This is a genomic window from Chromobacterium vaccinii, assembly GCF_000971335.1.
Taxonomy (GTDB): domain Bacteria; phylum Pseudomonadota; class Gammaproteobacteria; order Burkholderiales; family Chromobacteriaceae; genus Chromobacterium; species Chromobacterium vaccinii.
Map to the genome: position 1 here is coordinate 55,392 of NZ_JZJL01000003.1, position 54,716 is coordinate 110,107.

The 54,716-nt window shown below is 64.8% G+C and carries 58 protein-coding genes and 1 tRNA gene (2 of these 59 cut by a window edge); 20 read left to right on the forward strand and 39 right to left on the reverse strand.

Going from position 1 to position 54,716, the window contains the following annotated elements; translation table 11 throughout:
• Positions 1 to 726, forward strand: partial view of a CynX/NimT family MFS transporter gene (locus VL52_RS02210; RefSeq protein WP_046155522.1) — the 3' portion only. The gene continues 537 nt to the left of window position 1, outside the view; only the last 726 of its 1,263 coding nucleotides appear in the window; the start codon falls outside the window, past its left edge; its stop codon occupies positions 724 to 726.
• Positions 727 to 790: 64 nt separating this feature from the next.
• Here VL52_RS02210 and VL52_RS02215 read toward each other — a convergent pair whose 3' ends face one another.
• Genes VL52_RS02215 through VL52_RS02225 form a run of 3 tightly spaced genes read right to left on the reverse strand, consistent with a single transcriptional unit; the run spans position 791 to position 4,542 of the window.
• A complete protein-coding gene (locus tag VL52_RS02215; RefSeq protein WP_046155523.1) occupies positions 791 to 1,312 on the reverse strand; it encodes a DUF2946 family protein in 522 nt (173 codons plus the stop codon).
• A 39-nt stretch (positions 1,313 to 1,351) separates the two neighbouring features.
• On the reverse strand, positions 1,352 to 3,847 hold the full coding sequence (locus VL52_RS02220) for an ABC transporter permease (protein WP_046155524.1): 2,496 nt from the start codon (positions 3,845 to 3,847) through the stop codon (positions 1,352 to 1,354).
• Entirely contained in the window at positions 3,844 to 4,542 is a 699-nt protein-coding gene (locus VL52_RS02225) for an ABC transporter ATP-binding protein (protein WP_046155525.1), read from the reverse strand. Before VL52_RS02225 ends, VL52_RS02220 begins: the two co-directional genes overlap by 4 nt.
• On the opposite strand from VL52_RS02225, the gene VL52_RS02230 reads away from it, so the two are divergent.
• Positions 4,541 to 5,137, forward strand: coding sequence for an arylesterase (locus tag VL52_RS02230; protein ID WP_046155526.1), 597 nt, complete (start codon positions 4,541 to 4,543; stop codon positions 5,135 to 5,137). The genes VL52_RS02225 and VL52_RS02230 overlap by 2 nt on opposite strands.
• Positions 5,138 to 5,264: 127 nt before the next feature.
• Entirely contained in the window at positions 5,265 to 6,488 is a 1,224-nt protein-coding gene (locus tag VL52_RS02235; RefSeq protein WP_046155527.1) for an MFS transporter, read from the forward strand.
• A 121-nt stretch (positions 6,489 to 6,609) separates the two neighbouring features.
• Here VL52_RS02235 and VL52_RS02240 read toward each other — a convergent pair whose 3' ends face one another.
• The 4 genes from VL52_RS02240 to VL52_RS02255 all read right to left on the reverse strand — a co-directional run bounded on the left by VL52_RS02240 (position 6,610) and on the right by VL52_RS02255 (position 10,325).
• Positions 6,610 to 7,224 (reverse strand): peroxiredoxin, encoded by a 615-nt coding sequence (locus VL52_RS02240; RefSeq protein ID WP_046155528.1) that lies wholly within the window; start codon positions 7,222 to 7,224, stop codon positions 6,610 to 6,612.
• A 294-nt stretch (positions 7,225 to 7,518) separates the two neighbouring features.
• Positions 7,519 to 9,312, reverse strand: coding sequence for an aspartate--tRNA ligase (gene aspS / locus VL52_RS02245; RefSeq protein WP_046155529.1), 1,794 nt, complete (start codon positions 9,310 to 9,312; stop codon positions 7,519 to 7,521).
• 78 nt (positions 9,313 to 9,390) lie between these two features.
• Positions 9,391 to 10,044, reverse strand: coding sequence for a DUF502 domain-containing protein (locus VL52_RS02250; protein ID WP_235429177.1), 654 nt, complete (start codon positions 10,042 to 10,044; stop codon positions 9,391 to 9,393).
• A 23-nt stretch (positions 10,045 to 10,067) separates the two neighbouring features.
• Positions 10,068 to 10,325 (reverse strand): FmdB family zinc ribbon protein, encoded by a 258-nt coding sequence (locus VL52_RS02255; RefSeq protein ID WP_046155530.1) that lies wholly within the window; start codon positions 10,323 to 10,325, stop codon positions 10,068 to 10,070.
• A gap of 235 nt (positions 10,326 to 10,560) precedes the next feature.
• On the opposite strand from VL52_RS02255, the gene fabI reads away from it, so the two are divergent.
• From fabI to VL52_RS02270, 3 genes are read left to right on the forward strand one after another with little or no spacing between them, the layout of a single operon-like run.
• Positions 10,561 to 11,358: an enoyl-ACP reductase FabI gene (gene fabI / locus VL52_RS02260; RefSeq protein ID WP_235429180.1), complete on the forward strand. Its 798-nt coding sequence runs from the start codon at positions 10,561 to 10,563 to the stop codon at positions 11,356 to 11,358.
• 10 nt (positions 11,359 to 11,368) lie between these two features.
• The gene (locus tag VL52_RS02265; protein ID WP_046155531.1) at positions 11,369 to 12,304 is read left to right on the forward strand and encodes a phosphate acetyltransferase; all 936 of its coding nucleotides are present in this window, start codon (positions 11,369 to 11,371) and stop codon (positions 12,302 to 12,304) included.
• Positions 12,301 to 13,452 (forward strand): acetate/propionate family kinase, encoded by a 1,152-nt coding sequence (locus tag VL52_RS02270; protein ID WP_046155532.1) that lies wholly within the window; start codon positions 12,301 to 12,303, stop codon positions 13,450 to 13,452. The genes VL52_RS02265 and VL52_RS02270 overlap by 4 nt, the downstream gene beginning before the upstream one ends.
• Before the next feature lie 10 nt (positions 13,453 to 13,462).
• On the opposite strand, the gene VL52_RS02275 is transcribed toward VL52_RS02270, so the two are convergent.
• Both VL52_RS02275 and rpsT read right to left on the reverse strand, forming a co-directional pair.
• Positions 13,463 to 14,161 (reverse strand): glutamine amidotransferase, encoded by a 699-nt coding sequence (locus tag VL52_RS02275; protein ID WP_046155533.1) that lies wholly within the window; start codon positions 14,159 to 14,161, stop codon positions 13,463 to 13,465.
• Between the two features lie 175 nt (positions 14,162 to 14,336).
• A complete protein-coding gene (gene rpsT / locus VL52_RS02280; RefSeq protein WP_046155534.1) occupies positions 14,337 to 14,600 on the reverse strand; it encodes a 30S ribosomal protein S20 in 264 nt (87 codons plus the stop codon).
• Positions 14,601 to 14,729: 129 nt separating this feature from the next.
• Between rpsT and murJ the strand changes: the two genes are divergently transcribed.
• Positions 14,730 to 16,265 (forward strand): murein biosynthesis integral membrane protein MurJ, encoded by a 1,536-nt coding sequence (murJ, locus tag VL52_RS02285; protein WP_046155535.1) that lies wholly within the window; start codon positions 14,730 to 14,732, stop codon positions 16,263 to 16,265.
• Positions 16,266 to 16,311: 46 nt separating this feature from the next.
• Positions 16,312 to 17,145 (forward strand): NADPH-dependent 7-cyano-7-deazaguanine reductase QueF, encoded by an 834-nt coding sequence (gene queF / locus VL52_RS02290; RefSeq protein ID WP_046155536.1) that lies wholly within the window; start codon positions 16,312 to 16,314, stop codon positions 17,143 to 17,145.
• Positions 17,146 to 17,212: 67 nt separating this feature from the next.
• On the opposite strand, the gene VL52_RS02295 is transcribed toward queF, so the two are convergent.
• On the reverse strand, positions 17,213 to 17,890 hold the full coding sequence (locus VL52_RS02295) for a pseudouridine synthase (RefSeq protein ID WP_046155537.1): 678 nt from the start codon (positions 17,888 to 17,890) through the stop codon (positions 17,213 to 17,215).
• Between the two features lie 154 nt (positions 17,891 to 18,044).
• Between VL52_RS02295 and VL52_RS02300 the strand changes: the two genes are divergently transcribed.
• On the forward strand, positions 18,045 to 18,752 hold the full coding sequence (locus VL52_RS02300; protein WP_046155608.1) for an alanyl-tRNA editing protein: 708 nt from the start codon (positions 18,045 to 18,047) through the stop codon (positions 18,750 to 18,752).
• On the forward strand, positions 18,749 to 19,441 hold the full coding sequence (locus VL52_RS02305) for an MOSC domain-containing protein (RefSeq protein ID WP_046155538.1): 693 nt from the start codon (positions 18,749 to 18,751) through the stop codon (positions 19,439 to 19,441). The genes VL52_RS02300 and VL52_RS02305 overlap by 4 nt, the downstream gene beginning before the upstream one ends.
• 54 nt (positions 19,442 to 19,495) lie before the next feature.
• On the opposite strand, the gene dtpA is transcribed toward VL52_RS02305, so the two are convergent.
• A complete protein-coding gene (gene dtpA, locus VL52_RS02310; RefSeq protein ID WP_046155539.1) occupies positions 19,496 to 20,983 on the reverse strand; it encodes a dipeptide/tripeptide permease DtpA in 1,488 nt (495 codons plus the stop codon).
• 435 nt (positions 20,984 to 21,418) lie between these two features.
• On the reverse strand, positions 21,419 to 22,336 hold the full coding sequence (locus tag VL52_RS02315; RefSeq protein WP_052729065.1) for a LysR family transcriptional regulator: 918 nt from the start codon (positions 22,334 to 22,336) through the stop codon (positions 21,419 to 21,421).
• 122 nt (positions 22,337 to 22,458) lie between these two features.
• Between VL52_RS02315 and lysA the strand changes: the two genes are divergently transcribed.
• Positions 22,459 to 23,688, forward strand: coding sequence for a diaminopimelate decarboxylase (gene lysA, locus VL52_RS02320; RefSeq protein ID WP_046155540.1), 1,230 nt, complete (start codon positions 22,459 to 22,461; stop codon positions 23,686 to 23,688).
• A 75-nt stretch (positions 23,689 to 23,763) separates the two neighbouring features.
• Here the strand turns inward: lysA and VL52_RS02325 are convergent, their stop codons facing one another.
• A complete protein-coding gene (locus tag VL52_RS02325; RefSeq protein WP_046155541.1) occupies positions 23,764 to 24,078 on the reverse strand; it encodes a BON domain-containing protein in 315 nt (104 codons plus the stop codon).
• A 201-nt stretch (positions 24,079 to 24,279) separates the two neighbouring features.
• Here VL52_RS02325 and mltA point away from each other — a divergent pair, with 201 nt between their 5' ends.
• Entirely contained in the window at positions 24,280 to 25,539 is a 1,260-nt protein-coding gene (gene mltA, locus VL52_RS02330) for a murein transglycosylase A (protein WP_046155542.1), read from the forward strand.
• 53 nt (positions 25,540 to 25,592) lie between these two features.
• On the opposite strand, the gene VL52_RS02335 is transcribed toward mltA, so the two are convergent.
• The 12 genes from VL52_RS02335 to gmk form a co-directional block, all read right to left on the reverse strand.
• Complete coding sequence (locus tag VL52_RS02335; RefSeq protein ID WP_046155543.1) at positions 25,593 to 25,847, reverse strand: hypothetical protein; 255 nt, start codon at positions 25,845 to 25,847, stop codon at positions 25,593 to 25,595.
• A 100-nt stretch (positions 25,848 to 25,947) separates the two neighbouring features.
• The gene (locus VL52_RS02340) at positions 25,948 to 26,688 is read right to left on the reverse strand and encodes a DUF1223 domain-containing protein (protein ID WP_052729059.1); all 741 of its coding nucleotides are present in this window, start codon (positions 26,686 to 26,688) and stop codon (positions 25,948 to 25,950) included.
• Positions 26,689 to 26,894: 206 nt separating this feature from the next.
• A tRNA-Ile gene (locus tag VL52_RS02345) sits at positions 26,895 to 26,973 on the reverse strand.
• 92 nt (positions 26,974 to 27,065) lie between these two features.
• The gene (gene rpoD, locus VL52_RS02350) at positions 27,066 to 28,994 is read right to left on the reverse strand and encodes an RNA polymerase sigma factor RpoD (RefSeq protein ID WP_046155545.1); all 1,929 of its coding nucleotides are present in this window, start codon (positions 28,992 to 28,994) and stop codon (positions 27,066 to 27,068) included.
• Between the two features lie 77 nt (positions 28,995 to 29,071).
• Positions 29,072 to 30,871 carry a DNA primase gene (dnaG, locus tag VL52_RS02355; protein ID WP_046155546.1) on the reverse strand — a complete coding sequence of 600 codons (1,800 nt, stop codon included), beginning with the start codon at positions 30,869 to 30,871 and terminating at the stop codon, positions 29,072 to 29,074.
• A 17-nt stretch (positions 30,872 to 30,888) separates the two neighbouring features.
• On the reverse strand, positions 30,889 to 31,335 hold the full coding sequence (locus VL52_RS02360; RefSeq protein ID WP_021478759.1) for a GatB/YqeY domain-containing protein: 447 nt from the start codon (positions 31,333 to 31,335) through the stop codon (positions 30,889 to 30,891).
• 111 nt (positions 31,336 to 31,446) lie between these two features.
• Positions 31,447 to 31,659, reverse strand: coding sequence for a 30S ribosomal protein S21 (gene rpsU, locus VL52_RS02365; protein WP_021478758.1), 213 nt, complete (start codon positions 31,657 to 31,659; stop codon positions 31,447 to 31,449).
• A gap of 162 nt (positions 31,660 to 31,821) precedes the next feature.
• Entirely contained in the window at positions 31,822 to 32,622 is an 801-nt protein-coding gene (locus VL52_RS02370) for a thiazole synthase (RefSeq protein ID WP_046155547.1), read from the reverse strand.
• 42 nt (positions 32,623 to 32,664) lie between these two features.
• Positions 32,665 to 32,865: a sulfur carrier protein ThiS gene (thiS, locus tag VL52_RS02375; RefSeq protein WP_021478756.1), complete on the reverse strand. Its 201-nt coding sequence runs from the start codon at positions 32,863 to 32,865 to the stop codon at positions 32,665 to 32,667.
• Between the two features lie 5 nt (positions 32,866 to 32,870).
• A complete protein-coding gene (locus tag VL52_RS02380; RefSeq protein WP_046155548.1) occupies positions 32,871 to 35,027 on the reverse strand; it encodes a RelA/SpoT family protein in 2,157 nt (718 codons plus the stop codon).
• A 23-nt stretch (positions 35,028 to 35,050) separates the two neighbouring features.
• On the reverse strand, positions 35,051 to 35,257 hold the full coding sequence (rpoZ, locus tag VL52_RS02385; protein WP_021478754.1) for a DNA-directed RNA polymerase subunit omega: 207 nt from the start codon (positions 35,255 to 35,257) through the stop codon (positions 35,051 to 35,053).
• 81 nt (positions 35,258 to 35,338) lie between these two features.
• Complete coding sequence (gene gmk, locus VL52_RS02390; protein WP_046155549.1) at positions 35,339 to 35,971, reverse strand: guanylate kinase; 633 nt, start codon at positions 35,969 to 35,971, stop codon at positions 35,339 to 35,341.
• A 163-nt stretch (positions 35,972 to 36,134) separates the two neighbouring features.
• Between gmk and VL52_RS02395 the strand changes: the two genes are divergently transcribed.
• Together VL52_RS02395 and VL52_RS02400 are read left to right on the forward strand one after the other, a co-directional pair.
• Positions 36,135 to 37,433: an NCS2 family permease gene (locus VL52_RS02395; protein WP_021478752.1), complete on the forward strand. Its 1,299-nt coding sequence runs from the start codon at positions 36,135 to 36,137 to the stop codon at positions 37,431 to 37,433.
• Between the two features lie 105 nt (positions 37,434 to 37,538).
• The gene (locus VL52_RS02400) at positions 37,539 to 38,096 is read left to right on the forward strand and encodes an adenine phosphoribosyltransferase (protein ID WP_021478751.1); all 558 of its coding nucleotides are present in this window, start codon (positions 37,539 to 37,541) and stop codon (positions 38,094 to 38,096) included.
• Between the two features lie 123 nt (positions 38,097 to 38,219).
• Here the strand turns inward: VL52_RS02400 and VL52_RS02405 are convergent, their stop codons facing one another.
• The 4 genes from VL52_RS02405 to VL52_RS02420 are packed head-to-tail and all read right to left on the reverse strand — an operon-like array spanning position 38,220 to position 40,757.
• Complete coding sequence (locus VL52_RS02405; protein ID WP_046155550.1) at positions 38,220 to 38,981, reverse strand: hypothetical protein; 762 nt, start codon at positions 38,979 to 38,981, stop codon at positions 38,220 to 38,222.
• Between the two features lie 23 nt (positions 38,982 to 39,004).
• Positions 39,005 to 39,283 carry a DUF1700 domain-containing protein gene (locus tag VL52_RS02410; protein WP_046155551.1) on the reverse strand — a complete coding sequence of 93 codons (279 nt, stop codon included), beginning with the start codon at positions 39,281 to 39,283 and terminating at the stop codon, positions 39,005 to 39,007.
• A 29-nt stretch (positions 39,284 to 39,312) separates the two neighbouring features.
• Positions 39,313 to 40,419, reverse strand: a complete 1,107-nt coding sequence (locus VL52_RS23060) for a DUF1700 domain-containing protein (RefSeq protein WP_052729060.1) — start codon at positions 40,417 to 40,419, stop codon at positions 39,313 to 39,315.
• Positions 40,416 to 40,757 carry a PadR family transcriptional regulator gene (locus VL52_RS02420; RefSeq protein WP_021478747.1) on the reverse strand — a complete coding sequence of 114 codons (342 nt, stop codon included), beginning with the start codon at positions 40,755 to 40,757 and terminating at the stop codon, positions 40,416 to 40,418. The genes VL52_RS23060 and VL52_RS02420 overlap by 4 nt, the downstream gene beginning before the upstream one ends.
• A 283-nt stretch (positions 40,758 to 41,040) precedes the next feature.
• Between VL52_RS02420 and VL52_RS02425 the strand changes: the two genes are divergently transcribed.
• Together VL52_RS02425 and VL52_RS24945 are read left to right on the forward strand one after the other, a co-directional pair.
• Positions 41,041 to 42,102, forward strand: coding sequence for a patatin-like phospholipase family protein (locus VL52_RS02425; protein ID WP_046155611.1), 1,062 nt, complete (start codon positions 41,041 to 41,043; stop codon positions 42,100 to 42,102).
• Between the two features lie 75 nt (positions 42,103 to 42,177).
• Positions 42,178 to 42,333, forward strand: coding sequence for a hypothetical protein (locus tag VL52_RS24945; RefSeq protein WP_160298904.1), 156 nt, complete (start codon positions 42,178 to 42,180; stop codon positions 42,331 to 42,333).
• A gap of 72 nt (positions 42,334 to 42,405) precedes the next feature.
• Here the strand turns inward: VL52_RS24945 and arcC are convergent, their stop codons facing one another.
• From arcC to VL52_RS02450, 6 genes are all read right to left on the reverse strand, one after another.
• Positions 42,406 to 43,350 (reverse strand): carbamate kinase, encoded by a 945-nt coding sequence (gene arcC, locus VL52_RS02430; protein WP_031296900.1) that lies wholly within the window; start codon positions 43,348 to 43,350, stop codon positions 42,406 to 42,408.
• A 108-nt stretch (positions 43,351 to 43,458) separates the two neighbouring features.
• The gene (locus tag VL52_RS02435; protein ID WP_046155552.1) at positions 43,459 to 44,469 is read right to left on the reverse strand and encodes an ornithine carbamoyltransferase; all 1,011 of its coding nucleotides are present in this window, start codon (positions 44,467 to 44,469) and stop codon (positions 43,459 to 43,461) included.
• Positions 44,470 to 44,604: 135 nt separating this feature from the next.
• Positions 44,605 to 45,837 (reverse strand): arginine deiminase, encoded by a 1,233-nt coding sequence (locus VL52_RS02440; RefSeq protein WP_046155553.1) that lies wholly within the window; start codon positions 45,835 to 45,837, stop codon positions 44,605 to 44,607.
• 71 nt (positions 45,838 to 45,908) lie between these two features.
• Positions 45,909 to 47,360, reverse strand: a complete 1,452-nt coding sequence (gene arcD / locus VL52_RS02445; protein ID WP_021478741.1) for an arginine-ornithine antiporter — start codon at positions 47,358 to 47,360, stop codon at positions 45,909 to 45,911.
• Positions 47,361 to 48,009: 649 nt separating this feature from the next.
• Positions 48,010 to 48,141: a DUF3149 domain-containing protein gene (locus VL52_RS23695; protein WP_021478740.1), complete on the reverse strand. Its 132-nt coding sequence runs from the start codon at positions 48,139 to 48,141 to the stop codon at positions 48,010 to 48,012.
• Positions 48,142 to 48,319: 178 nt separating this feature from the next.
• Entirely contained in the window at positions 48,320 to 49,348 is a 1,029-nt protein-coding gene (locus tag VL52_RS02450; RefSeq protein ID WP_046155554.1) for a CDP-6-deoxy-delta-3,4-glucoseen reductase, read from the reverse strand.
• Positions 49,349 to 49,388: 40 nt separating this feature from the next.
• On the opposite strand from VL52_RS02450, the gene VL52_RS02455 reads away from it, so the two are divergent.
• Positions 49,389 to 50,306 carry an SDR family oxidoreductase gene (locus tag VL52_RS02455; RefSeq protein ID WP_046155612.1) on the forward strand — a complete coding sequence of 306 codons (918 nt, stop codon included), beginning with the start codon at positions 49,389 to 49,391 and terminating at the stop codon, positions 50,304 to 50,306.
• Between the two features lie 37 nt (positions 50,307 to 50,343).
• A complete protein-coding gene (trmB, locus tag VL52_RS02460) occupies positions 50,344 to 51,024 on the forward strand; it encodes a tRNA (guanosine(46)-N7)-methyltransferase TrmB (protein ID WP_046155555.1) in 681 nt (226 codons plus the stop codon).
• A gap of 48 nt (positions 51,025 to 51,072) precedes the next feature.
• Here trmB and VL52_RS02465 read toward each other — a convergent pair whose 3' ends face one another.
• On the reverse strand, positions 51,073 to 51,552 hold the full coding sequence (locus tag VL52_RS02465) for a glutathione peroxidase (protein WP_046155556.1): 480 nt from the start codon (positions 51,550 to 51,552) through the stop codon (positions 51,073 to 51,075).
• 125 nt (positions 51,553 to 51,677) lie between these two features.
• Here VL52_RS02465 and VL52_RS02470 point away from each other — a divergent pair, with 125 nt between their 5' ends.
• Positions 51,678 to 52,157 (forward strand): DUF1841 family protein, encoded by a 480-nt coding sequence (locus tag VL52_RS02470; protein WP_021478735.1) that lies wholly within the window; start codon positions 51,678 to 51,680, stop codon positions 52,155 to 52,157.
• A gap of 227 nt (positions 52,158 to 52,384) precedes the next feature.
• On the opposite strand, the gene VL52_RS02475 is transcribed toward VL52_RS02470, so the two are convergent.
• The gene (locus VL52_RS02475; protein WP_046155557.1) at positions 52,385 to 53,335 is read right to left on the reverse strand and encodes a D-2-hydroxyacid dehydrogenase; all 951 of its coding nucleotides are present in this window, start codon (positions 53,333 to 53,335) and stop codon (positions 52,385 to 52,387) included.
• 10 nt (positions 53,336 to 53,345) lie between these two features.
• Positions 53,346 to 54,131: a DUF2189 domain-containing protein gene (locus VL52_RS02480; protein ID WP_046155558.1), complete on the reverse strand. Its 786-nt coding sequence runs from the start codon at positions 54,129 to 54,131 to the stop codon at positions 53,346 to 53,348.
• 138 nt (positions 54,132 to 54,269) lie between these two features.
• On the opposite strand from VL52_RS02480, the gene VL52_RS02485 reads away from it, so the two are divergent.
• Entirely contained in the window at positions 54,270 to 54,596 is a 327-nt protein-coding gene (locus tag VL52_RS02485; RefSeq protein WP_046155559.1) for an FKBP-type peptidyl-prolyl cis-trans isomerase, read from the forward strand.
• A 61-nt stretch (positions 54,597 to 54,657) separates the two neighbouring features.
• On the opposite strand, the gene VL52_RS02490 is transcribed toward VL52_RS02485, so the two are convergent.
• Positions 54,658 to 54,716 carry the 3' end of a DedA family protein gene (locus VL52_RS02490; RefSeq protein WP_021478731.1) on the reverse strand. It continues 559 nt past the right edge of the window, so 59 of the gene's 618 nt are visible here — the last part of the coding sequence; its start codon lies beyond the right edge, outside the window — the gene reads right to left on this strand; its stop codon occupies positions 54,658 to 54,660.

The window sequence follows — 54,716 nt, forward strand, 5'->3', positions numbered from 1 at the left end:
CCGGTGGCCGAGCACTTCAGCCACGACTGGCGGCCCGCGCTGGCCTTGTGGGCCTTGCCGGCGGCGCTGGCGCTGGCCGTCTGGTGGCCGCAGATGAACACCCGCCACGCCGCCGGCCGCGGCCAGTGGCGGGTCAGCGGCCTGCTTCGCGACCCGCTGGCCTGGCAGGTGACGCTGTTCATGGGCCTGCAATCGTCGCTGGCCTACATCGTGTTCGGCTGGCTGCCCTCCATCCTGATGGACCGCGGCCTGACCGCGATGCAGGGCGGACTGATGCTGTCGCTGTCCACCATGGTGCAGGTGCCGGCGTCGCTGCTGGTGCCGATCCTGGCCCACCGCTGCCGCAACCAGCGCCCGCCGATCGCCATCACGCTGCTGGCGGTGATCGCCGGCTTGCTGGGCATGCTGTACGCGCCCACCGGCAGCCTGATGCTGTGGGCGGCGCTGCTGGGCTTCGGCCAGGGCGGCCTGTTCAGCACCGCGCTGAGCCTGCTGGCGCACCGCTCTCCCGACCAGCACGTGGCGGCCAGCCTGTCCGGCATGGCCCAGGGCATAGGCTATATGCTGGCCTCGATGGGCCCGTTCGCCGTCGGCCTGATCCGCGGCCACAGCCACGAAGCCTGGCCGCTGGCGCTGCTGTTCAGCCTGATCGCCGCCGCGGCCTTCTCCGTCGGCATGCTGGCAGGCCGCAAGCGGCTGGTCGGCGTCAAGGCCGAACCGGTCTGATCCTGCCGCGCCATGACAAAGCCCCGCCGTTTCGGCGGGGCTTTTTCTCATCCAGACAAACGACTTACCTGGGCCGGGCGACAATGCCGTAACGCGCCTGCAACGCCGGCAAGGTCTCGGCCGCCAGCGGCAGGCCGGCGTCGCCGACCTTCAGCACGGCGGGCAGCGACGCCGCGTCGCCGTCCCAGTCCGGCAGCGCCTCCTCCAGCACCGCGGCCAAGTCGCGGTCGTCCACCGCGGCCAGCTCGCCGCCTATCTCCAGCAGCAGCATCCCCTCCGGCGTCAGCCAGGCCGCGCGCGCCGGCACGTCGTCGTCGTAAGGCACGGTGCTCCAGCCCTTGGGCGTGCGCCGCGCCGCCAAGGGCGCGGCGTCCAGCTGCACATACACTTTCTGCGGGCCGTTCTGCACATAGCAGCGGCCCTGGCCGTCGCGGCTGTAATTGCGGTTGAAGAACTCCACCATCCCCTCATGCTGCAGCCTGGCGTCCTTGATCCACCACTGGCCCCGGGCATCCAGCCGCAGCCAGCCGAACACCGCCGGCACGTTCGGCCACTTGGCCAGCGCCGCCAACACCATTTCGTCCATCGCTTCTCCTTCCGCGGGTTCGTCCCGCTTGTTCCGCCGCTAGCCTATCGCGCGCAGCACCGTCAGCGGCGGCGTTCTCGTCACCTTGCCCACCAGCGGCCAGCCAGCGAGCGTCACCACCAGCACCCCGCCGGCCATCCCCAGCGGCAGCAGCCACCAGTTGAGCAGCAGGGGCAGGGAAAACAGTTTCACCGCCGCCAGCACGCCGATTCCCATCGCCCCCAGCGCCGCCAGCAGGCCGGACACCGCGCCCAGCCACACCAGCTCGGCCAGCACCACGCTGCGCACCTGCCTGCGCGACGCGCCCAGCGCCCGCATCAAACCCACGTCGGCCAGCCGCTCGTCGCGGGTGGCGGTCAGCGACGCCCACAACACCAGCACCCCGGCCGCCAGCGCCAACAGGAACATCGCCTCGATCGCGCGCGTCAGCTTGTCCACCATCGCCCTGACCTCGGCCAGGATGCTGCCCACGTCGATCACCGTCAGATTGGGAAAGCGCTCCACCAATTGATTGGCGAAGGCCTCGTCCGCCGGCTCCAGGCGGAAGCTGGTGATCCAGCTGGCCGGCTGCCGGCTGAACTGGCCCGGCGTGCCGATCACGAAGAAATTGACGCGGAAGCTGTCCCAGGGCACTTCGCGCAGGCTGGTCACCTTGGCGCGGTAGGCGGTGCCGGCCAAGTCGAAAGCCAGCGTGTCGCCCAGCCGGATGCCCAGGAGATTGGCCAGGCCCTTCTCCACCGAGAATTGCGGCTTCACCCGCTTGCCCTCGTCCCACCACTTGCCGGACACCACCTGGTTGCCCGGCGGCGGCTCGGCGCGCCAGGACAGATTGAACTCGCGTTCCGCCAGCCGCCGCGCCTGCTCGTTGTCGTAAGCAGCCGGGCGCACCGGCTGCTCGTTGATGGCGATCAGCCGGGCGCGCGCCATGGGCGCGAGCTCGGGCTGCGGCCGCCCGGCCGCGGCGAACGCGTCGCGCACGCCGTCCAGCTGGTTGCCCTGGATGTTGATCACGAACTTGTTCGGCGCGTCTGCCGGCACGCTGCGCTGCCAGGCCCCGATCAGGTCGTCGCGCACCACGGTAAGCGTCAGCAGCGCCATCAGCCCCACCGACAGCGAGGCGATCTGCAGCACCGCCAGCCAGCGCCTCCGGGCCAAATTGGCGATGCCGAAGCGCCAGCCCACCTTGCCGCCGCGCGGCAGCCGGCGCAACAGCAGCACCAGGCCCAGCGCCAGCGCGCCGGACACGCCGAGAAAACCCAGCATCGCCGCCAGCAGCCAGCCGGCCAGCGACCACTCGCCCACCTGCCACGAAGCCAGGCCCAGCAGCGTGGCCAGCGCCAGCACCGGCGAGATCACGCCCTGGCGCGTCGGCGGCAGCTCGTTGCGCAGCACCGCCGCCGGCGACACGTCGCGTATGCCCATCAGGGGCGGCAGCGCCAGGCCAGCCAGCAGCAGCTGCGCCGCCAGCGGGCCGATCAGCCACGGCTGCCAGCCCGGATCGGGCAGGATCTCGCCGACGTAGCCGCTGAACAGCCGCATCAGCCCCAGTTGCACGCCGAAGCCGGCCAGCGTGCCCAGCAGACCGGCCAACAGGCCCACCAGCGCGAACAGGCCGACGAACAGCCCCCATACCTCGCCGGAGCCCAGGCCCAGGCAGCGCAGCACCGCCACCTGCTGCCAATGGCGCTGCAGGTAGCGGCGCACCACCAGCGCCACCGCGGAAGCGGCCAGCGCCACGGTCAGCATCGCGGTCAAGCCGAGGAAGCGCCGCGCGCGCTCCAGGCCGGTGCGGATTTCCGGCCGCATCTCTTCCACGTTTTCCAGCCTGGCGCCCTTGGGCTTGTGCGCGAGCAGCCAGGCGCGGAAATCGGCGACCTGGCGGTCTTCGCCGGCGAACAGCAAGCGCCAGCGGATGCGGCTGCCCTCCTGCACCAGGCCGGTGGCCGGCAGATCGGAGCTGTTGAACATCAGCCGCGGCACGAAATTGTAGATGTCCATACTGCCGTCCGGCTCGCGGACGATGACGCCGGCCAGCTTCAACTGGGCGTTGCCGACGCCGATCTCGTCGCCCAGCTTCAGCTTGAGCCGGCTGATCAGCCTGGCGTCGGCCCAGGCGGTGCCGGGCGTAGGCTGCAGCCGGCCGCTTTTCTCGCCGCCGCCGATCAGCCGCACCGTAGTCTCGCCGCGCAGCGGGTAGCCCGAGCTCACCGCCTTGTACTGCGCCAGCGTCGCCTGTCCGCCGGCGAACACCATGGACGGGAAGGTGATGTTGTCGGCGGTCTGCAGGCCGCGGCGCTTCGCCTCGGCCCGCACCGCGTCCGGAGCCGTCTCGTTGCCGGAGAGCACCAGGTCTGCCGCCAGCAGCTGGGTGGCCTGAGTGGTCAGCGCCTTTTCCACCCGGTCGGAGAAGAAAGCGACGCTGCTCATCGCCGCCACCGCCACCAGCAGCGCCAGGCCGAGGATGGTCAGCTCCCCCGCCGCCAGCTCGCGGCGGATGAAGCGGGAAACGAAACGGAAACGTCCAAACGGAGTCATTCAGCGCGCGCTCCGTTCAGCTTGCCGTCCACCAGCCGGTAGATGGCGTCGCAGCGGCTGGCCAGCTCGTTGTCGTGGGTGACCAGCACCAGCGCCGTGCCCTGTTCGGCGTTCAGCTGGAACAGCAGGTCTATGATCTGGCGGCCGGTATGCGGATCGAGATTGCCAGTGGGCTCGTCGGCGAACAACAGGCCGGGATGGATGACGAAGGCGCGCGCCAGCGCCACCCGCTGCTGTTCGCCGCCGGACAGGTGGCGCGGGTAATGGCCAAGCCGCGCCGCCAGGCCGACGCGCTCCAGCATCCGCTGCGCCGCCTCTCGCGCGTCGTTGCGCCCGGCCAGCTCCAGTGGCAGCATGACGTTCTCCAGCGCGGTCAATTGCGGCAGCAGCTGGAAGTTCTGGAACACGAAGCCCACCTTGTCGCGCCTGAGCAGCGCGCGGGCGTCTTCGTTCAGCCGCGACAGCGGCTTGCCGAACAGCGCCACCTCGCCGTCGCTGGGGTGGTCGAGGCCGGCCAGCAGCGACAGCAGCGTGGACTTGCCCGAGCCCGAGGTGCCGACGATGGCCACGCTCTCGCCGGAATACAGGGTCAACGACGCGCTGCGCAGGATGTGCAGCACGTCGCCGCGGAAATGCACTTGTTTCGCCAACTCGCTGGCGGCCAATACCGCCTTCTTTTTCTCAGGATGATTCATGCGTTCTATCGTCTGCAAAATGCTGTTCCCCTTGTTGCTGCTGTGGCAGTTGCCCGCCTTGGCCGCCACGGTGCTGGTGTTCGGCGACAGCCTGTCGGCCGGCTACGGCCTGGCGCCGGGCCAGGGCTGGGCGGCGCTGCTGGCGCGCGACCTCGCGCCCAGGCATCTGGTCGTCAACGCCAGCGTCTCCGGCGAAACCAGCGCCGGCGGCCTGTCCAGGCTGCCCGACGCGCTCGCCCGCCACCGGCCCGACGTGCTGGTGCTGGAGCTGGGCGCCAACGACGGCCTGCGCGGCCTGCCGATGGCCGAGATGCGCCGCAACCTGCAGCGGATGATAGACCTGGCCCAGGCCCGCCAGGCCAAGGTGCTGCTGGTGGGCATGGCGCTGCCACCCAACTATGGCCCCCGCTACGGCGCCGAGTTCCGCGGCGTTTATGACGATTTGGCCCGGCGCAATCGCCTGGCCTACGTGCCGCTGCTGATCGAGGGCTTCGCCGGCGATCTGAGCGCCTTCCAGCCCGACGGCCTGCATCCCCGCGCGGAGAAGCAGGCCACCATGATGCGCACGGTCAAGGCAAAACTGCCAGTGAAATAATGCAACAGGGCCATTGACTGGTTATTGTTTTAAATAGAAGAATAAGCATATCGCATAATCATGCAGCGATCCGCCAATCTGCTTCCGCCGCGTAGCCGGAACCAGGCCGAACGGCCGTTGCCCCGCCATGCCCCGAACCGCTTTGCTTGACCGCCTCGCCCGCCCCTACCGCGGCCTGCCGCCCAGCGTCTACATCCAGGTCGTCTGCAGCTTCATCAATAATGTGGGCGGCATCTCCAAGCTGTTCCTGCCGCTTTACCTGCGCGAAAACTACCACCTGCCCTACAGCCAGATCGGCATGTTGATGGCCTTCTACGGCGCCGGCATGCTGGCCGGATCGCTGAAAGGCGGCAGCCTGACCGACCGCTTCGACAGCCGCGCGCTGGCGGTGCTGGCCCTAGCCGTATCCGGCCTGTGCATGGCCTTGCTGGCACTGCAGATTCCGGTGTGGATGTTCATGCCGCTGCTGGTGCTGTCCGGCATGGCCGACGGCGGTTTCCGGCCGATCAATCAGCGACTGGCGCTGGAGCCTTGCACGCCGCAGCAGCGGCCGGTGGCCCAAGGCATGATGCGGGTGGCCTTCAATCTAGGCGTGGCCATCGCCGGGGTCACCAGCGGTTTTCTCGCCGCCTACGGCTACCAATGGGTGTACGCGGCCAACGCCGCCGGCACGCTGCTGGGCGCGTCCTGGATGGCCTGGTCCTACGCCCGCCACGTGGAAAGCACCCGTCCGCAGCAGCGCCAGGCCGGCGACGACGGCTCGCTGGCCGGCCCCTGGCGCGACGCCAGCTTTCTGCGCAGCATCCTGGCCCTGGTGCTGGTCACGCTGGCTTTCGACCAGATGTACGTGACGCTGGCGCTGTTCCTGCGCGAGCACTACCAGCTGGGGCCGCAATGGGTGGGCTATCTGTTCACCATCAACGGCCTGATGGTGGTGGCGCTGCAGATCCCGGTCAGCAGCCGCATCCTGCGCTGGGGGCTGGCGCGCAGCACCCAGCTGGGCGTGCTGCTGACCGGCTGTTCCTTCCTGTGGCTGAACGCCGGCCACGGCGCGCAATGGGCGGTGCTGATGATGGTGACGCTGACTTTCGGCGAGCTGTTGCTATCGCCCAGCTACGCGCAACTGGTGATGCACCGCTCGGAGGGCAGGCTGCGCGGCAGCTACCTGGGACTTTACAACGCCGCCTGGAACGGCCGGACGCTGGTGGCGCCGGCGCTGGGCACCGCGCTGTACGGCCAGCTGGGCGGCTCGGCGCTGTGGTGGCTGTGCGCGCTGGCCGCCTGCCTGAGCGTGGCCGTCCAGCACGGCGCGCTGAAAACCATGCTCGATCCCGCGGCGGAAACCCGCTAGACGGCTCGCGCTTCGGCCTTGCGGGAGCCTCGCAGCCATCGCGGGCCGGGACAGCCGATAAAACAACACCCCGCCGGCTTGCGCGGGCGGGGTGCGGAACAGAATCCGGATCAGTCGCGGATTACAGGTCCTTGGCGTTCTCGGCCAGGTAGGAAGCCACGCCTTCGGCGGACGGCTTCATGCCCTTCTTGCCCTTGTTCCAGCCAGCCGGGCACACTTCGCCGTGCTCTTCGGTGAATTGCAGCGCGTCGACCATGCGCAGCATTTCGTCGACGTTGCGGCCCAGCGGCAGGTTGTTCACCACTTGGTGCTGCACCACGCCGGACTTGTCGATCAGGAAGGAGCCGCGGAACGCGACGCCGCCGTCGGCTTCAACGTCATAGGCCTTGCACAGCTCGTGCTGGATGTCGGCCACCAGGGTGTAGCCGACTTGGCCGATGCCGCCCTTGTCGACCGGGGTGTTGCGCCATGCGGCGTGGGTGAACTGGCTGTCGATGGACACGCCGATCACTTCCACGTTCTTGGCCTTGAACTCAGCCAGGCGGTGATCGAAGGCGATCAGTTCGGACGGGCAGACGAAGGTGAAGTCCAGCGGGTAGAAGAACACCACGGCGTACTTGCCGGCGGTGGCTTGCTTGAAGGAGTAGTTGTCTACGATCTCGCCATTGCCCAGCACGGCGGAGAAAGTCTTTTCACCAGCGAAGAACGGGGCTTGCTTGCCAACGAGTACGGCCATTTTGATCTCCTTAAGGGTCTTGATATGACGGCGCGTTCCTGATCGGGCATCGGAAAACGCCGTGGATTGCGGAGCTTTATAAAACACTGCGTCCGGACCCGGCAAATTGTAAATCGATATCGTTGCGATAAAGTTTTGCAATTGCCGGCCGCGGGACCGCCCCGGCTGAGCGGGGACTATCCAGTCAGATGGGGATGGCCGGCCGAAGTTTCAAGCCGACGACCGTCGGCAGGGACGGCGCGAAAAAAAAAAACGGACAGCTAGCTGTCCGTTTTTCTACGCGACCCCAAAGGATCAGGCGCTCGGCTCGGCCTTCTGGCGCAGGCGCAGGTTCAGCTCGCGCAGCTGCTTGTCGTCCACAGCGTTCGGCGCGTTGGTCAGCAGGCACTGGGCGCGCTGGGTCTTGGGGAAGGCGATCACATCGCGGATGGACTCCGCGCCGCACATCAGCGTCACCAGACGGTCCAGGCCGAAAGCCAGGCCGCCGTGCGGCGGCGCGCCGAACTTCAGGTTGTCCAGCAGGAAGCCGAACTTGTTCTGCTGCTCTTCCGGGCTGATCTTCAGCGCGCCGAACACCTTCTCCTGGATCTCGGCGCGGTGGATACGGATGGAGCCGCCGCCGATTTCCCAGCCGTTCAGCACCATGTCGTAGGCGCGGGCCAGGCAGGCGCCCGGATCGGTGGCCATCAGGTCCTCGTGGCCCGGCTTCGGGCTGGTGAACGGATGGTGGCAGGCGGTCCAGCGGTCGGCTTCCTCGTCGTGCTCGAACATCGGGAAGTCCACCACCCACAGCGGGCGCCATTCCTTGACGAAGTAGCCGTTCTCCAGGCCGTGCTCGTGGCCGATCTTGATGCGCAGCGCGCCGATCGCCTCGTTCACCACCTTGGCCTTGTCCGCGCCGAAGAAGACGATGTCGCCGTTTTGCGCGCCGGTGCGCTCGATGATTTCCTTCAGGCCGTTGGCGGACAGGAACTTCACGATCGGGGACTGCAGGCCCTCTTCGTTCAGCTTGGTGACGTCATTGACCTTGATGTAGGCCAGGCCCTTGGCGCCGTAGATGGCGACGAACTGGGTGTAGTCGTCGATTTCCTTACGGCTGAAAGACGCGCCGTTCGGCACGCGCAGGGCCACCACGCGGCCGTTCGCCATGTCGGCGGCGCCGCGGAACACCTTGAACTCTTCCGACTTCATCACGTCGGTCAGTTCGGTGAATTTCAGCGAAACGCGCATGTCCGGCTTGTCGGAGCCGTAGTAGAACATGGCGTCGCCGTAGGTCATGCGCGGGAAGGTCGGCAGCGTCACGCCCAGCACGTCGCTGAAGATCTCACGGGTCATGGTCTCGGTGATGTCCATGATCTGGTCCTCGTTCAGGAACGAGGTCTCGATATCGATCTGGGTGAATTCAGGCTGGCGATCGGCGCGCAGGTCTTCGTCGCGGAAGCACTTGGTGATCTGGTAGTAGCGGTCGAAGCCGGCCACCATCAGCAGCTGCTTGAACAGCTGCGGCGATTGCGGCAGCGCGAAGAACTCGCCCGGATGCACGCGGGACGGCACCAGGTAGTCGCGGGCGCCTTCCGGGGTGGAGCGGGTCAGCATCGGGGTTTCGATGTCGATGAAGCCCTGCTTGTCCAGGTGGTTGCGCACGCCCATCGCCACCTTGTAGCGCAGGCGCAGGTTCTTCTGCATCGCCGGGCGGCGCAGGTCGATCACGCGGTTGGTCAGGCGGACGTTTTCCGACAGGTTCTCGTCGTCGATCTGGAACGGCGGCGTGGCCGCGGCGTTCAGGATTTCGATTTCCTTGGCCAGGATTTCGATCTCGCCGGAGATCATCTTGCTGTTGGCGGTGCCGGCCGGGCGCTCGCGCACGATGCCGCTGATGGACAGCACGTACTCGCCGCGGCTGCTGTCAGCCAGACGGAACGCTTCCGGGGTGTCCGGATCGATCACCACCTGCACCAGGCCTTCGCGATCGCGCAGGTCGATGAAGATCACGCCGCCATGGTCGCGGCGGCGGTGGGCCCAGCCTTTGACGGTCACGGTTTGACCGAGGTATTTCTTGTCGATGAGTCCGCAATAATCGGTGCGCATTGGGTAAACCTTTTTGATTGAATTCTTCGAAGTTCCCGCTGGGGGACGACATGCTTAGGGGCTAGACAGGGTGACGGCCTAGCCCTGCCGATTATGTTCATCATTCAGCCGCGGGCGTTGAGCCTGCGGCGGCGGGGTCGGAACCACCACGCCCATGGAAATGACGTACTTGAGCGCCTCGTCGACGCTCATGTTCAGCTCGCGGGTGTCGCTGCGCGGCACCACGATGAAATAGCCCGAGGTCGGGTTCGGCGTGGTCGGCACGTAGACGCTGACCAGTTCCTCGCCGTTCTCCGCGTGGCGCAGGATTTCCTGAGCCGGCGTGCCGGTCTGGAAAGCCACGGTCCAGGCATTTTGATGCGGCCAGCGCACCAAAAGCGCGTTCTTGAACGCGTTGCCCGAATCGGACAGCAGCGTGTCGCTGACCTGCTTGACGCTGTTGTAGATGGAATTGACCACCGGCGTGCGCGACAGCAGGCCGTGCCAGAACTCCACCAGGCGGCGGCCCAGCACGTTGGCGGCCAGCATGCCGGTGCCCATCACCACCAATACCGCGAACACCACCCCCAGGCCGGGGATGTGCATGCCGAACAGCTGCTCGGGGCGCCACTCGGCCGGCAGCAGCGTCAGCGTCTGGTCCAGCGAACCGATGATCAGGTTCAACACCCAAAGGGTGATCGCCAGCGGCAGCCAGATCAGCAGGCCGGCGATCAGATAGCCCTTCAGGGTCATTTTTATCTGCGGGGAAACCGACATCAGTCGCAACCGCAGCCAGCGCCGCAGCTATGGCCTCCGGAAGAATCGGAGCCGCTGGAGGAGGACGCGGAGGCTCCGCCCTTGAAGTCGGTGGCGTACCAGCCCGAGCCCTTCAGCTGGAAACCGGCGGCGGACAGCTGCTTGCGGTAGTCGGCGCTGCCGCATTCCGGACAGGCGGCCACCGGCGCGTCGCTCAGTTTCTGCAGGTGTTCCTTGGCGACGCCACAGGCGCCGCAACGATATTCATAGATCGGCATAGCTTTACTTTCCCGCCAATTGACCACAATGGCATAATACGCATGATTGCTGCACTGCACCACATCCGGAACTAAACTCAGGACAGGTCTGACTGTACAGATGCGGCCGCCAGCTTTCAAACACAAGTGCGCCGCCTGCAAACCAACCATTATATCCGACTGAAACGGCAATACAAAAACCACTTTTAATCATTCTGCTGCAACACCGCCCTGCAACGCTATCCCGGAGGTCCAAATGGTTTACCAAGAAGGTCAGATGGAAAGCATACGCAACATCCTCGCCGGCAAGAGAGGGCTCATCGTCGGCATCGCCAACGAAGACAGCATCGCCTACGGCTGCGCCAGCGTGCTGCATCAACTGGGCGCGGAATGCGCGGTCACCTACCTCAACGCCAAGGCCGAGAAATACGTGCGGCCGCTGGCCGAACAGCTGCAGGCCAAGCTGGTGCTGCCGCTGGACGTGGAGCAAGCCGGCCAGTTGGAGCGCGTGTTCGCCGAGATAGAAAAGCACTGGGGCGGGCTGGACTTCATCATCCACTCCATCGCCTATTGCCCGATGGAAGACTTGCACGGCCGCGTCACCGACTGTTCGCTGGCGGGCTTCCAGCAGGCTATGCGGGTATCGTGCTACTCGTTCATCGAGATGGCGCGGCTGGCCGAGCCGCTGATGAAGCGCGGCGGCAGTCTGATCACGATGAGCTATTACGGCGCCGACAAGGTGGTGGAAAACTACAACATCATGGGCCCGGTCAAGGCGGCGCTGGAAAGCGTGTCCCGCTACCTGGCCAACGAGCTCGGCCCCAAGCGCATCCGCGTGCACGCGGTGTCGCCCGGCCCGCTGAAAACCCGCGCCGCCTCCGGCATCGCGCACTTCGACCAGTTGATCGAGGACGCCATCTCCCGCGCGCCGCAGAATCGCCTGGTGGAGATAGAAGAAGTGGGCATGACCTGCGCCTTCCTGATTTCCGACGCCGCCAGCGGCCTGACCGGCCAGACCATCTACGTCGACGGCGGACACCACATCAAGGCTTGAGGAGAACGGCATGATTCACGATACCCACGCATTCGACGACATCCTGCAACAGGCGCGCCAACTGGGCGCGCTGCCGATGGCGGTGGCCCACCCCTGCAGCAGGGATGCGCTGCTGGGCGCGGTCGAAGCGGCCGACAACGGCATCGCCACCCCGATCCTGGTGGCGCCGCTGGCCAAGCTGAAGAAGCTGGCGGACGAACTTGAAGTAGACCTCAAACGCTTCGAGTGCATAGACGTGGAACACAGCCACGCCGCCGCCGAACGCGCGGTGCAGCTGGCCCGCGACGGCTACGCCGACATCCTGATGAAGGGCAGCCTGCACACCGACGAGTTCATGAGCGCCGCGCTGGCCCGCGACACCGGCATCCGCACCGACCGCCGCATCAGCCACGTCTGGATCATGAAGGTGGAAAGCTATCCGCGCTACCTGTTCATCACCGACGCGGCGGTCAATATCGAGCCGGATCTGATCACCAAGCGCGACATCTGCCAGAACGCCATCGACCTCACTCACGCGCTGGGCATCGCCTGCCCCAAGGTAGCCATCCTGGCCGCGGTGGAAACCATCAACCCCGACATGCAGGCCACGCTGGACGCCGCCGCGCTGTGCAAAATGGCGGACCGCGGCCAGATCACCGGCGCCATCCTCGACGGCCCGCTGGCCTTCGACAACGCCATCTCCAAGGAAGCGGCCGACAGCAAGGGCATCGTCTCGACAGTGGCCGGCGATCCGGACATTCTGCTGGTTCCCAACCTGGAAGCCGGCAATATGCTGGGCAAACAGCTGACGTATCTGGCGCAGGCCGCCTCCGCCGGCATCGTGATGGGCGCCCGCGTGCCGATGGTGCTGACCAGCCGCTCCGACGACGCCAGCGGCCGCCTGGCCTCCAGCGCCATCGCCAGCCTGCTGGCCCACCAGAAACGCCGCCAGGGAGGACGTCCATGAACCGTTGCCTGCTGGCGATCAACGCTGGTTCCGCCACCCTGAAGTTCCGCGCGTTCTCGCTGGACGGCCAGACGCTGCTGGCGCGCGGCATGGTAGACCGCTTCGGCAGCCGCGAAGCCCTGTTCTCGCTGGCCGACGCCAACGGCCAGAAGCTGGCCGAGCGCGGCCTGGCCGACGCCGCCCACGACACCGCGCTGGCGGCGGTGCTGAACGGCCTGGCCGATCAGGGGTTGGAGGCGCGGGCGGTGGCGCACCGGGTGGTGCATGGCGGCAACCGCTTCCGCCAGCCGGCGCGGGTGGATGCCGACACTCGGGCGGCGCTGGACGACTACATCGCGCTGGCGCCGCTGCACCAGCCGGTCAGCCTGGCGGTGATAGACGCCTTCAGCCGGATAGATCCGCAACTGCCGCAAATCGCCTGCTTCGACACCGCCTTCCACGCCACCCAGCCGACGGTGGCCACCCGCTTCGGCATCGCCCGCCACTGGCACGACGAGGGCGTGCGCCGCTACGGCTTCCACGGCCTGTCCTACGCCGCCATCGCGCGGCGGTTGCCGGAAATCGGCCTGGCCCACGGCAAGGTGGTGGTCTGCCATCTGGGCAGCGGCGCCAGCGCCTGCGCGATCGAATCCGGCAAGAGCGTGGCGTCCAGCATGGGGTTTTCGGCGGTGGACGGCCTGATGATGGGCAGCCGGCCCGGCTATATCGACCCGGAAGTGATCCTGTATTGGCAGGAACATGAAGGCATGGGAGTGAAGGACGTGCGGCGCGAGCTGTACAAAAACTCCGGCCTGCTGGGCGTGTCCGGCGTGTCGGCCGACATGCGCGAACTGCTGGACAGCGAACTGCCGGAGGCGCGCGAGGCGGTGGAGCTGTTCTGCTACCGGGCGGCGCGCGAGGCGGCCAGCCTGGCCGGGGCGATGCGCGGCCTGGACGGACTGATCTTCACCGCCGGCATAGGCGAACACTCTGCCGAGGTGAGGGCCAGGATATTGCAGCAGCTGTCCTGGCTGGGATTCGAGCTGGACCACGCGGCCAACCTCGCCCACGCGCGGCGGCTCACCGCCGCCGGCAGCCGTCTGCCGGCCTATATGCTGCCCACCGACGAGGAAGGCGAGATGGCCCGCCAGGCGGCACGGCTGCTGTAGGCCCCCCTGGTCAGATGCTGACGCCGCTCAGCCAGCGGCTGAGCATCTGGGCGGCCAGCGCGGGCAAGGCCTCGCCGTGCCGCCGGTTCTGCTCGCGCAGCTCGCGCGGATCGATGCCCGCCGCCGCCAGCTCGCCGCTGTGGCCGATCAGCCAGCGTTCCAGCTGCGCCGGCTCCACCTCCGGATGGAATTGCAAGCCAAGCGCGTAATCCTCGACGGCGAAAGCCTGGTGCGGACACAGCTCGCTGCCCGCCAGACACTGCGCGCCGTCGGGAATGGCGAACTGGTCGCCATGCCAGTGCAGCACCGGCGCGTCGGCCAGCGGCGCCAGCGGCGACGCCCGCCCGGCATCGGTCAGACGCAGCGACGCGTAGCCGATTTCCTTATGCCCCATCGGCGCCACCCGCGCGCCCAGCGCGCTCGCCATCAATTGCGCCCCCAGACAGATGCCCAGCGTCGGCCGGCGCCGCCTCAGCCGCTGCTCCAACAGCAACCGCTCCTGCTGGAGAAACGGATACAGATCGTCGTCACCGACGCCTATCGGGCCGCCCAGCACCACCAGCAGGTCGGCCTGCTCCAGCGCCGGACTGTCCAGCCGGTCCACGCCGGCCTCGCGGTATTCGATGCGGTAGCCGCGCATTTCCAGCTGGCGGCGCAAGGACCCGAGATCCTCGAACGCGACATGGCGAATCGCAATGGCGGTTTTCATCGGCGGCGCTCCCGTTTCACCGTGCGGATTCATCGAGTATGCATAAGCCCCTTTCCCTTGTCGACGCAGGAAAGGACAACGCCCCCGCCGCATCGCTGCGACGGGGGCGCGGATACACAAAAGGCCCCGCGATGCGGAGCCTTTGCGTATTCTTGCAGCCTGGGCTGTCGATCGATTAGGCCATGGCCTTGATCTGGGCGGACAGACGGCTCTTGTGACGAGCAGCCTTGTTCTTGTGGAACACGCCCTTGTCAGCGATGCGGTCGATGACTTTTTCGGAAGTCTGGAACACCACGCGAGCGGCGGCCTTGTCACCGGCTTCGATAGCCTTGAGCACTTTCTTCACTGCGGTACGGAACGCAGTACGCAGGCTGGCGTTGTGCGCGCGCTGCTTAAGGGCTGTGCGTGCACGCTTGCGAGCTTGTGCGCTGTTAGCCATGAATTTCTCCTGATAGCGGAATCTGAAACCCGCGATTCTAAGCCCTAAACTCAGGTTTTGCAACAATAAACCCGCCAGCGTAAACTAGCGGGCTTGCTCAATCCGCCTAGTATCGGCTGTCAAACCAAAATGAACCTGCTCAAGGCCCTGGCTGCAGTCAGCAGCATGACCATGGTGTCCCGCGTCCTCGGCCTGGTGCGCGACACCCTGGTCGCCCGCATCTTCGGCGCCGGCATGGCCGCCGACGCCTTCAACGCCGCCTTCAAGATTCCCAACATGCTGCGCCGGCTGTTCGCCGAAGGCGCGTTCTCGCAGGCTTTCGTGCCCATCCTCGGCGAATACAAGCAGAACAAGACCCACGAGGAAACGCGCGAGTTCGTCGCCAAGGTCACTGGCGTGCTGGGCTCGGTGCTGCTGCTGGTGACGGCGATAGGCATGCTGGCCGCGCCGGCCATCATGTGGATCTCTGCCCCCGGCTTCTACCGCGAGCCGGCCAAGGCCGCGCTGTTCGCCGACATCCTGCGGGTGTCTTTCCCCTATATATTCTTCATCTCGCTGTCGTCGATGACCGGCAGCATCCTGAACAGCTGGGGCAAGTTTTCGATTCCGGCGTTCACCCCCACCTTTCTGAACCTCAGCTTCATCGTGTTCGCGCTGTGCTTCACCCACTATTTCCATCCGCCCATCATGGCAATGGCGTGGGCGGTGTTCGTCGGCGGCCTGATCCAGCTGGTGTGGCAGCTGCCCTTCCTGAAGCAGGTCGGCATGCTGGCCCGGCCCATCCTCGCCTTCCGCGACCCGGAGGTGTGGCGGGTGATCAGGCAGATGGGGCCGGCGATCTTCGGCGTGTCGGTGGCGCAGATCTCGCTGCTGATCAACTCCACCTTCGCCTCCTTCCTGCCCACCGGCAGCGTGTCGTGGATGTATTACGCCGACCGGCTGATGGAATTCCCGTCCGGCGTGTTGGGCGTGGCGCTCGGCACCATCCTGCTGCCGTCCTTGTCCAAGCACGCGGCCAGCAAGTCCGACGCCGAGTTCAGCGTGCTGCTGGACTGGGGCATCCGGCTGTCGCTGCTGCTGGCGGTGCCGGCCACCGTCGGCCTGGGCCTGCTGTCCGGCCCGCTGCTGTACACCATGTTCATGTACGGCAAGTTCAGCGCCCACGACGCGCTGATGTCGCAGCAGGCGGTGATCGCCTATTCCTTCGGCCTGCTCGGACTGATTCTGGTCAAGGTGCTGGCGCCGGGCTTTTACGCGCGCCAGGACATCAAGACGCCGGTCCGCATCGCGGTGACCACCTTGATCATCACCCAAGTCATGAACCTGGCCTTCGTGTTTCCGCTGAAGCACGCCGGCCTGGCGCTGTCGATCGGCCTCGCTTCCTGCATCAACGCCGGCCTGTTGATGTACACGCTGCAAAAGCGCGGCATCTACCGGCCCGAGGCGGGCTGGAAAGCCTTCCTCGCCAAGCTCAGCGTCGCCATCGCGGCGATGGCGGCCGCGCTGCTGGCCTGCCTGCAGTGGCTGCCGATAGACTGGCACGGCCACGCTTGGCAGCGCGCGCTGTGGCTGCTGCTGCTGGTCGGCGTCGGCGCGGCGGTCTACTTCGCCGCCTTGTTCGCGCAGGGCTTCCGCCCGCGCCAGTTCATGCGCCGCGAGCATTGAGCCGTCGGCCTATGATTCATCAGCATTCGGTTAGAAAGTCGCAACCATGAGCCATCTCACCCCCGAACATTCGCCGCTGGGCAAGACCGTCAGCTATCAGGACCAGTACGATCCTTCCCTGCTGTTCCCGATCGCGCGCAAAACCAAGCGCGACGAGATAGGCGTGGATGAAGCCGCGCTGCCCTTCGCCGGCATCGACATCTGGACCGGCTTCGAGCTGTCCTGGCTCAACGCCCGCGGCAAGCCGCAGGTCGGCATCGCCACCTTCCGCATCCCGGCGGCCAGCCCCAGGCTGATCGAGTCCAAATCGTTCAAGCTCTACCTGAACAGCTACAACCAGACGCGGATGGACGGCGTCGACGCCCTCTCAGCCCAACTGGCGCGCGATCTGTCCGCAGCCGCCGGCGCCGAGGTTTCGGTCTCCATCGCGCTGCCGCAGGCCTTCGCCGCCGAACAGGTACGCGAACTGGCAGGCGAGTACATCGACGAGCTGGACATCGAGGTCGACCACTACTCGCCCTGCCCTGAGATTCTCAAGGCCGACGCCGCCAACATCGTCAGCGAAACCCTGTGCAGCAATCTGTTGAAATCCAACTGCCTGGTCACCGGCCAGCCGGACTGGGGCAGCGTGTCCATCCGCTACACCGGGCCGAAGATCGACCGCGAGGCGCTGTTGCGCTACCTGATCGGCTTCCGCCGGCACAACGAATTCCACGAGCAATGCGTGGAGCGCATCTTCGTCGACGTGCTGCGCGCCTGCGCGCCGGAGAAGCTCACCGTCTACGCCCGCTACACCCGCCGCGGCGGCCTGGACATCAACCCGTGGCGCAGCAATGCGGACGCCGCGCCGACGGACAACGTCCGCGCCGCGCGGCAGTAAGCGGCCCGGCCGGCCAAAACAAAAGGGATGCCAAAGAGCATCCCTTTTTTGCGGACCAGGCCCGGCCTCAGAACGGCGCCGGTGCCTCGAATTCCATCTCCTCGAAAGTCACCGGGTGGCGCAACACCAGCCGCGACGCGTGCAGCAGCAGGCGATCGGCCTTGGCCAGCGCCTCCGGCGGCGCGTAGATGTCGTCGCCGAGGATGGGGTGGCCGGACTCCAGGTGCAGCATGTGCATGCGCAGCTGGTGGGCGCGGCCGGTTTGCGGATCCAGCTCCATCCGGCTGAGGTTGCGGCCGGTGTCGCGCAGAATCACCCGGTAATGGGTGATGGCTTCCTTGCCCTCGTCGAAATCCACCTTCTGCCGCGGCCGGTTCGGCCAATCGATGATCAGCGGCAGGTCCACGGTGCCGCTATTGCTTTCCACGATGCCGTCCACCACCGCGATGTAGCGCTTCTTCACCTTGCGGTCCATGAAGGCGATGGACAGCGCGCGCTGCATCTCCGGGCCGCGGCCCATCACCACCAGGCCGGAGGTGTCCATGTCCAGACGGTGCACGGTCAGCGCGTCCGGGTAAACCTTCTGCGCGCGGCTGATCAGGCAGTCGGCCTTGTCCTCGCCCCGCCCCGGCACCGACAACAGGCCGCTGGGCTTGTCCAGCACCAGGAGGCAGCTGTCGGCGTAGATCACGGAAAGGCCGGTGTCCGGCGGCGGGTTGTAGTGTTCCAGGTTGTGTCTTTGCATTGAAAACGGCTTTTAAGAAAAACGATTTGGCGGCGATTATCGGCGTTAAAGCCTTGCGCCACAAGCTGTTACCGTCTTTTCTCCGCGGCGCTGTCACTTGAAATCCCGCTCGGCAGCCATCACCCTGTCCAGACAAGACGACAAAGGACGCATCATGACGGAACGATTCTATCAAGACCCCTACCAGACCCGCCTGGCCACCCGCGTGCTAAGCCACGACGACGCCGGCCTCGCGCTGGAAGACACGCTGTGCTACCCGCTGGGCGGCGGCCAGCCCGGCGACAGCGCCACGCTTACGCTGGCCGACGGCGCGACGCTGCGCATCGCCGATACCCGCCGCGACCGCGAGACCCGCGCCATCCTGCACCAGACCGAGAGCGATGCCCGCCTCGCGCCGGGAACCGAGGTGACGCTGGAGCTGGACTGGGATCGCCGCTACCGCCACATGCGCATCCACACCTGTCTGCATTTGCTGGGCGTGGTGATCAAGGCCGGCGTCACCGGCGGCAACATGACCGCGGAATCCGGCCGGCTGGACTTCGCGCTGCCGGAAGGCATGGAGCTGGACAAGGAGCGTATCGAGGCCGAGCTGAACCGGCTGGTGGAGGCCGACCTGCCCCTCGCGGTGAAAATGACCAGCGGCGAAGCGCTGAAGGCGCAGCCCGAGCTGATCCGCACCATGTCGGTGACGCCGCCCTTGCACCTGCCGGAGATCCGGCTGATCGAGGTGGAGGGCGTGGATCTGCAGCCCTGCGGCGGCACCCATGTCGCGCGCACCGGCGAAGTGGGCCGGGTGCGGGTGAAAAAGATAGAAAGCAAGGGCGCGCGCAACAAGCGAGTGGTGGTGGAGTTGGCGGAATGAGCCGGGAAACCGTCATCGGCTGCGTGCTGGCGGTATTGACCGGCAAAGCCGTCCCCTTCGTCCGCCCCGACGCGCTCAGCGCCATCGCCAAGCAGCCGCTGGCTGGACGCGCATCCCTGGGCGCGCTGGGCCTGGCTGGCGACGAGCAAGGCGATCCCCGCTACCACGGCGGCCCGCACAAGGCGGTGCATCTGTACGCCTTCGAGCATTACACCCGCTGGCGCGACGAAATCGGCCCGCGTCCGGCGCTGGAGCACCCCGGCGGATTCGGCGAAAACCTGAGCACTCTGGGCATGGACGAGACCACGCTGTGCCTGGGCGACCAGCTGGCTATCGGCTCCGCGGTGCTGGAGATCTCCCAGGGCCGCCAGCCTTGCTGGAAGCTCAATCACCGTTTCGACCAGCGCGACATGGCCAAACGCTTGCAGGACAGCGGCCGCACCGGCTGGTACTGCCGGGTGCTGCGCGAGGGCGATGTCGGCGCCGGCGACGACATCCGCCTGCTAGCGCGCCCGCATCCCGAATGGACGCTGGCGCGGCTGGCCGACGTCTTCTACCGCCGCGGCCTGGAACGGGAGCTGCTGCTGGAGATCGCCCGGCTGCCGCTGGTGGAGTCCTGGCGGCAGCTGATCGAGAAAAGGCTGGAAAGCGGCCAGCTGGAAGACTGGAGCCGCCGGCTGGACGGCTAGGCAAGCAAAACGGGGACCGAACCGGTCCCCGTTGCTATTTGGCGGATGCCGCGCTCAGCGGGCGTCCAACGCCATTTCATGTTCCGGATGCTCCGGCTTCTCGTCCAGCGTCATCCGGTGCAGCCACGGCGCGATGATGATGGTCACGATCGCGATCGCGCCGGTCACCACGCCGATCTGGGTGAACACGCGGCTATAGATCTCCAGCGTGGCCAGCGGGCTGGTGACGTTGTCCGGCGCGGCGGTCAGGCCCGCCACCCAGCCAGCGATCACCGACGACGCGGCCGAGGTCAGGAACCATGCGCCCATGATGAAGCCCATCAGGCGCTGCGGCACCAATTGCGCCACCATCGCCAGGCCCAGGCCGGAGATCAACAGCTCGCCCACGCTCTGCAGCAGATAGCTCAGCACCATCCAGTTGGACGACACCAGGCCCTGAGCGTTGGCGTACTTGGCGCCCAGCGGCAGCACCAGGAAGGCGCCGGCGCACAACACCATGCCGATCGCGAACTTGTGCGGCATCGGCAGGCGGTTGCCCAGCGTGTTGTAGCAGAGGGCGAGCAGCGGGCTGGCCAGCATGATCCAGAATGGATTCAGCGACTGGAACTGCTCCGGCTGCACCGGGATGCCGAATAGCGTGTGCTCGGTGTTGTGGATGGCGAAGAAGTTCAGCGACAGCGGCATCTGGTTGTACAGCACGAAGAATACCGTCGCCTGCAGCATCAGGATGGCGGCCACGATCATCTTCTTGCGCTCGGCGCCCTTCAGCAGCAGCGTTTCCTTGACGTACAGGCCCACCACGCCGATGGACAGCGCGGCCAGCACCACGTTGGCGATGATCTCGTGCTTCAACAGCAGCGCGGCGGCGGCGCAGGCGACCACCACGCCGGCCAGCACCGCCAGCCAGATGGACAGCTTGGGCGTGCGGAAGTCGGCGTCGGAACCGTATTCCTTCACCCAGCCTTGCATCAGGATGAAGTTGGCGACGGTGATCAGCATGCCCACCACCGACAGCGCGAAAGCGTGGGCGTAGCCGAACTTGTCGGCCAGCCAGGGCGTGGCCAGCATCGACAGCAGAGAACCGATATTGATCGCCATGTAGTACATGGTGAACGCGCCGTCCAGGCGAGGATCGTTCTCCTCGTAGCACTTGGACAGCAGCGACGACGGGTTGGCCTTGAACAGGCCGTTGCCCACCGCGATGGTGCCCATGCCCAGGTACAGCAGGCTGATGTGGTCGGCCGACGCGGTGACCATCGCGTAACCGGCGGTCAGCACCAGCGCGCCCAGCAGAATGGTGCGCTTGGTGCCCAGCACCTTGTCGCCCAGCCAGCCGCCGACGGCGATCAGGCCGTACACCAGCGCGATGAAAGACGAAAACAGCGTGAAGGAGTCAGCCTCGCGCAGGCCCAGGGCCTTCACCAGGTAGACGGCCAGGATGCCCTGCAAGCCGTAGAAGCCGAAACGCTCCCAGAATTCGATCGAGAAGATCAGGTAGAACGGCTTGGGCTGGCGCAAGGGATTGAGCGCAGACGACGTCATTATGGGTTCCTTGTAATCAGAACTGCCGCGGACCCGGGAAAAAATCCTGCATGGCGGAATGACGGTAAGACAGGCACCCGCGGTGCCGGCCGTTGCCAGTCACGCCAGGGTGAGACAGACAGTGGTCACTACTGAAAAATAAGGCAAACTCATGCCATCATTCAAAAAAGCATGGCAAATAGCGCTTTTGCTCTATGAAAGATAGCGTCCAGGAACTATTGATGAACGAAGTAGTCGGACCTGTCAATGCGGGGAGAAGAAATCAGGCGCGAATACCCGCATGGCAAGGACGGGATTCGAGAATGCGACAGTATTTTACAAATCAGAATGCTGCCAAACTGGTTAATGCAAGAACAAATGCAGTTCATTGACATATTTAAGCAATATAATTGCTTTTATATCAAGACAACATCCATTCCCCGCCAATTCCCGTCCTCACCCGCGCAAAGCCGCCAGCCTGCTGTCCAGCTCGCTCCCCCGCCGGCGCAAAGCATCCACGAAACGCAGCGGCAACGGCGACACCGGACGGAACTGCGGCAACACCAGCTGCACCGAAAACGGAATGGCTTCGGCCAGCGGCCTTACCGCCACCCCTCTGCCCGCCTCGGCCAGCGCCGTCAAAGGATTGACGATGGCCACCCCCAGGCCCAGCCTCACCATCTCGCAAACCGAAGCCGCGCTATGGCTGGACAGCTGCAGCCGCCGCGCCACGCCTTCGCGCGCGAACCAGGCGTCCACCTGCTGCCGGTAGCTGTCGCTGGCCGCCAGGCTGATGAAGGACAGGCCGTCGAAATCGCGCGCGTCCAACCTGCGCTTTTCCGCCAGCGGATGCGTCGCCGGAAGCACGCACAGCTCGTCCCCCTGCCATAAAGGCTGCGCCAGGCAACCAGCCGGAGCCTGCTGCTGCTCGGTCAGGCCCAGGTCGAAACGCTGCGCGGCCAGCCATTCCTCCAGCCACGGCGACTCCTGCGGACAGATGTCCACGCCGACATCGGGAAAATCGGCGGCGAAATCGGCGCAAGCCGCCGGCAACAAGGCCTGCGCAAACACTGGCAGGCAGGCGATGGCCAATTGGCCGCCGGCGAACCGGCGGATGGCATCCGCGCTGGCGACGATGCGCTCCAGGCCGACGAAGCTGCGCTCTACCTCGGCGAACAGCTGCAATGCCTGCTGGGTGGGCCGCAACCGGCCGTGGCCGCGCTCGAACAGGGCCAAACCCACCAGCTGCTCGCAGCGCGCCAGCTCGCGGCTGACCGTCGGTTGCGAGGTATGCAGCAAGCGCGCGGCGCCGCTGACGCTGCCGCTGGTCATCACCGCCCGGAATACCTCGACGTGACGCAGATTGATCGACACGGCCACTCCCGTTTCCTGAATTCAATCCATATCATAAATGAAAGGACTGGCAACAAATTGCTATTTTATTTTTGCATCCTGTAGGCGGATCATAGCTTGAAACCCCAACCGGAATAGCCGCCATGCACGCTTTCGACCACCGCCAGCTCGCCGACATCGCCCGCCGGCACGGCACCCCGCTATGGGTCTACGATGCCGGGGCCATCCGCCAGCGCATCGCTCAGCTTAAGGCGTTCGATACCATACGCTACGCGCAGAAGGCCAACTCCAACACCCACATCCTGCGGCTGATGCGCGCCGAGGGCGTGAAGGTGGACGCGGTGTCGCTGGGCGAGATCGAACGCGCGCTGGCCGCCGGCTACCGCGCCGGCGGCGAGGACGCCGACATCGTGTTCACCGCCGACGTGCTGGACCGGCCGACGCTGGCCAGGGTGGTGGCCGAGAACATTCCGGTCAACGCCGGCTCCATCGACATGCTGCGCCAGCTGGGCGAAGCCGCGCCCGGCCATCCGGTATGGCTGCGCATCAATCCCGGCTTCGGCCACGGCCACAGCCAGAAAACCAACACCGGCGGCGAAAACAGCAAACACGGCATCTGGCACGGCGACCTGGACGAAGCACTGCAGGCCATCCGCCAGTTCAAGCTGCGGCTGGTGGGCGTGCACATGCACATCGGCTCCGGCGTCGACTACGGCCACCTGGAGCAGGTGTGCGGCGCCATGGTGGACCTGGTGGCGAAGCTGGACTGCGACATCGAGGCCATCTCCGCCGGCGGCGGCCTGTCCATCCCCTATCGCGACGGCGAGCCGCGCATCGACACCGGGCATTATTTCCAATTATGGGACGCCGCCCGCCGGCGGATCGCCGAGCGCCTCGGCCATCCGGTGCGGCTGGAAATCGAGCCCGGCCGCTTCCTGGTGGCAGAATCCGGCGCGCTGCTCGCCGAAGTGCGCGCGGTGAAGAATATGGGGAGCCGCCGCTTCGCGCTGGTGGACGCCGGCTTCAACGACCTGATGCGGCCCTCGCTGTACGGCAGCTACCACCACATCACCGTGCTGGACGCCGACGGCCATGAAAAAACCGGCGCGGAGGATACCGTGGTGGCCGGGCCGCTGTGCGAATCCGGCGACGTGTTCACCCAACAGGAAGGCGGCACCGTGGAAACCCGGCCGCTGCCGCCGGCGGCGGTCGGCGACCTGATGGTGTTCCATGACGCCGGCGCCTATGGCGCATCGATGTCGTCCAATTACAACAGCCGGCCGCTGCTGGCCGAGGTGCTGGTGGATGGCGGCGAGCCCAGGCTGATCCGCCGCCGCCAGACCATGGCCGAGCTGCTGGCGCTCGAAGCCTGAGCGGCCCAACGCAGGACGCAAAAAAGCCGGACGTCGTCCGGCTTTTTCGCACATTCCGTCAAACCCGGGCCGGAATCAGCCCTTCTGTTCCATCTTGTTGATGACGAACTTGACGCCCGGCACCTTCTCGGCGGCCTGGCCGGCCTTGAACATCTGCTGATCGTCGGTCATCACGCCTTCGATCGTCACTTCGCCCTTCTTGCTGGACACCTTCAGGTCCAGCGGCTTCAGGTCCGGCTCGGCGTCCAAAACCTGTTTGACGCTGACGGCCAACTGTTCGTCGGTCGGCGCGGCCACCGCCGCGTCGTCGGCATAGACTGCATGGGCGGCGAAAGCGCCGGAGCAGGCCAGAGCGGCCAACAGCAGGGTGCGGCTTGCGATTCGTTTCATCGTTTTCTCCAAATTTCTCGCGACGATGGCCGTTCGGCACCCGCGCCGACGGCCATATCCATGGGACCCGTCCATGTTAACGATGAAACTTTTCGGTTTTGTTTCAGCTCCATGACTTCACATCTGCCCGGCATCACGTCGGGCCGTCCATCAGGTTACAATCCAGACCATCTACCACGGGAAGGCCATCCGGCCCCAAGCATGAAGCAGACACTGTTCAAGAAAAGCTGGCCGCTATGGCTGGCCTTGCTGGCGCTGGCCGGCTGCACCACCACCCCTTCCGTCGTCCCCGGCCTCCCGGCTCCCGGCATCCCTGCCGGAGCCGACAGCGCCAGCCCGGCCGCCCTTCCCGCCTGGAACGATCAGGCCGTCGGCGACACGATCCAAGGCCTGCGCCAAAGCTGCCGGACCCTGCAGAAGAAACCAGCCTGGAGCGGCGTCTGCCGCGAGGCCGGCGCGCTGGCGGACAACGACGCCGACGCCGCGCGCCGCTTCTTCGAAAACCGCTTCACCGCCTGGAAGCTGCGCGACGGCGGCCGCGACAGCGGCCTGATCACCGGTTACTACGAGCCGCTGCTCAACGGCAGCCTCAACCGCTCCGAACGCACGCCGTGGCCGGTCTACGGCGCGCCGCGCGACATGGTCAGCGTCGACGTGCCGATGAACCAGCGCAATCGCGGCGTGCTGCGCGCCAAACAGACCGGTCCCGGCCGGCTGGCGCTGGCAGCAGGCGGCAATATCGAAATCAACCCGGCCGACTTCCCCGCCGATCCGCGCGGCATCCGCATGAAGGGCAGACTGTCCGGCTCCCGCCTGCTGCCCTACTTCACCCGCGGCCAGATCAACCAGGGCAGCATCGCCGGCAGCGCGCCGGTGATCGCCTGGGTCGAGGATCCGGTGGAGCTGTTCTTCCTGCAGGTGCAGGGCTCCGGCCGCATCCAGCTGGACGACGGCAGCTTCCTGCACGTCGGCTTCGCCGACCAGAACGGCTATCCCTACCAGTCGATAGGAAAATGGCTGGTGGACAAGGGCGAAATGACGCTGGGGCAGGCGTCGATGCAGGGGATCAAGGATTGGCTGGCGAAAAACCCGCAGCGCCGCGACGAACTGCTGGCGGTCAACCAGAGCTATATCTTCTTCAAGCAATTGCCAGGCGACAACGGCGGGCCGATCGGCGCGCTGGGCGTGCCGCTGACCGGCGGCTACAGCATCGCGGTGGACCCGCGCTACATCCCGCTGGGCGCGCCGGTCTACCTGTCCACCACCTGGCCCCACTCCAGCGAGCCGCTGACCCGGCTGGTGCATGCCCAGGATACCGGCAGCGCGATCAAGGGCGCGCTGCGCGCCGACCTGTTCTGGGGCTACGGCACCGAGGCCGGCATGTATGCCGGCCGGATGAAGCAGCAAGGCAGCCTGTGGCTGCTGCTGCCCAAGGGCTTGTCGCCCGGCGCCGCGCTGTAACGCGCATCCCGGCAAACGGAGTCCACGGGCTCCGTTTTGGTTTTAAAGCCGGCTCAGGCCGCCAGCGCGCGCGGCCGGCGGCGGGCGACGATAATGGGCGGAACAAGCGCGGCCGGCGCGGCCTCGCCGCCTTCCCGCTCCTCGTCGCGGCTCAAGGCGGTCTCCAACGCCCGGCTGGCCAGGAACAGCGCGCGCACCACTTCCGGCTGCCGGAGAACGGCGTGTTGCGACAACAGCTCGCCACTGAGCGGATCCACTCCAATGGCGAGGGCTTCCACTATGCTGCGGGCTTCGGCTGGCGACATCATGCAGGCTCCTCGGACTGATGGAACGACAATCCATGCCGCGAATATCGTGGCTGGACCCCGCATAGGATCGGCATTCCCGGCGAAAAACGCACCTGTCTGTTCAGCCACCTGCGCAATGCGCGGCCAGCGCCTGGCGCACCCGCCCCCGCTCGTCCTCCAGCCAGACCGCCGCGCCGCTGGCGCCCGGCCTCTGGCCAACGGCGAAGCGCAAGTGCAATTTCAGCGTCGTTTTGGCGCCGCTCAGCGGAAAAGGACCGGCCAGGGTCCGCGCCACCGCGTCGTGCTTCAACAGCCTGCCCTCGTTCTCTCCCGCGCTCACCCGGCTTTGCAGGCCGTCCTCGAACAGCGCCAGCATCAGACGCAGCGGCGGCTCGCCGGGCCCGAGAACGGCCTCTGCCTCGATGTCCAGGCCATCCCCCGCTTGCCGCCCCCTCACCCGCAGCGCGGCACCCGCCTGCCCGCTGGGAAGGCTAGCCCGCAGGCCATCGTAGCCAGAGAAACGCCAATCATGTCCATTGACCAGCATCTGCGGGGTGTAAATCAGCGACGATCCGGCCAGCGCCGCGCGCCAGCGTTGGCGCTGCGAATAATCGGGGCTGGCGAAACGGTCGCGCCAGCCCAGTCCATCCCAGTAATCGACATGGAAAGCCAGCGGCACCACCCGCTTCGCGTCCAGCCCCGCCATGGCAAGCCCGGACAGCCAGTTTTCGGCCGGCGGGCAACTGCTGCATCCCTCCGAGGTGTACAGCTCCAGCAGCGACGCCTGCCGGCCGGCCTCCTGCGCCCCGCTCAGGACGCAAGCTCCGGCCGCCTGCGCCGGCTGCGCGAAGATCAACAGCATCCCAGACCAGCAAATCGTTTTCCAGCACTCCATAGCGCTCTCCCCCTGCCGTTTGCAGATTAGTCGCAAACGCCGCGGGTTTCTTGCATGGGAAGGGTGGATCGTCACCAGGCGGGATACGCCATTCGCTCAAGAAAACGGCGAACGGCCAGCTAGTTTCGGAGAAACAGGAAAAGGGGTTGCGCTTGCGCGCAACCCCTTGTATCTGGTGGGCCCCCCGAGAGTCGAACTCGGCACCAACGGATTATGAGTCCGCTGCTCTAACCAAGCATGAGCTAGAGGCCCTGAAGAGTGGGCGATTATAGCAGGGGAAAAGAAAAATCCCCAAGCCCTTTATTCAAGGAGCTTGGGGATTTCCGACAATTCAAGCGGTGCGCTTATTGGCCGCCCGGCTCGCTGTCCAGGAAGCTGCGCAGACGCTCGGAACGGGTCGGATGACGCAGCTTGCGCAGCGCCTTGGCCTCGATCTGGCGGATCCGCTCACGGGTCACGTCGAACTGCTTGCCCACCTCTTCCAGCGTGTGGTCGGTGTTCATGTCGATGCCGAAACGCATGCGCAGAACCTTGGCCTCGCGCGGGGTCAGCGTGTCCAGCACTTCCTTGGTCGCGTCCTTCAGGCTGGAATACATCGCCGCGTCGGACGGGGCCAGGTTGTTCTGGTCCTCGATGAAGTCGCCGAGATGGGAATCGTCGTCGTCGCCGATCGGGGTTTCCATGGAGATGGGCTCCTTGGAAATCTTCATGATCTTGCGAATCTTCTCTTCCGGCATCTCCATCTTTTCGGCCAGTTCCGCCGGATCCGGCTCGCGGCCGCTTTCCTGCAGGATCTGACGCGAGATGCGATTCATCTTGTTGATGGTCTCGATCATGTGCACCGGGATGCGGATGGTGCGCGCCTGGTCCGCGATGGAGCGGGTGATCGCCTGGCGAATCCACCAGGTGGCGTAAGTCGAGAACTTGTAGCCGCGGCGGTATTCGAACTTGTCCACCGCCTTCATCAGGCCGATGTTGCCTTCCTGGATCAGATCCAGGAACTGCAGGCCGCGGTTGGTGTACTTCTTGGCGATGGAAATCACCAGACGCAGGTTGGCCTCGATCATTTCCTTCTTGGCGCGACGCGCCTTGGACTCGCCGGCCGACATCTGGCGGTTGATTTCCTTCAGCGCCTTGATCGACAGCATCGCCCGGTCCTGCAGATCGGACAGACGGGTCTGCTTCTCGATGATCGCGTGCTTGAAGCGGGTCAGCGCCTCGCTCCAGGCCTTGCCGGAATCGATCTCGCTTTCCACCCAGTCGGTATTGATCTCGTTGCCCGGGAACACCTTGATGAAGTGGGCGCGGTCCATGCGCACGCGGCTGACGCAGATGTCCTGGATATCGCGCTCGTAAGTGCGGATCTCGTTGACGCGCCCGCGCAGCGACTCACAGAGGCTTTCCACCTGGCGGGTTGCGAAGCGCACCAGCATGAACTCGGTGGTGATCGCGTCCTGCAACTCCTGGTATTCCTTGCTCTGCGGACCCTTGGAGCCCAGCGCCTTGACCATCTTGTCGAACAGCATGCGCACGCCGGCGAAGTGCTCCAGCGCGTGCTGCTTCAGTTCTTCCAGATTGGCCGCGGCGTCGGCGTCGGCGTCGACCTCGCCTTCCTCGTCCTCTTCCTCTTCCTCTTCCTCGTCCAGCAGATCATCGCTGTCCTCGGCTTCGGCGAATTGGGCTTCGTCTTCGGTCGGGGCGTTGAGGTCGATGAAACCGTCCACGACTTCGTCGACGCGGATTTCATCGCGCGACACGCGCTCCATCAGCTCCAGCACCTCGGCGATGGTGCCGGGGCAGGCGGAGATGGCCTGGATCATGTATTTGAGACCGTCTTCGATGCGCTTGGCGATCTCGATCTCACCCTCGCGGGTCAACAGCTCGACCGAGCCCATTTCGCGCATGTACATGCGCACCGGGTCGGTGGTGCGGCCGAATTCGGAATCAACCGAGGACAAGGCCGCCTCGGCCTCTTCCACGGCGTCTTCATCCGCCACCGACGGGGTGGCGTCAGACATCAGCAAGGTTTCGGCGTCAGGCGCTTCCTCGCATACCTGAATGCCCAGACCGGCGATCATCGTGACGATGTTTTCGATCTGCTCAGCGTCGGATACGTCTTCCGGCAGGTGGTCGTTGATTTCGGCGTAGGTCAGATACCCACGCTCTTTGCCCAGGGCGATCAGCTGGCGCAAGCGTTTCCGCTGCTCTTCCAGGCTCATCACCTCTTGTTGGCTGTCCTGCACATCTTTCTGGTTTTCGGGAGAGGCCGCCATTTCGCTTCCTGCTTGAAAAAAAGCCGAAAAAAACAGTTGATTATAACACAACCACTTGAACTTTTCCGTCGAACCCGTTAGTTCGACGGCGAGAACATTTCCCGCAACAACTGGCCCATCAGAACCTTCTCCTCCAGAGTCAGTCCCTCGTGCCGGTCCTTCAGTTTTAGCCGTTCCAGTTGCTCCGCATGCAGCATTTTGAGCAGCCTGGCATTGCCGTCCTGGAACAGCTGCCGGTCATCGTCGCTGGGGTCGGCGAACTCGTCCGGATCCTGCATCGCCTGTTGCAGCACGCCGTCGATCAAACCCTCGTACGGCGTGCCGCGCAGCCCTTCGATCAATTGCGCGGTGTTCGGCGCGTCGCCGTGCTCCAGCACCCGCTCGGCCAGCATCGCGAAGCAGCCCAACTCATCCGACAGCGCCAGGCTGTCCGGCAATTTGACGTCGCCCGCCCATTGCGGATTCATCAGCAGCCACTTGATCAATTTCTTGACCATGGTGGTGTTGACCACCCGCTGCGACTCCGCCGGCAGCCTGTACTCGCGCTTGCCGCCGCCGCGACTGCCGCGCTCGGACCGCTGCGGCTTGCCGCCTCCGGTGAGCATGTCCAGCTCGTCGACATCCACGCCGGCCATTTCAGCCAGCCGCTTGCGTATCATGTAGCCCAGCGCCGGCGCGGCGATCTGGGCCAGCAGCGGCGACGCCTGGCGGATCAGATCCGCCTTGCCTTCCGGCGTGCCGAGATTGACGCCGCGGCACAGCTCGCGGGTGAAATACACCGACAGCGGCAGGCTTTCCTGAACCAACAACTGCTCAAACGCATCGGCGCCGAATTCGCGCACATAGCTGTCCGGATCATGCTCGGTCGGCAGGAACAGGAAGTTCAGCGCCTTGCCGTCCACCAGCTGCGGCAGGCTGTTCTCCAGCGCGCGCCAGGCGGCCTTCTGTCCGGCGGCGTCGCCGTCGAAGCAGAAATACACCTGCTCGGCGTGCTTGAGCAGCTTGCGCACGTGCTCGCCGGTGGTGGCGGTGCCCAATGTGGCCACCGCGTAGCCGATGCCGTACTGCGCCAGCGCCACCACGTCCATATACCCTTCGACCACCAGAACCCGGTTCTTATCCCGTATCGCCTGGCGCCCCTCGTACAGGCCGTACAGCTCGCGGCCCTTCTCGAACAGCGGCGTTTCCGGCGAGTTCAGATACTTCGGCTCGCCCTTGCCCAGCACCCGCCCGCCGAAGCCGACGATGGCGCCGCGCTGGTTGCGGATCGGAAACATCAGCCGGTCGCGGAAACGGTCGTAGCGGCGCCCGCTATCCTCGGCCACGATCACCAGGCCGGCCTCCACCAGCTTGTCGTCCTGGTAGTTGTCGACCGCGGCTTCCAGGTTCTGCCAGCCGTCCGGCGAGTAGCCCAGGCCGAAGCGGGCCGCGACTTCGCCTGACAGCCCCCGCCCCTTGCAATAGGCGACGGCGTTGGCCGCGCCTTTCAGCTCGCGGCGGTAGAAATCGCTGGCCTGCTGCATCAGTTGCTCCAGCGAGACCTGCTTCTCGCGCGCCTTGCGGCTGGCCTCCGGATTGAGGTTGCGCTCGTTCGGCACCTGCATGCCGATGCCCTCGGCCAGCATCTTGACCGCGTCGATGAAGCCGATGCCCTGGTACTCCATCACGAAGCCGATGGCCGAACCGTGCGCGCCGCAGCCGAAGCAGTGGTAGAACTGCTTGCTGGGACTCACCGTAAATGAGGGCGACTTTTCCTTGTGAAAGGGGCAGCAGGCCATATAGTTCTGCCCGCCCCGCTTCAGCGGAACGTAGCGGTCCACCACGTCGACGATGTCGACGCGGGACAGCAGCTGGTCGATGAAATCCTGCGGAATCAAGTCCTGGCGCCTCGGCCTCAGGCGCTCAGCTTGGCTTTGATCAGCGCGGACACCTGCGCCATGTCGGCGCGGCCGGCCAATTGCGGGCGCAGCGCGCCCATCACCTTGCCCATGTCCTGCATGCCGGCGGCGCCGGTATCGGCCACCGCCTTGGCGATCAGCGCCTCGATCTCGGCCTGGGACAGCTGCTGCGGCATATAGCCCATCAGCACGTCCATCTCGGCCTGCTCCTTGTCGACCAGATCCTGGCGCTGGGCGGCCTGGTACTGGGAGATCGAGTCACGACGCTGCTTGATCATCTTGTCGACGACGGCGATGACGCCGGCGTCGTCCAGTTCGATGCGCTCGTCCACCTCTTTCTGCTTGACGGCGGCCAACAGCAGGCGGATCGCGCCCAGCTTGTCGGCTTCCTTGGCTTTCATGGCGGACTTCATGTCGTCGGTGATGCGAACTCTGAGGCTCATGTCGTGCTCACTTGGAAATCAGGCGCTGCGCGGGCAGCGGGGGAAATTCGGGAGTACAAATGGCAAAACCGCAGGCATGGCCTGCGGTCCTGCTTGATGCCGGAAAAACTCTTAGTAGAGTTTCGGCGGCAGCATTTGGCTGCGGATGCGCTTGTAGTGGCGCTTAACCGCGGCAGCGTGCTTGCGCTTGCGCTCGGTGGTCGGCTTCTCGTAGAACTCGCGAGCGCGCAGTTCGGTCAGCAGGCCAGTTTTTTCCACGGAGCGCTTGAAGCGACGCAGGGCAACTTCAAACGGTTCGTTCTCTTTAACGCGAATAGTCGGCATTTACTTAAGGGTCCTTAGATTTCTTAGGGCGTGGCTAAAGCCGCCGCCTGTAAAAACAGCATTTTAGCAATGTTACTGCATTTGTAAAAGTCTGAAACGACAACGTCAGGTCATCTTGTGGTGTTTTGCGCGGTTTGGCGCGGCCAGCCTGGGCCATGAACATCACGACTTGACGGAAGAAATCACCCCCTCACTAGGAGAACTTGGCACTGCACTATAAAAACGTTTCGGCATCCGGCCGGCGAGATAGGCGGCGCGGCCAGCTTCCACGGCCAATTTCATGGCGTGCGCCATTTGAACCGGATTGCGCGCAGCGGCAATCGCGGTATTCATCAGCACGCCGTCGCAGCCCAATTCCATCGCTATCGCCGCGTCGGACGCGGTGCCGACGCCGGCATCCACGATCACGGGGACATTGGACTGCTCGATGATCAATTGCAGGTTCCACGGATTCAAGATCCCCATGCCCGAGCCGATCAGGCTGGCCAGCGGCATGATCGCGCAGCAGCCGATCTGCTCCAGCTCGCGCGCGACGATGGGGTCGTCCGAGGTATAAACCAAGACATCGAATCCCTCCGCCACCAGCACCTCGGCGGCCTTGAGGGTTTCCTTCACATTGGGGTACAGATTGTTCGGATCCCCCAGCACTTCCAGCTTCACGAAACGATGGTCGTCGAGAAGCTCCCGCGCCAGCCGCAAGGTGCGCACGGCGTCTTCGGCGGAATAGCATCCCGCCGTGTTGGGCAGGAGGTTATACCGGTTTTGCGGCAAAAAGTCCAGCAAATTCGGCTCGTTAGCGTTCTGACCCAGGTTCACGCGCCGTATCGCCGCGGTGACGATTTCGGTGCCGGAGGCATCCAGCGCCGCCGCGGTCTGCTCGAAATCCTTGTATTTGCCGGTCCCCACCAGCAAGCGAGAACCGTACTCTCGGCCGGCTATCACCAGTTTATCGTCCACCTGCATTCCCTTTTCTTCCATTGACGTCAGAACGGCAGGAGAGCGGACTCAGCCGCCACCGACCGCCACCACGATTTCCAGTTCGTCGCCGTCGGCCAGCCTCGCCTCGGCGAAGCTGCCGCGGGGCACGATCTCGCCGTTGCGCTCGATCGCGATGCGCTTGCCGGCCAGATCCAGCGCGGCGACCAGCTCCGCGAACGTGGCGATGCCGGCGAAGCTTCTGTCTTCGCCGTTGATGCGTAGATTCATTTGGCTCACTTTCTCTCCACGCGCTGCACCACCGCCAGCTGGCGGACGGCCGCGAGCACGCGCTCCAGGTGCTCCACGCCCTCCACCTGCAGGCGGAAGTGGATATTGAACAGGCTGTCGCCGTCGCGGCTGCTGTCCTGGGTGTCGGCGCTTTCGATATTGGCCGAGGCCTGCGAGATCGCGGTGGCGATGTCGGCCAGCGCGCCGCGCTCGTTGCGCGACAACACGCCGACGGTGACGCCGAACATCCGGTCGCGCTGCGCCTCCCAGTTGACCTCCAGCAGCTTGTCCGGATCGGCGCGGCGCGCGTTCGGACAGCTGACCCGGTGTATCACCAGGCCCTGGCCCTTGGTGATCACGCCCAGGATGTCGTCGCCGGGCAGCGGATTGCAGCAGCTGGACAGCTGCACCATGCCGGCTTCGTTGCCGCGAATGGTGATCGGACCGACGCGCACGCCCTCGCCCAGCCGCTCGCCGGCCAGCTCCAGCATCCTTCGCGCCACCACGATGGGCAGCAGCTTGCCGGCGCCGATCTCGGCCAGCGCGTCGTCGAAACCGTGCATCTTTTCGCCGTAGGCGGCGAGATACTCGGCGCGCAGCTCGTCGCTGACCGCCAGCGGCGTCGACGCCAGCGCGCCCACCGCCTGCCTGAGCAGCTTCTCGCCCAGCGCCACCGCCTCCTCGCGCTGCAGGCTCTTCAGATAGTTGCGGATGCCGGAGCGGGCGCGGCCGCTCTGCACGAAGGCCAGCCAGGACGGATTGGGCTTGGCCTGGGTGGAGGTGATGATCTCGACGGTGTCGCCGTTGCGCAAGGCGGAGCGCAGCGGCACCAGCGCGTGGTTGACGCGGGCGGCGATGCAGCGGTGGCCGACGTCGGTGTGCACCGCGTAGGCGAAGTCCACCGGGGTGGAGCCCTGCGGCAGCACCATGATCTTGCCCTTGGGCGTGAACACGTAGACTTCGTCCGGGAACAGGTCGATCTTGATGTGCTCGAGGAATTCGACGGCGTCGTCGCTCTCCTCCTGCATGTCCAACAGCTTCTGCAGCCACTGGTGGGTGCGCTGCTGGGCCGTGTTGACGCCCTCGCCGCTCTTGTACATCCAGTGCGAGGCCACGCCGGCCTCGGCCACGTTGTGCATCTCGCGGGTGCGGATCTGCATCTCCACCGGGGTGCCGTAAGGGCCGAACAGCGTGGTGTGCAGGCTCTGGTAGCCATTGCCCTTGGGAATGGCGATGTAATCCTTGAATTTGCCGGGAATCGGCTTGTACAGGCTGTGCAGCGCGCCCAGCGCCAGATAGCAGGCCGGGATGTCGTTGACGACGACGCGGAAGCCGTAGATGTCCAGCACCTCGGAGAAGGACAGGTGCTTCTCCTGCATCTTCTTGTAGATGCTGTAGAGGTTTTTCTCGCGGCCCTTGATCGTAGCCTCGATATTGCTTTGCACCAGCCGCTGGCTGACGGCCAGCAGTATCTTGTTGACCACTTCGCGGCGGTTGCCGCGCGCCGCGCGCACCGCCTTGGACAGCACGCTGTAGCGGTGCGGGTGCAGATGCTTGAACGCCAAGTCCTGCAGCTCGCGGTAGACCTTGTTCAGGCCGATGCGGTTGGCGATCGGCGCGTAGATTTCCAGCGTTTCCAGCGCGATGCGGCGGCGCTTGTCCTCGCGCATCGAGTCCAGCGTGCGCATATTGTGCAGCCGGTCGGCCAGCTTGACGATGATGACGCGGATGTCGCGCGCCATCGCCAGCACCATCTTGCGGAAGCTTTCGGCCTGGGCGTCTTCCTTGGTCTGGTATTCCAGCCTTTCCAGCTTGGACAGGCCGTCCACCAGATCGGCGACGATCTTGCCGAACTTCTCGATCAGCGTCGGCTTGGTGACGCCGGTGTCTTCCAGCACGTCGTGAAGCAGCGCGGCGGCCAGGCCCTGCACGTCCAGCCGCCAGTCGGTGAGCATGGTGGCCACCGCCAGCGGATGGGTGATGTAGGGCTCGCCGCTCTTGCGGGTCTGCCCCTCGTGCGCCTCGCGGCTGACCTGAAAGGCCAGCCTGAGCATCTCGACGTCTTCCGGCTTGAGATAGCGCGCGGCGCTCTCCAGGAACGCCGCGGCTTCGGAGTCGATCAGGGCGTTGTAGTCGATGCCTGTCTCAATGCCGGTGCCCATCTTCACGCTCCGCGCTGCGTCAATCAGGCCTTGCCGCGGTTCAGGAGTTCTTTGCCTACGTGGCCGGCGGCGATTTCACGCAGGGCGATCACGGTCGGCTTGTGGCGGCCCGGCTCCACGAAGGAGCTGGCGCCGGAAGCCACTTGGCGGGCGCGGTAGGCGGCGGCCAGGGTCAGGTCAAAACGGTTCTGGATGCGGTCCAGGCAGTCGTCAACAGTAATACGGGCCATGATCTCTCTCAGCTAAATGACGGTTACAGGGTTCACTATATCGATTTTCGTCCCGTCCGACACAGCGGGACGGAACTATTTTCATTTCGCGCCGGCGGTGCCCATGCGGCGGAACATGTCGGCCAGGCGGCGGCGCTGCGGGCCGCTCTTCAGGCGCTGCGCGCGGACGATGCTGATCAGGTCCAGCTTGGCGCGCTCGAAATCGTCGTTGACCACGATGTAGTCGTATTCATCGATCTTGTCGATCTCGGCGCGGGCCGAGGCGAGTCGGCGCAGAATCACCTCTTCGGTGTCGGTGTCGCGGCCGCGCAGGCGGCGCTCCAGCTCCTCGATCGACGGCGGCGCGATGAAAATGCCGATGGCGTCGGGGAACACTGCGCGCACTTGTTCGGCGCCCTGCCAGTCGATTTCCAGCAGGATGTCCTGGCCGGCTTCCAGACGGCTGCGTATCCACGGCGCGCTGGTGCCGTAGCAGTTGCCATACACCTCGGCGTGCTCGAGGAAGTCTCCGCGCTCCACCATGGCGTCGAACGCCGAGCGGTCGACGAAGTGATAGTGCTTGCCATCGACCTCGCCCTTGCGCGCCGCGCGGGTGCTGTAGGACACCGACAGCTCGACGCTGGGCTCGGCCTGCAGCAAGGCGGCCACCAGCGAAGTCTTGCCGGCGCCGGACGGAGCGACCACGATGTAAATGTTCCCGATAAGCTGGCTCATAAATACAAACGTTTGCCGAAGAGTAATTTTTCAGGATATCACAGCGGGGCAGCCATTGTTAAGCGATGACATATTTTCACGTCAAGATTTAGGTGTTTGAGCGCCTAGAGGCCGATAATGCCGCGTTTTCCGAACTCTCGCGATCCGCCCGGAGTCATTCTTCATGCAACTGCTGGAAAGCTTTTTCAAGCTCAAGGAGCACGGCACCACGGTCAAAACCGAGGTGATCGCCGGCTTCACCACCTTCCTGACCATGGCCTACATCATCCTGGTCAACCCGCTGATCCTGTCGTCCACCGGCATGGACCTGAACGCGGTCTTCGTCGCCACCTGCCTGGCCGCAGCCCTCGGCACCGCCATCATGGGCCTGGTGGCCAACTACCCGATCGCGCTGGCGCCCGGCATGGGCCTGAACGCCTACTTCACCTTCAGCGTGGTCAAGGGCATGGGCCTGTCGTGGGAAACCGCGCTGGGCGCGGTGTTCATTTCCGGCATCGTGTTCCTGGCGGTCAGCCTGTTCAAGGTGCGGGAGGCCATCGTCAACGCGATTCCGCAGTCGTTGAAATTCGCCATCTCGGCCGGCGTCGGCATGTTCCTCGCCATCATCGCGCTGAAGAACGCCGGCGTGATCGCGCCGCATCCGGAAACCTATCTGACGCTGGGCGACATCCACAAGCCCACCGCGCTGCTGGCCATTTTCGGCTTCTTCCTGATCGTGGCGCTGGAATACCGCAAGGTGCCCGGCTCCATCATCATCGGCATCCTGGTGGTGACCGTGCTGTCGATCGCGCTCGGCCTGTCGCCGTTCAAGGGCATCGTCGCCCCGGTGCCGAGCATGGCGCCCACCTTCATGGCCATGGACATCCAGGGCGCGCTGCATGCAGGCCTGATAGGCGTGATCTTCGTGTTCTTCTTCGTCGACCTGTTCGACACCACCGGCACCCTGGTCGGCGTGTCGCACCGCGCTGGCCTTTTGGACAAGGACGGCAAGCTGCCGCGCCTGAAGCGCGCGTTGATGGCCGACTCCATCGCCATCACCGCCGGCGCGGCGATGGGCACCTCGTCCACCACCGCCTACATCGAATCCGCCGCGGGCACCGCCGTCGGCGGCCGCACCGGCCTGACCGCCGTGGTGGTGGCGCTGCTGTTCCTGGCCGCGCTGTGGCTGTCGCCGCTGGCCGCCACCGTGCCGGCCTACGCCACCGCGCCGGCGCTGTGCTACGTCGCCGTGCTGATGGCGCGGGGCCTGGCCGAGATCGAATGGAACGACCTGACCGAATCCGCCCCGGCGGTGATGACCGCGCTCGCGATGCCGTTCACCTTCTCGATCGCCGACGGCATCGCCTTCGGCTTCATCAGCTACGCGGTGATCAAGATCCTGGCCGGCCGCTTCTCCGACCTGCGCCCGGCGGTGGTGATCATCGCCGCGCTGTGGATCTTCAAGCTGGCTTTCTTCCACTGAACGCACAATAATCGGCTCATCCGACGGCCTGCCGCTCGCGGCGGGCCGTTTTTTCTGAACGACGCCAGCCGGCACAGTCTTTTGATTTCGAAGTACAATAGGCCCATGGAAAACCTCAGCAATCTCGACTACTCCAGCTATCTGAAGGGCTGGATCCGCACCGTGCCCAACTGGCCGCAACAGGGCGTGATGTTCCGCGACATCACCCCGCTGCTGCAGAATCCGAAAACCTTCCGCATGCTGATCGACATCTACGTCCATCGCTACATGATGGAAAAGGTGGATCTGGTGGCGGGCCTGGACGCGCGCGGCTTCATCATCGGCTCGGTGCTGGCCTACGAGCTGAATGTCGGCTTCGTGCCGATCCGCAAGAAGGGCAAGCTGCCATTCACCACGGTGGAAGAAGAGTACGAGCTGGAATACGGCAACGCCGCGGTGGAAATGCACACCGACGCCTGCAAGCCCGGCGACCGCGTGATCCTGATCGACGACCTGGTGGCCACCGGCGGCACCATGATGGCCGGCTACAAGCTGCTCAAGCGCATGGGCGCCGACGTGCTGGAAGCCGCGGCCATCATCGAGCTGCCCGAACTGGGCGGCGGCCAGCTGGTGCGCGACGGCGGCCTGGACCTGTTCACCGTCTGCAGCTACGAAGGCCATTGAGCGCGGCGAGCGCGATTCCCGCCTGCGCATGCTGAAAACGGAGCCGATGGCTCCGTTTTTCATGGCGAAACGAAAAAAGCCCGGCGGGCTTGCCGGGCAAAGGGACACGGAGCCATACCGTAATCAGTTGCGTTCCAGCGACACCTTCACCGCCGAACCGCCCACCCTCAGCTTCAGCGGCGCGCCGGGCGTGCTGACCCAGTCGCCGCTGACCTTGCTGGCCTGCCCGCTCACCTGGTAATCCAGCTTGGCCTGCCGATCGGCATGGAAATCCAGATTCACCATCTGGCCTTTGACGTCGACGCTGGCAGCCGGCTGCGCGCCGCGCAGCTTGAGGTCGGCCTTCACCGCCTGCCCTTCCAGCGCCACGCCGCGGGTCGCGCCGTCGAATTCCAGGTTCACCGCCTGGCCCTTGGCCTTCAGATCATCGACGCTGGCGTCCACCTCGGCCTTCACCGCGTCGCCACTCAGCGCCACCGCGCCGTAAGCGCCCTTCAGATCCACTTTCAACGCCTGTCCGCGCATCTGCACCGAGGAGAATCGCCCGTTCAGGTCGCCGTCGAACGCGCGCATATCCACGCCCACCTGCTTGCCGGGCTTAACGTTCCCGCGGACCGTCAGCTTGCAGCGGTCGCCGACCGGCTTGTTCAGCTTGACCTGGAAGGTCAGGTCTCCCCCCATCCGGGTCACCGTCAGCTTGCAGTCGGCGTCCGACCAGTTGCGCTTCTCCACATCCAGCTTGTAGGGCCTGGCGGCGTCGGCGCTCAGCTCCAGCTTCAGCGCGTCGCCGTTGAAATTCAGCCTGTCGATGCCGGCGGCGTCCTCCGCCCGCGCGGCCGCGCTGCCCAGCAGCAACAGCCCGCAGCCAATCTTGACGATGTTCATCTAGGTTTTCCTCAGCAAGCGTTTCAATTCAGGAACAGCCAGTAGCCGGTCAGCGTGGCCGCCAGCGCGGCGGCCAGCGCCAGGCCATGGATGGCCAGCCTCTCCCGGCCGGATCGGCGGGAAAGGCCCGCGGCCAGTTGGCGGGTATCGGCCAGCACGGCCAGCAAGCGGCTTTCGCTGGCGCGGTCGGCCACCGCGCCGCGGATATAGCCGCGATAATCGCGGAGGATTTTGCGCAATTCGGCTTCCGGCAATTCGACCAGGGTCAGTTGCAACTGTTGCAGGCAGGCATCGTTCTTCATGATCCATACTCCCATCGCAAGTTTAAGGTTCAGGCCGCGGCGTTTTCGCCGCCCTTGCCGGACACCAGTTCAATCTGATACTTCACGTAAGCCACCAGCGCGCGCCAGGTCAGCCGGGTCAGCCACACGCAGAACACCAGCCCCAGCGAGCCGCCGAGCAGCAGCATCAGCCCCACCGCCAACGCGCTCATGCCTACCGACAGGCCCGGCAGCGCATCGATCTGGATGTGGTCCATCCCGTCCTTCAATTCGATGCTGCGCTCGGAAATCTCCAGCGTGCTGTCGCCATCCTTCAGCGAGATGCTGCCGTTCGGCCCGCTGTCCACCAGTTTCAGCACAGTTCCGCCGGCGGACGCATCCAGCGTCTCCAGGCGTTTGCCGTCGTCGACCCGGGCGGTGAATACGTCCCCGCTGTCCTCGCGCAGCTTCAATTCGCGGATCGCGCCGCCGTCGATGCTGACCTGGCCGTCATCGATCCGGGCCAGCTCGCGCACCGCCGGCTGGCTGGCGTCGACCGCCAGCTTGCCGCCAGACTTGGACACCAGCAGCAGCGCGCCCTGGCTGGTCTTGAGTTCGAAGCGGTCGCCATCGTCCGGCTCCAGCATCAGCAAGCCCTTGTCGATCCAGACCTGCCCGGAGTGGTCGTCCATCTCGCTGCGCCAGGCCATTTCGGCGCCGCTGTCGCCATAGCGGCCGATATACCAGCCGGAGCCGTCGCTGGTGAACTGCGGCCAGCCGAACAGGCTGTGGCTGCCCCAGGCCAGCACCACCGCCAACCCCGACAGCAGGAAGCCGACCGACGCGATGTAGCCCATGGTCAGAAACAGCAGATAGACCAGCAAGGGGATGGCCAGAATGAAATTCAGCACGCCCAGTCCCGCGATCGACGCCACCACCCGAGTCAGGTTGGCGAAGGAGCGATGCTCCTGCCATTGCCGGTAATGGGTTTGCGCCTTCAGCTCCCGCGCCAGCTTCTGCGGACTGCCCAGCGCCTCCACCACCTCGGCCTCGTCGCGGCCATCGGCCTGCGCGTCGCTGAAATACTCGTCGTAATCGGCGAGGATCTCGCGCACCGCTTCCGGCTTCAGGCCGGACAGCGCTTGCTCCAGCTGCCTCAGGAATTCCTTGCGTGTCATTGTTGCGCTCCCTCTGTCGCTGCCGCCGGGCCGCCCCGCAGCACGTTTTCCACTTCGGCCACAAACTCCTGCCATTCCCGCCGCATCGTCTCCAGCTCGCGCCTGCCCGCCTCGGTCAGCTTGTAGTACTTGCGCGATGGGCCCGACGACGACTCCACCAGATAGGTGCTCACCCACGATTCGTTCTGCAGCCTGCGCATCAAGGGGTAGATGGTGCCTTCGCTGATGTCCATGCCCTGCGACAGCTTGCTGACCAGCTCGTAGGCATAGCTGTCGGCCTGGGACAGCGCCGCCAGCACGCACATGTCCAGCGTGCCTTTTTTCAATTGCGTCTTCATTGTTGCCTTCCTCACCGACTGGCAATACACGATACCTTGCATTACAAGGAACATCGGTAAACTGCTGCACCCGGATGTCTGACTGAACTGTATGGCAAGATACCTTGTATCGCAAGGTATCTTTCATTGTTCTGCGCCATGACATCAGGGATGCGTCTTTTCCGCCACAGCGGCGCGGCTGCATGCTGCGTTGCAAAACGCGGTTTTCCGGCCATACTTCAGCCATGCATTTGTATTTTCCAGCGGCATTTCCCTATGGCAATCCACGATGGAGAAGCATGCGATGGCACAATTCAAACGTCCCTCGATCGCGCTGGTGCTGGGCGGCGGCGCGCCCAACGCCACGCTGATGGCCGGCGCCCTGGTCGCGCTGACCGAAGCCGGCGTCAAGTTCGACATCATTTCCGCCTCCGGCGCCGGCGCCATCGTCGGCCTGCTGTACGCGGCCCCGCGCCAGGGCGATGCCCTGGCGGCGCTGTCCCGGCTGGCCGACATGGGCGTGTCCGACCGGATCTATAGCCTGTTCCCGGTCAACTACAAGGTATTCAACAAGCCCGGCCCGCTGGCCGACGCCTGGCGCTCGCTGCTGTCGAATAACCCCTTTCTGCAGGCGATACAGCAGCAGGCCGACAGCAGCCCGGCCCACCGCCTGTTCGCCGACTGGACCTCGCTCGCCCTGGCCGCGCTGTGCCCCAGCGGCCTCACCTCAGATAGCCAGGGCCTGTGCGCGCACGTGCCCTTCATCGATCAGGTGGTGGATTTCTCCAAGCTGCAGTCGCTGCCGGGCGAGTTCTACCTGAACGCCTACAACGTCAGCCGGGGGGAAATGCGCTGCTGGGACAAGAGCGAAGTCACCCACGAGCATTTCCTCGCGGCGCTGTCCTTTCCCTTCATCTACCCGCCGTACAAGCTGGGAGACGACTATTACATCGAAGGCGCGGCGATAGACACGCTGAACTTCAAGCGGCTGTTCGAGCTGCACCCCCATATCGACTACACCATCGTGTTCGACGTGCTGGGCAGCAGCAAACTGCTGCATCCGCCGCGCAATCTGTACGACGCCTGGGTGCAGTCCATCATCGCGCCGCTGACGGAAATCGCCCGCGACGACCTGCGCCTGTTCGAGGCGCTGCACAACCGCGACGAGCAGGGCCACCCGCGCACCGAGGTGCTGAAGATCAATTTCGACGCCCACATCCGCCGGGAGGGATTCAACGAGGAGCTGGACTGGTCTTACTCCAACCTGTCGCGGCTGTACGATGCCGGCTATCACGCCGGCCAGGACCTGGCGCGGCGCCACGCGCGCGAACTGGGCCTGACGGAGGCATTGCAAATGACTGCGTAGTTGCAACGATTCCAGTCCGCCGGACAGACGGCTAATCTGGACTTCCGCCCACCACTTGAACCAAGGAGACCGGCCATGGCGCATCCCACAGCAGTGAACGACCAGATCACCGACGCCGTCGCGCAGGGCAATGCCAAAGCGCCAGGCGCCGATCCCGAGCCGGAGCGCGACGGCCTGCCGCCCGATCCGGCCGAGCTGGAGGATCTGATCCGTCAGTTGAAGTCGGAATAAGCCGGCCTGCCGCCGGCATGAAAAAGGGCTGCCGTCGGCAGCCCTTTCGCTTGGCGCGGAATCTCTATCCGCTCAGTACCACTCGATGCCAGGCTTGCCGGTGGAGATCACGGTGCCGGCCTCGCCCTTGACGATCTTCTCGATGTCTTCCAGCGCGCCGATCACCGCCTTCTTGCCGGTCAGGCGGGCAAACTCGCAAGCGGCCTCCACTTTCGGCCCCATCGAACCGGCGGCGAAGCCCAGCTTATCCATCTCGTCCGGGTGCGCCTGGCGGATGGCCTTGGCCTCCGGCGTGCCCCAGCCGACGAACACGCTCTTCACGTCGGTGGCGATCACGAAGTAATCGGCATCGATCTCGCGCGCCAGCAGCGCGGACGCCAGATCCTTGTCGATCACCGCCTCCACGCCCACCAGCTTGTCGCCCTGATACATGGTGGGAATGCCGCCGCCGCCGGCCGCGATCACCACCGCGCCCTTTTCGATCAGCCACTTGATCGGCCGCATTTCGAAAATGCGCTTCGGTTTCGGGCTCGGCACCACCCGGCGGTAGTACTGGCCGTCGGCCTTCACCGCCCAGCCCTTGTCGGCGGCCAGCTTCTCGGCCTCTTCCTTGGAGTAAACCGGGCCGACGAATTTGGTCGGGTTCTGGAAGGCCGGATCGTTGGCGTCCACTTCGGTCTGGGTCAGGATGGTAGCGATCGGCACCTCGAACGGCAGCACATTGCCCAGCTCCTGCTCTACCATGTAGCCGATCATGCCCTCGGTCTGCGCGCCCAGCACGTCCAGCGGATACGGGGTGACTTTCTCGTCCACGTGGCGGGCGTAGGCATCGTTCTGCAGACCCAGCAGGCCCACTTGCGGGCCGTTGCCGTGGCACATCACCAGGTTGTGGCCCAGCCGGGTCACGGCGGCCAGTTGCTCGGCGGCCACCTTGACGTTGGCGCGCTGATTGTCGGCGGTCATGGCCTCGCCACGACGCTGCAGGGCATTGCCGCCCAAAGCTACGACGACTCGCATAATTCTTCCTTCCTCATTCTTTCAACGACGCCGGCCAAGGCTCCCGGTCAGGAGGCCTTGGCCGGTTGATGTGTGATCGGGCCGGACTGCGCCGGCCCAAGCCCAGGCTTAATCGCCCAGCGTAGCCACCAGGATGGCCTTGATGGTGTGCATGCGGTTCTCGGCCTGCTCGAAGGCGATGCAAGCTTCGGACTCGAACACGTCCTCGGTCACTTCGATGCCGTTGGCCAATTCCGGATACTGCGCGGCGATTTCCTTGCCCACCTTGGTTTCGCTGTTGTGGTAGGCCGGCAGGCAGTGCATGAATTTCACCTGCGGATTTTCCGCGGCGGCCATCAGCGCGCTGTTGACCTGGAACGGCTTCAGCAGACGGATGCGCTCGGCCCACACTTCGGCCGGCTCGCCCATCGACACCCAGACGTCGGTGTGGATGAAGTCGGTGCCCTTGACCGCTACCTTGGCGTCTTCTGTCAGCGTGATGCGCGCGCCGGTCTTGACGGCGATCTCGCGGCACTCGGCCACCAGCTCGTCGGTCGGCCACAGGTGCTTGGGCGCGCCGATGCGCACGTCCATGCCCAGCTTGGCGCCGATCACCAGCAGCGAGTTGCCCATATTGTTGCGGGCGTCGCCCAGGTAGGTGTAGCTGATCTGCGAGATCGGCTTGTCGCTGTTTTCCCACATGGTCAACACGTCGGCCAGCATCTGGGTCGGGTGCCATTCGTCGGTCAGGCCGTTGTACACCGGCACGCCGGCGAACTTGGCCAGCTCGGTTTCCACCATGTGCTGGTCGAAGCCGCGGTATTCGATGGCGTCGTACATGCGGCCCAGCACGCGGGCGGTGTCCTTCATCGATTCCTTGATGCCGATCTGCGAGCCGGACGGTCCGAGGTAGGTGACGTTGGCGCCCTGGTCGTAGCAAGCCACTTCGAAGGCGCAGCGGGTGCGGGTGGAAGTCTTTTCAAAGATCAGGGCGATGTTCTTGCCCTTCAGGTGCTGCTGTTCGGTGCCGGAATACTTGGCGCGCTTCAGGTCGCGGGCCAGGTCGAGCATGTAGCGGATTTCGCGCGGGGTGAAGTCCAGCATGCGGAGGAAGTTACGGTTGCGCAGATTGAAAGCCATGATGTTGCTCCTGATTAGAGTCTGGGCAAGCGGGCCGCCGTCCCCGTGGAGGCAGCGGTCAACCTGTCTTTTTGCAAACAAACTAGATGAGTATTTTCAGCTCCCGGCCGGACTCGCCGGCCGGGTCAAACAGCCTTACACCTTCACTTCGTCGCGGATGATCGGGCAGGTCATGCAGTGGCCGCCGCCGCGGCCGCGGCCCAGTTCGGAGGCCGGGATCTCGATCACTTCCACGCCGTGCTCGCGCATCAGGCGGTTGGTATAGGTGTTGCGGTCGTAGGCCACCACCACGCGGCGGTCCAGCGCCACCACGTTGTTGCCGTCGTCCCATTGCTCGCGTTCGCGCTGGTAGGCGTCGCCGCCGGTCTGGATCACGCGGATTTCCTTCAGGTTCAGCGCCTCGCGCACCACGTCCACCAGCTTCACGCCCTCGTGGCGTTCGAAGACGACCTCGCCTTCGCGGTCGCCGGCGTACATGCTGGTGCAAGTGATTTCATCCACCACGTCCGGGAATACCGACAGCAGGTCGATGTCGAGGAAGCTGAAGACGGTGTCCAGGTGCATCGCGGCGCGGGACTTGGGCATCTGGCAGGCGATCACGCGTTTGGCGCCGCCCTCGCGGTGCAGCACGCGCTTGGCAACCTGCACCACCGCCTGCGGGCTGGTGCGCTCGCCCATGCCGATCAGCACCACGCCGTTGCCGATGGGCATCACGTCGCCGCCTTCCAGTGTGGCCGCGCCGTGATCGCTGTCGCAGCCGCCCCACCAGATATTGACCTTGCCCGCGAAGTACGGGTGGAACTGGTAGATCGATTGCAGGATCAGCGTTTCCTGCCGGCGGGCCGGCCAGTACATCGGGTTCAGCGTCACGCCTTCATAGATCCAGCAAGACGGGTCGCGCTGGAACAGGCTGTTCGGCACCGGAGGCAGCACGAAGTCGGAGCGGTCCAGGTAGCCGCCGAACAGGCCTTTCGGGTCGAACGGCAGCTCGAACTTGGCGATGCCGCCCACCAGGTGGTCGGCCAGCTGCGACGACGGCATTTCGTTCAGCCAGCTGCGCAGGTCGGACAGCATGCCGATGCCCACGTTGTCGGCCTTGACCTTGCGGTCCAGGACCCAGTTGCGGGCGGCCTTGTCGTCCAGAACCTTGGCCAGCGCGTCGTGCACCTCGATCACTTCGATGCCGCGGGCGCGCATCTGCTCGACCATGTAGGCATGGTCCTTCTGCGCGCGCTCCACCCAGATCACGTCGTCGAACAGCAGGTCATGGCAATTGTCGGGGGTCAGGCGCTTGTGGGCGAGGCCGGGACGGCACACCATCACGGTGCGCAACTTGCCGCATTCAGAATGAACACCAAACTTGGTCATAACGCTACTCCTTGAGTCTTGTCTGACTTCGGGGGCAGGCATCCGCCCCCACTGGTTTCAAAATCTTTCGCTTACAGGCCGATCTGACCGGTCGCCAGCATGTAGACCGCGATCAGGGCCATCACCACCACGATGGCGGCCAGCACGGCTTCGATCAGGTTGAACGGCTTGCGGCCTTGCTCTTTCTTGGCCCACAGGTAGAACAGCAGGCCCGGCGCGTACAGCACCATGGACAGGAACAGATACTTGGGACCCGCGGCGTAGATCAGCCAGGCGCCATACAGTGTGGCCAGCGCGGCGGTCCAAAATTCCTTGGCGGTGCTTTCGCCCTGGGCGTAGCCCTCGCCGCGCTTGGCCACCAGCAAGGAGTAGCCGGCGCACAACAGGTAGGGAATCAGAATCATCGAGGTGGCCAGCGACAGCAGCGCCAGGTAGCCGGCCGAGCTCTTCAGCGTGATCAGCAGGAACAGCTGGATCAGGCCATTGGTCAGCCACAGCGAGGCGGCCGGGGTGTCGTTGCCGTTGACGGTGCCGAACACCTTGGGCATCACGCCGTCCTTGCCGGCGAGGTAAGGCGCTTCGGCGGCCAGCAAGGTCCAGGCCAAGAGCGCGCCGCCGACGGAGATCACCAGGCCCGCGTTCATCAGGTTGGCGCCGAAGGTGCCGAAGGCTTTCTGCAGCACGTAGGCGGTGGACGGATTCTTCAGCGCGGCCAGTTCAGCCTGGGTCATCACGCCCAGCGACAGCACCGATACGGCGACCAAGAGCGCGATGGTCAGCAGGAAGCCGATCACGGTGGCCTTGCCCACATCCTTCATGCTCTCGGCGCGGCCGGAGAACATCGACGCGCCCTCGATGCCGATGAACACCCACACCGTCACCAGCATGGTGCTCTTCACCTGGTCGACGATGGAGCCGAGCTTGGCGCTGCCCCAGAAGTCCAGGTTGAAGGTATCGACCTTGAATGCGAACACGATCAATAGAATGAACAGGGCCAGCGGCACCAGCTTGGCGATGGTGGTGACGGTATTGATGAAGGCCGCGCCGTGCACGCCGCGCAGCACCAGGAAGTGCAGGCCCCACAGCACCACAGACGCGCAAGCGATGGCGATGGGCGTATTGCCGTCGCCAAAGGCCGGCACCCAGAAGCCCAGCGCCGAGAACATCACCACGAAATAGGAGACGTTGCCGATCCAGGCCGAGATCCAGTAACCCCAGGCCGAGTTGAAGCCCATGTAGTCGCCGAAACCGGCCTTGGCGTAGCCGTACACGCCGCCGGACACTTCCGGCTTGCGCGAGGCGAGCATCTGGAACACGAAGGCCAGCGCCAGCATGCCGACAAAGGTGATCGCCCAGCCGATCAGGATGGCGCCGGCGCCGGCTCCAGCCGCCATGTTCTGCGGCAAGGAAAAGATGCCGCCGCCTATCATGGAGCCGACGACCAGCGCCGTCAGCGCGCCCAGCTTCAGCCTGGGCGACGCGCCCTCGGCCAAGCCGGCTTGGGTTGCAGTTTCAGTGGACATTTTCGTTCTCCGATCTGGTATGTAAACCGAGCATTACATTATTAAATTCTTATCATCTGAAATTATGGTATACCCCGAAAAACAAGGCTTTCCAGCGGTGTCGGTTGTTAGGTTGATTTGCATCAAGCAGGCCCAGCCATCAATCCGGCGACTTCCGGGGAATGCGACCAAGGCTTGCATTAAGGCGTCATGGACAGCTGAATCCGGAACGGCGGAAATGCGCGCTCAGCGCCTGTTCAAAGTCTCTACCGGCAGAAAGCGGCAGCCTGGCCAACCGGCTATCTGCCGCGTTGCCGGATGGACAGGGTCTGCCCTTCGTCGTGCGCCTCGCCTGTCGACAGCGCCCAGCGGTTCGCAACAAGGCTTTGAACAGGAGCCATGCGTGACAGAACGCCTGGCCCCGCATCGCGCCCTCTTGCCGCGCGACTGGCGCCGTCTGCGCGAACGCGCCTTGGTTCAGATCCGTTGCGGGCTTGCGCCAGCGACTCTTAAGCATAGAAAGGGAATGCCGGGCGAAAAGCCCGAAACGGAAATAGTCTGATACAGAACAAATTCGCGACGCGGCGGACAAAAAAAACGGATACGGCCCACCACCGTATCCGCCAACACACACATCAAGAGGAAATACTGAAAACGACAGGGGTAATCCTTACTTGCCCGGCTTGTTCATGTTCCGGAAAATCACCCACAAAGCCCCGAAAGCCACCACGGTGGCGACCACGATAGTCAACAGGCTCAAACGGCCGACATCGTCGGCCAACAATAGGGTCAGCAACTCCATGGTTCCCTCCTACCGGCATGCGGTTTCAATTGACTTGCCAGCGACATAATAACCACTCGACAAACCATGGAATTGACCCAGGTCAAACCGGCCATCCCGGCGATTTGATGCAGGACAAATAAAAAGCCCCCGGCGCGAGCCGAGGGCTTTTTATATACAGATCAAAGGCTTGTGCTGCTTATTTGCCTCCGCCCATATCCTTGGCCAGGAAGAAGGCGTCGGAGAAGAACTCGTTTTCCGGCAGGTCGCGCTCGCGGGTGAAGGTGCCGTGGGCCGCCTCCACCATCACCGGCGCGCCGCAGGCGTAGACCTGGTAATCCGACAGATCGGCGAAATCTTCCAGCACCGCCTGGTGCACGAATCCGGCACGGCCGGTCCAATTGTCTTCCGGCAACGCCTCGGACAGCACCGGGACATAGCTGATGTGCGGATACGCGGCGGCCCAGCCTTCGGCCAGCTCCGCCATGTACAGGTCGGCCTTGGTACGGGCGCCCCAGTAGAACTTCATCGGCCGGGTGATGCCATGATGGATCGCATGCTCGATGATGCCCTTGACCGGCGCGAAGCCGGTGCCGCTGGCGATCAGCACGATGGGTTTGTCCGACTCCTCGCGCAGGAAGAAGGAACCCATCGGGCCCTTGAAGCGCATGATCTCGCGCTCCTTCATCTGATGGAACACATACTCGGAGAACGAGCCGCCCGGCTGATGGCGGATGTGCAGTTCCAGGAAGGAATCGTCATGCGGCGCGTTGGCGATCGAGAAGCTGCGCTTTTTGCCGTCCTTCATCAGGATGTCGATATACTGGCCGGCGCGGAACTGCAAACGCTCGGACACCGGGAGCTTCAGCTTCAGCACAGCCACGTCGTGGATCTTTTCTATCGTTTCGACCCGGCACGGCAGCGTCTTGATCTGGATGTCGCCGATGCCGGTCACTTCGCGCGCCTCGATGCTGATGTCGCCTTGCGGCTTCGCACAGCAGAACAAGGCCATGCCCTGCGCGCGCTCGGCGGCGGACAACGCCTTTTCCTGGAAGCCGTCCTGGCTCACCTCGCCCTCCAGCACCTTGCCCTTGCAGGCGCCGCAAGCGCCGTCGCGGCAGCCGTAGGGCAGGCCCACGCCCTGGCGCAGCGCCGCTTCAAGAATGGTTTCGTGCGCTTCAACACTGAATGCATGCCCGCTGGGGAGCACTTTCACCTGGCAAGTCATAATCGTTTCTCAATCCCGAATTCTGGCTAAAATGCACACCATGCGTACTTTACTTGTCATCGGCGCCGGCGATGTCGCCCGGCGCGCCCTGCCGCAGCTTCGCCGGAGTTGGCGGATATTGACCCTGTGTCGCACCGAAGAGGCCGCCGCCCGCTGGCGCGCGCTGGGCGCCTTGCCGCTGATAGGCGATCTGGACCATGCCCCCAGTCTGGCGCGCCTCGCCGGGCTGGCCGACGCCGCGCTGCTGACCGCGCCGCCGCCGGCCCATGGCCGGACAGACTCGAGAATGCGCAAGTTGTTGTACGCGCTGGCAAAAGCGAACAGCATACCACAGCAATTGATCTACATCAGCACAAGCGGCGTGTATGGCGACGCAGGCGGCGCCGTGCTGGACGAAGCCGCGGCGGTCCGCCCGCGCAACGATCGCGCGCAGCGCCGCGCCGACGCCGAATCCCAGCTGCGCCGCTTCGCCATCGCCCGCGGCTGCGCGTTGACCATCCTGCGCGCGCCGGGCATCTATGCCGATGAACGGCTGCCGCTGTCGCGCTTCGCCGCCGCCGCTCCCTTGATCATCGATGCCGAAGACAGCTGGAGCAACCACATCCACGCCGACGACCTGGCGCAGCTGTGCGCGGCGGCCTTGCGCCGCAGAAGCGGCATCCGCGTCTACAACGCCTGCGACGACCAACCGCTGCCGGTCGGCATGTGGTATCGGCGACTGGGAGAAACCCTTGGCCTGCCGGTGCCGCCGCAATTGCCGCGCGACGAGGTGAAGGCCCGCGTCACGCCGCAGCAATGGTCATTCCTGGCCGAATCGCGCCGCCTGGACAACGGCCGGATACGACGCGAACTGGCCGTCCGTCTGCGCTGGCCCAGCGTGCTCGATTATCTGGACGCGCTGCGGCGGGACGAGCCGCGGCGGGCGGCAATACTCGCAAGCTACGCCGAGATTCGGTAACATCGCGGTTTTTTTGAGTTTTCAGCAGGCCAGCAAAATGGAAAATCCGGCTTTCAAACGCGCGATCCGCAGCTTTGTGCTGCGCCAGGGCCATCTGTCCGCAGGCCAGCAGCGGGCGATGGACGAAGGCATGCCCAAGTGGGGCATAGAGTACCGTCCGGAAACGATAGACCTGGAACAGGCTTTCGGCCGCGCCGCGCCCAAGATCCTGGAAATCGGCTTCGGCATGGGCGGCGCCACCGCCGAGATCGCCGCCGCCAATCCGGGCAATGATTACCTCGGCATCGAAGTGCACAGCCCCGGCGTCGGCAATCTGTGCAAGCTGATCGCCGAGAAGGAACTGAGCAATCTGCGGCTGATGCGCCACGACGCGGTGGAAGTGCTGGACAACATGCTGGCCGACGGCAGCCTGGACGGCGTGCACATTTTCTTCCCGGACCCGTGGCACAAGAAACGCCACAACAAGCGCCGCCTGATCCAGGCGCCGCTGGTGGAGAAACTGGCCAAAAAGCTCAAGCCAGGCGGCTATTTCCACGCCGCCACCGACTGGGAAGACTACGCGGTCCAGATTCTGGAAGTGCTGAGCGGCAACGCCGATCTGGAGAATACCGCGGACGGCTACGCGCCGCGCCCGGACTACCGGCCGCTGACCAAGTTCGAAGCCCGCGGCATCAAGCTCGGCCACGGCGTATGGGATCTGGTCTTCCGCCGCAAGTAAGCCATCCACGGCTCCCTCCACGGCCCGCCTGCGCGGGCCGTTCGCTTTTCACCTCGCCAGCAGCGCCTTGACGTCGTCGACCAGTTCGTGCGGCTCCACCGCGGGCTCGTAGCGCTTCACCACCCTCCCCCGGCCGTCGACCAGAAACTTGGTGAAATTCCACTTGATGGGATGCGGACGCTCGGAATCGGCCTGGGTCAGCCAACGCCACAACGGATGCGCGCCGTCGCCGTTCACCTGCAGCTTGGCGAACAAAGGAAAGGTCACGCCGAAACGGCCCTGGCAAAAGGCGACGATCTCATCTTCGCCGCCCGGTTCCTGCCCCCCGAACTGGTTGCAGGGAAACCCGAGCACGACGAAATCCTGCCCGGCGAAATAGTCCTGCAGCTCCTGCAGGCCGGCGTACTGCCGGGTATAGCCGCATTCGCTGGCGGTGTTCACCAGCAGCGCCACCCTGCCCTCGTAGGCCGAGAGCGCCTGTTCGGCGCCGTCGGTCCGCTTCGCGCTAAAATCGTAGAGCGTGGTCATGGCTAGCTCCCTCCCGTATAATGCCGCAGCCCGGAATGGCAGCCGCCTGCGACCCAGATACCCTGTTGCGTTCAAGCGGCGCGCCCGCGCCGAGCCCCGCCAGCAATCGCCCGAGGTCTTTATCGATGTTGTTCAGCCCCAGCCGCCAGGATGCCCGCCGCTTCTTCTTCGACACCTGGCACAAATCCAAATCCGGCGAGACCTTGTCCGACCTGGAACAGATCGTCCTCTCCATTCTTATAGACCACCCTGAGTATCATCCCATCCTGGAAAACCCGGAGGCGTTCATGGAGCAGGAGTGGACCCCGGACATGGGCGAGACCAACCCCTTCCTGCATCTGGGCCTGCATGTGGCCATCGCCGAGCAGCGCTCCATCGACCAGCCCTTCGGCATCCGCGCGCTTTACGCGCAGCTGGCGCTGCGCCACGGCGACGAGCATCGCGCCCAGCACGAGATCATGGAATGCCTGGGCGAGATGATCTGGCATGCCCAGCGCTACGGCGGCGGCCCCGACGTCAACCGCTACATCACCTGCGTGCGCGGCAAGCTGGGCATGGGCGAGGAGGACGCGCCGCGCGTCAATCCCAACGATATCGGCGACTGATTCCGGCCGATGGACAAAAAAACACCGTGGCAGGCGTACTGTCCACGGTGCAACAAGCGGGGTAGCTCAAGCCGGCGAGCCGGCAGAGCCCTTGAAAAATAGTCAACTTTATAAGCACAATCCAATTCTTTTTAAACAAAAACAACAAAATCTATCGCGGCATGACAGGAGAAGCCGGCTATCCGGTAAAGAATGCCAAGCGACATCATAAAATTTCTTCGCGCTGATTAAATCAACCGGTTCATTTTTTCGCCGCGCGCAAACGCCTCGATATTGGCGACCAACTGCGCGGCCAAGCGGCACATCGCCTCGCCGCTGGCCCACCCCACATGCGGGGTGACGATCAGATTGGGCAAGCGCACCTTCAGCAGCGGATTGTCCGGCGACGGCGGCTCGCTGCTCAGCACATCGAAACCCGCGCCCCCCAGCTGCCCATATTTCAGCGCCGCCACCAGATCGGCCTCGTCGACCAGGCCGCCGCGCGCGGTATTGATCAGGATGGCGCCCGGCTTCATCGCCATCAGCTCCGGCTGGGCGATCATGCCGCGGGTCTCGTCGGTCAGCGGGCAATGCAGCGACACCACGTCGGCCCGCGCCAGCGCCTCGGCGAACTGCATCCGCCCCTCCCTGGCCTCCTCCGCGCCCTTGCGCTCGGCGAACACCACCTCCATGCCGAAGGCGCGCGCCATCTCGGCCAGCCGGCCGCCGATGCCGCCGCTGCCGACGATGGCCAGCACCGCGCCGCGCACCTCGCGTATCGGCGCGCCGAAATGGCAAAACTGCCGGGACTGGCTCCAGACGCCGGCGGCGACGTCGCGCTGATAGGCCGGCAGATTTTTCATCAGCGCCATCATCAACATGAACGCGTGCTCGGCGACGGTGTGATCGCCGTAATGGCGGATATTGCACACCGCGACGCCGCGCTCGCGGCAGGCCTCCAGATCGACATGGTTGTAGCCGGTGGCGGCGATGGCGATCAGCTTGAGGTTCGGCAGCCCTGCGATCGTGTCGCGCGACAGGGGCACCTTGTTGCTGATCACCACGTCGGCCTCGGCGGCATGGGCCGCGACCTCATGAGCGGCGGTCGCCGGATATTCGCGGTAATGGACGGGAAAGCCAAAAACGGGAACCGGGACAGGCAAGCTGTCCCGGTCAAGGAATACGACGTTATGAGTCATTGCTTGGCGGTCATCTCTCGAAGGTGATCAAATCCCGATAGGCATGCCAGCTGGCCAGCGCCAGCACCGGCATGATGATGATCAGGCCCAGGTAATAGGTGACGAAGCCCACCACCGTCATCACGACTATGATAGCGGCCCAGATGCCCATCGTCAGCAGATTGCGGTACACCGCCTGCACGCTGGCGATCATCGCGGTGATGGTGTCCACTTCCTTGTCCAGCAGCAACGGAATGGCGACGACGCTGACCGAGAACACGAGTTGGGCGAACAGGAAGCCGACGGCGAAGTAGGCGATCAGGAATTCCAGATTGTCCGGATTGAACGCGTCGGCGACAATTTCATTCAGATTGGGCAGCGCCGCGGTATCGTAAAACAGCGCGAACATCAGCAGCGACACGCGGAACCAGCCGAACACCAGCACCGCCAACAGCACCGCGTACAGGCTGAAGCCCGGCATATTGACGCGCCAGGCGGCCATGCTGTGCAACAGCTTGACCCGGCCGTGGCCATCGAAGGCCTCCATCTGCTTGGCGATGTCGTAAAGGCCGATCGCCAGGAAGGGGCCGGCCAGCAGGAAGATGGTGGCGAAGGTGATCACCAGCTCCGGCGCCTGCTCGACATAAGCGCCCAGCAGATAACCCATCAGCACGAAAACCGCGCCGTAGAACAGGCAGTCGGCCGGCGCTTTCTGAAAGTCCCGAAAGCCCCTTTTCAGCCATTGCAGCGGCTGTCGCAACTCCACCTTGCGCGCCACCGGGCGCACGGGCGGAACATCGTGGTGAGTGACATCCATGGCACACCCCCTTGCATCGCGTGGAAAATAGAGACGAACGCTCTGTTTTTCGTTATATGCCACACAGGGGAAAACACAAATCGGCCGGCCGGCTGCTACAATCGCGCGGTCAACACCATACTCCCGGAAGGAAATAGCATGAGCGAACTGATCATCGAGGAATTGCTGGTCGGCGAAGGCGCCGAAGCCGCCGCGGGCCAGGAAGTCACCGTTCACTACACCGGCTGGCTGACCGACGGCACCAAATTCGACTCCAGCAAGGACCGCATGCAGCCGTTCAGCTTCGAGCTGGGCGCCGGCTACGTGATCAAGGGCTGGGATCAAGGCGTGCAAGGCATGAAGGTGGGCGGCAAGCGCAAGCTGACCATTCCGTCCGAACTGGGCTACGGCGCACGCGGCGCCGGCGGCGTGATCCCGCCGCATGCGACGCTGGTATTCGAAGTGGAGCTGCTGCAGGTGGGCTGATCATTCCGCCATCCAGCAAAAAGGCCATCCTGAGGATGGCCTTTTTCATGCGTCCGCGCGCTTATTTTTTCGCGCAGGACAGGCGGCGGCGCTTGAACCATACGAAGCCGACCACCAACA

Coding starts and splice junctions, on each gene's coding strand:
- VL52_RS02225 (WP_046155525.1), bottom strand. CDS start 4,542: ATGAATCATCCTGAGAAAAAGAAGGCGGTATTGGCCGCCAGCGAGTTG.
- VL52_RS02220 (WP_046155524.1), bottom strand. CDS start 3,847: ATGACTCCGTTTGGACGTTTCCGTTTCGTTTCCCGCTTCATCCGCCGC.
- VL52_RS02275 (WP_046155533.1), bottom strand. CDS start 14,161: ATGAAAACCGCCATTGCGATTCGCCATGTCGCGTTCGAGGATCTCGGG.
- VL52_RS02380 (WP_046155548.1), bottom strand. CDS start 35,027: ATGGGCACCGGCATTGAGACAGGCATCGACTACAACGCCCTGATCGAC.
- dtpA (WP_046155539.1), bottom strand. CDS start 20,983: ATGACGTCGTCTGCGCTCAATCCCTTGCGCCAGCCCAAGCCGTTCTAC.
- VL52_RS02440 (WP_046155553.1), bottom strand. CDS start 45,837: ATGACCAAGTTTGGTGTTCATTCTGAATGCGGCAAGTTGCGCACCGTG.
- arcC (WP_031296900.1), bottom strand. CDS start 43,350: ATGCGAGTCGTCGTAGCTTTGGGCGGCAATGCCCTGCAGCGTCGTGGC.
- aspS (WP_046155529.1), bottom strand. CDS start 9,312: ATGCGCACCGATTATTGCGGACTCATCGACAAGAAATACCTCGGTCAA.
- murJ (WP_046155535.1), top strand. CDS start 14,730: ATGAACCTGCTCAAGGCCCTGGCTGCAGTCAGCAGCATGACCATGGTG.
- VL52_RS02405 (WP_046155550.1), bottom strand. CDS start 38,981: ATGAACATCGTCAAGATTGGCTGCGGGCTGTTGCTGCTGGGCAGCGCG.
- VL52_RS02425 (WP_046155611.1), top strand. CDS start 41,041: ATGGCACAATTCAAACGTCCCTCGATCGCGCTGGTGCTGGGCGGCGGC.
- thiS (WP_021478756.1), bottom strand. CDS start 32,865: ATGAATCTACGCATCAACGGCGAAGACAGAAGCTTCGCCGGCATCGCC.
- VL52_RS02250 (WP_235429177.1), bottom strand. CDS start 10,044: ATGACCCTGAAGGGCTATCTGATCGCCGGCCTGCTGATCTGGCTGCCG.
- VL52_RS02305 (WP_046155538.1), top strand. CDS start 18,749: ATGAGCCGGGAAACCGTCATCGGCTGCGTGCTGGCGGTATTGACCGGC.
- VL52_RS02400 (WP_021478751.1), top strand. CDS start 37,539: ATGGAAAACCTCAGCAATCTCGACTACTCCAGCTATCTGAAGGGCTGG.
- queF (WP_046155536.1), top strand. CDS start 16,312: ATGAGCCATCTCACCCCCGAACATTCGCCGCTGGGCAAGACCGTCAGC.
- VL52_RS02480 (WP_046155558.1), bottom strand. CDS start 54,131: ATGGATGTCACTCACCACGATGTTCCGCCCGTGCGCCCGGTGGCGCGC.
- VL52_RS02325 (WP_046155541.1), bottom strand. CDS start 24,078: ATGAAACGAATCGCAAGCCGCACCCTGCTGTTGGCCGCTCTGGCCTGC.
- VL52_RS02240 (WP_046155528.1), bottom strand. CDS start 7,224: ATGGCCGTACTCGTTGGCAAGCAAGCCCCGTTCTTCGCTGGTGAAAAG.
- rpoZ (WP_021478754.1), bottom strand. CDS start 35,257: ATGGCCCGTATTACTGTTGACGACTGCCTGGACCGCATCCAGAACCGT.
- VL52_RS02340 (WP_052729059.1), bottom strand. CDS start 26,688: ATGCTGTTGATCTTCGCGCAGCCGGCGCAGGCGGCCGGAGCTTGCGTC.
- VL52_RS02335 (WP_046155543.1), bottom strand. CDS start 25,847: ATGATGTCGCCAGCCGAAGCCCGCAGCATAGTGGAAGCCCTCGCCATT.
- VL52_RS24945 (WP_160298904.1), top strand. CDS start 42,178: ATGGCGCATCCCACAGCAGTGAACGACCAGATCACCGACGCCGTCGCG.
- VL52_RS02235 (WP_046155527.1), top strand. CDS start 5,265: ATGCCCCGAACCGCTTTGCTTGACCGCCTCGCCCGCCCCTACCGCGGC.
- VL52_RS02420 (WP_021478747.1), bottom strand. CDS start 40,757: ATGAAGACGCAATTGAAAAAAGGCACGCTGGACATGTGCGTGCTGGCG.
- VL52_RS23695 (WP_021478740.1), bottom strand. CDS start 48,141: ATGGAGTTGCTGACCCTATTGTTGGCCGACGATGTCGGCCGTTTGAGC.
- VL52_RS02435 (WP_046155552.1), bottom strand. CDS start 44,469: ATGGCTTTCAATCTGCGCAACCGTAACTTCCTCCGCATGCTGGACTTC.
- trmB (WP_046155555.1), top strand. CDS start 50,344: ATGGAAAATCCGGCTTTCAAACGCGCGATCCGCAGCTTTGTGCTGCGC.
- VL52_RS02300 (WP_046155608.1), top strand. CDS start 18,045: ATGACGGAACGATTCTATCAAGACCCCTACCAGACCCGCCTGGCCACC.
- VL52_RS02470 (WP_021478735.1), top strand. CDS start 51,678: ATGTTGTTCAGCCCCAGCCGCCAGGATGCCCGCCGCTTCTTCTTCGAC.
- gmk (WP_046155549.1), bottom strand. CDS start 35,971: ATGAGCCAGCTTATCGGGAACATTTACATCGTGGTCGCTCCGTCCGGC.
- mltA (WP_046155542.1), top strand. CDS start 24,280: ATGAAGCAGACACTGTTCAAGAAAAGCTGGCCGCTATGGCTGGCCTTG.
- VL52_RS02485 (WP_046155559.1), top strand. CDS start 54,270: ATGAGCGAACTGATCATCGAGGAATTGCTGGTCGGCGAAGGCGCCGAA.
- VL52_RS02465 (WP_046155556.1), bottom strand. CDS start 51,552: ATGACCACGCTCTACGATTTTAGCGCGAAGCGGACCGACGGCGCCGAA.
- VL52_RS02230 (WP_046155526.1), top strand. CDS start 4,541: ATGCGTTCTATCGTCTGCAAAATGCTGTTCCCCTTGTTGCTGCTGTGG.
- VL52_RS02255 (WP_046155530.1), bottom strand. CDS start 10,325: ATGCCGATCTATGAATATCGTTGCGGCGCCTGTGGCGTCGCCAAGGAA.
- fabI (WP_235429180.1), top strand. CDS start 10,561: ATGGTTTACCAAGAAGGTCAGATGGAAAGCATACGCAACATCCTCGCC.
- rpsU (WP_021478758.1), bottom strand. CDS start 31,659: ATGCCGACTATTCGCGTTAAAGAGAACGAACCGTTTGAAGTTGCCCTG.
- VL52_RS23060 (WP_052729060.1), bottom strand. CDS start 40,419: ATGACACGCAAGGAATTCCTGAGGCAGCTGGAGCAAGCGCTGTCCGGC.
- lysA (WP_046155540.1), top strand. CDS start 22,459: ATGCACGCTTTCGACCACCGCCAGCTCGCCGACATCGCCCGCCGGCAC.
- VL52_RS02450 (WP_046155554.1), bottom strand. CDS start 49,348: ATGACTTGCCAGGTGAAAGTGCTCCCCAGCGGGCATGCATTCAGTGTT.
- VL52_RS02265 (WP_046155531.1), top strand. CDS start 11,369: ATGATTCACGATACCCACGCATTCGACGACATCCTGCAACAGGCGCGC.
- arcD (WP_021478741.1), bottom strand. CDS start 47,360: ATGTCCACTGAAACTGCAACCCAAGCCGGCTTGGCCGAGGGCGCGTCG.
- VL52_RS02410 (WP_046155551.1), bottom strand. CDS start 39,283: ATGAAGAACGATGCCTGCCTGCAACAGTTGCAACTGACCCTGGTCGAA.
- VL52_RS02370 (WP_046155547.1), bottom strand. CDS start 32,622: ATGCAGGTGGACGATAAACTGGTGATAGCCGGCCGAGAGTACGGTTCT.
- rpoD (WP_046155545.1), bottom strand. CDS start 28,994: ATGGCGGCCTCTCCCGAAAACCAGAAAGATGTGCAGGACAGCCAACAA.
- VL52_RS02475 (WP_046155557.1), bottom strand. CDS start 53,335: ATGACTCATAACGTCGTATTCCTTGACCGGGACAGCTTGCCTGTCCCG.
- rpsT (WP_046155534.1), bottom strand. CDS start 14,600: ATGGCTAACAGCGCACAAGCTCGCAAGCGTGCACGCACAGCCCTTAAG.
- VL52_RS02395 (WP_021478752.1), top strand. CDS start 36,135: ATGCAACTGCTGGAAAGCTTTTTCAAGCTCAAGGAGCACGGCACCACG.
- VL52_RS02295 (WP_046155537.1), bottom strand. CDS start 17,890: ATGCAAAGACACAACCTGGAACACTACAACCCGCCGCCGGACACCGGC.
- VL52_RS02270 (WP_046155532.1), top strand. CDS start 12,301: ATGAACCGTTGCCTGCTGGCGATCAACGCTGGTTCCGCCACCCTGAAG.
- VL52_RS02360 (WP_021478759.1), bottom strand. CDS start 31,335: ATGAGCCTCAGAGTTCGCATCACCGACGACATGAAGTCCGCCATGAAA.
- VL52_RS02215 (WP_046155523.1), bottom strand. CDS start 1,312: ATGGACGAAATGGTGTTGGCGGCGCTGGCCAAGTGGCCGAACGTGCCG.
- VL52_RS02455 (WP_046155612.1), top strand. CDS start 49,389: ATGCGTACTTTACTTGTCATCGGCGCCGGCGATGTCGCCCGGCGCGCC.